The following is a 54,653-nucleotide window of genomic DNA, read 5'->3' as shown; positions in this document are numbered from 1 at the left end:
TGACCGGGATCTCGGCGCCGGTGAGGGCGGTTTCGGGGGTCTGGAGCGTGACCTGCGGGTCGGCCACCTCGAGCGGACGGCTGGCGACGGTGCGGCTGTCGACGTTCAGGATGTAGCGGATCTCGTACATGCCGGGATCGGCGGGAGCGGTGAGGTCGAAACTCTCGTGTTTGTTGATCGCGCGGTAGTTGGCGAGCGTGCCGGTGTCGGCGCCCGCGGGGACGATGGCGATATAGTCGCGCGGGTTGATGGTGGGTGACCAGCTGACGGTCACGGGGGCGCCGGTCTGGACGATGTCGGCGGCTTGCAGGGTGACCTGGGCTGGCGTGATCTCGATTGGGTCGGTGCCGAGGACGGTCTTGGTCTCGGTGCTGTAATAGCGGGCCTCGTATGCGCCGGGCTCGCCGGGCATGGCGAGGGTGACGTCGGTGTCCTTGCCGATGCGGGTGTATTGACCGAGTTCGGTTTCGGGGGCGCCTGCGGGGGTGACGGCGATATAGTCGGCCTGTGACACGGTGGGGTCCCAGGTGATGGTGGTGGGGCTGCCGGCGACGGCCGTATCCGGCGCGTCGACGGTGACTTCTGGCGCTTGCGGTTCGGGTTCCGGCTCTGGCGTGGCGACGGCGGTGGCGACGGCGGAGAGGGCGGCGCCCAGTTCGTCGGCGTTGGAGGCCTGGATGTATTGCCCGCCGGTTTCCTCGGCGATGCAGGACAGGGACGCGGTGTCCTCGTCGGCACCGAGGCCGAAGCCCACGACATGGGCTGTGAACCCGACGCCGCCTTTTTCCAGCGCGCGGGCGAGTTCGCACGGGTCACGCTCGCAGCTTTCCAGGCCGTCGGAGATGAGCACCACGGTGGCGGGGCGGTCGGTGTAGGACAGCCGGGTCGCGGCCTGTTCCACGGCGTCGGTCAGGGGGTCTTGCCGGTGGGGGTGATGGACTTGATCCGGTCCAGGATTTCGGAGCGTTGCGCCGCGCCGGGTTCGACGATGACCTCGATATCGGTGCAGTCGCCGCGTGAGCGGTGGCCATAGGCCATGAGGCCGACGCTGCGGTCATCGGTCCAGTCGCCCAGCAGGTTGTCGATGACGTCCCGCGCGATCTCGATCTTGGCGGTGCCGTCGATCTGGCCCCACATGGAATTCGAGCCGTCGAAGACCACCATGACGTTGTCGTTGGCCAGCGCCGCCGGGGCGGCGAGAAGCGTGGTGGTCAGCGCGAGGGCGCGGGCGGTTGAAAACGTCATCGAGTACCCCTTTGCGAAAGATCTATACGGCGGGCAGATAAGCATATCCCGCGCCCCCGGTCATGTCCGGATTTCCAGACCGTGGGTCGGGGCGGGCCTTGGCAGGGTTCATCTTTTGATGTCCTATGGCCGTTCGGAAGGCGGAGCAGTGTCATGGAATGGCGCGACCAAGGTATTGTACTGGCCAGCCGCCCGCATGGCGAGGCGGCGGCGATCCTGGAGGTGTTCACGCCCCTGAAGGGGCGGCATGCGGGGTGGTGCGCGGCGGGGCGTCGCGCAAGATGGCGCCGGTGCTGCAGCCCGGAGGGCAGGTGGACGTGACGTGGAAGGCGCGGCTGGAGGATCACCTGGGTGCGTTCACGGTGGAGCCTGTGCGGTCGCGCGCGGCGGCCTCGCTGGGGGACCGGGTGGCGCTGGCCGGGCTGAACGCGGTGACGTCCTTGCTGCTGTTCTGCCTGCCCGAGCGCGAGGCGCATGGGCGGCTTTACGGGCAGACCGAGGCGCTGTTGGATTTGCTGGGGCAGGGGGATGTGTGGCCGCTGGCCTATCTGAAGTGGGAGATGGCGCTGCTCGACGAGATGGGGTTCGGGCTGGACCTGTCGGAATGCGCGGTGAAGGGGCGGGCGGCGAACGACCTGAGTTTCATCTCGCCGCGCACCGGGCGGGCGGTGTCGCGGGCGGGCGCGGGGGAATGGGCGGACAAGCTGTTGCCGCTGCCCGCGCCGCTGCTGGGCGAGGGGTGTGCAGCGATGGCGAGATCCTGGAGGGGCTGGGGGTGACGGGGTATTTCCTGATGAACCACCTGGCGCCGGAGATGGGGCACAAGCCATTGCCCGAGGCGCGGGCGCGGCTGATCCGGCGGCTGGAACAGGTGGCGGAGGGGTGAGGGGCGGTTTTCGGAGAGGTGGCTGATCGCGACCGGGTCGCTCACGATCGACAAGAGCGCGTTGGTCCGGTTTTAGTCCAAGTTGACGTCTATCGTAGGGTGGGGTTTCACCCCACAGGCCCCGTCGTGGTGGGGTAGAACCCCACCCTACAAGGACTGTGACACGTCGGGTTCGTCCCGCAAAGCCGACATTTGTGCCGCCCGCAACGAATGTCGGGATCGAGCCCTTGTGAGACACTGGTGCCAAGCCCCCAGCCGGTTAACAGCCGCGAAGCGGCCCGGCGATCGTCAGCCCTTCCCTTGGGCTGACGATCGCCTCCGTCGTGACCGGCAGCTTGGCTCAGGCCGCGTCGGCGGTGGTCATGTCCTGCAATATCTCGGCGGCGATGCGGAAGGAATTGACCCGCGCGGCGTGGTCGTGGATCTGGCCGGTGAGGATGATCTCGTCGGGCTGGTAGCGGTCCCTGAGAACGCCAAGCTGGGCGCGGACCGTGGCGGGGGAGCCGGTGGCGGAGACGCTCAGGGCGTGATTGACCGAGTCCGTCATCTGCGGGCCGATGGCGGCCTCGATATCCTTGACCGGGGCGGGCAGCTTGCCCGGCTGTCCCGTCCGCAGGCGGGCGAAGGCCTGTTGCATGGAGGTGCGGAGGTAGGCGCCCTCGGCGTCGGTGTCGGCGGCGAAGACGTTGGCGGCCAGCATGAAATACGGCCGGTCGAGCTGGGCCGAGGGCTGGAACCGGGTGCGGTAGATTTCCAGCGCCTGGTCGAGCGCGTCGGGCGCGAAATGCGAGGCGAAGGCGTAGGGCAGGCCCAGATGCGCGGCCAGTTGCGCGCCGTAGAGGCTGGAGCCGAGGATCCAGACCGGCACGTGGGTGCCCTGGCCGGGATGGGCCGAGACGGGGGCGGCGGGATCGGCATCGGCGAAATAGCCCATGAGTTCGACCACATCGTCGGGGAAGCGGTCGGCCTCGAGCCCGCGGCGCAGGGCGCGGGCCACGGCCATGTCGCCGCCGGGTGCCCGGCCGAGGCCAAGGTCGATGCGGCCGGGATGGATGGTGGCCAGCGTGCCGAACTGCTCGGCGATGGTCAGCGGCGCGTGGTTGGGCAGCATGACGCCGCCCGCGCCGATGCGCATGGTCTTTGTGGCCTCGGCGATGTGGCCGATCAGGACAGAGGTGGCGGCGCTGGCGATGCCGGGCATGTTGTGATGCTCGGCCAGCCAGTAGCGGTGATAGCCCATCTTTTCGGCCGCGATGGCCAGATCGCGGCTGTTGGAAATCGCGGTCGCAGTGTCATGGCCTTCGGGCACGGGAGCGAGATCGAGGACGGAATAGCGCATGGCGGAGCCTTTCATCTGTTGGCTGTCATTTGGGGATGCCGGGGCGCGAGGGCAACCGTTCGGCGGGTCAGCGGCATTGCGCCGGGCGCCGTGTGCGGCCTAGGATTGGCGGATCGGACGGAGGGCAGGACGATGGCGGCATACGTGATCGGGCAGATGGAGATCCACAGCCGGGACTGGATGGAGGCGTATTTCGCGAAGATCCCCGAGGTGCTGGCCGCGCATGACGGCCGGTTCCTGGTGCGCGGCGGCAACCCGGAGCGGATGGAGGGTGAGGGTGCGCTGCCCGATGCGGCGTTCGTCCTGGAGTTTCCTGACCGCGACCATGCGCGGGCGTTCTGGCAGTCGGACGCGTTTCAGGAGCTGGCAGTGTTGCGGCGGTCGGGATCGGAGCTGAACGCGATCCTGGTCGGTGCGCTGGGGTAACGCGCGCGGCTTCAGCCCTGTGCGGCCAGATGGCTGAACCTCAGGACGGATGGCAGCGGCGGATGCCTCCGGCGGGGATATTTGGAGCCAGAGGAAGAGGGGGATGGCCCAGGGGGCAAACGGCGTGCTCTTGCCGTTGTGCGCCTCTGCCCCGGCGCGCCTCACTCGGCGGCGCGGAAGACCATTTCGCGGCCCTCTTGCGTGCTGAGGATCAGCGTGGTGTCGGTGACCTCGGCCAGGGACATGGCCCCGAGCGCGTCGAGGAACGCGGTTTCCTGCGCCATCTCGGGGCAGGCGCGGCGGGTGGTGCCGATTTCGGCGGCCTCGAACCACGGGTAGGGTTTCAGTTGCGCGGCGAAGTAGCGGTTGCAGGGGGCCTCTCCGACGATCTTGCCTTCCTCGGGGAAGGTGACGGTGGCGCGGGCGTCGAAGGCCGTGCCGTCGATCTCGGTGAGCTGCCACGTCCGGCCCGCCGCGCCATGGCCCGAAAGGGTTTCGTCGCCGCTGCAATCGAGCAGCGAGACGACCAGCGGCAGGGTCAGGACCAGGCGCATCATCGCAGGGCCAGCACCAGGTCGACCAGCGAGCCGATGGCGCTGATATGGTCGGCGGGGCTGGCGTTGCCGAGCGACGTCATGCCGATGGCAGCGGCATAGAGGATGCGGGCCATTTCGGGGTTGTCGATGCCGATATCGGAGAGAAGCGATTGCAGCGCGGCCAGGCGGGCGTCGTCGACATCGTTGACCGCGGCGCGGGCGCTGTCGTCGGAATTGGCCCAGGCGCGCAGGGCCGGTTCGGTGGCGTCGGGCGCGGCAAAGGCCTGGGCGAGGTTGCGCAGGCGGGCCACGTCGGTGCCGCCGTCGTTCATCAGCTCGGGCAGGCGGGCGATGCAGTCGTCGCGCCATGCGGCGAGCAGGGCCTCGTGATAGGCCGGTACGTCACGGAAGTGCCAGTAGAAAGAGCCCTTGGAGACGCCCAGGCGCACCGCAAGCGGTTCGGCCTTGAGTGCGGTCGGGCCCAGTTCGGACAGTGCATCCAGCCCGGCGGTGAGCCAGTCACTTGATTTCAGCCGTGTGGAGGTGGACGCGCGTGCCATGCCATCGGGATACGCCTGCGCAGGGCGCAATGCAAGCGTTCCGCCGCGATGCAGCATGGACTTGCAAAGGACCGCCCGCGTCGCGGTCTGTCACAAAAGTTTTGCCGAACCGTCACAGAAGCTTCGGAGAGTGCAAGTAGGCCTGCCCCCGGGACATCAGGGGGCAAAAGCGTGCTTGAGATTACCAAGCTCACGAAGATTTTCGGCCGTCACAGGGCGGTCGACAGCATCACGTTCAACGTCGAGAAACCGGCGATGATCGGGATCATCGGCCGGTCGGGCGCGGGCAAGTCGACCTTGTTGCGGATGCTGAACCGGCTGACCGACGCCAGCGACGGCAGCATCGTGTTCGAGGGCCGGGACGTGACCGCCCTCAGGGGGGCCGAGAAGCGGGCTTGGCAGTCTGACTGCGCGATGATCTTCCAGCAATTCAACCTGGTGCCGCGGATGGACGTGGTCAGTAACGTGCTGCACGGCACGCTGAACCGCCGCTCGACCTTTGCCACCATGTTCAACCTTTATCCGCAGGCCGACATCTATCGCGCCATTACCATTCTCGACCGGCTGGGCATCGCCGAGCACGCGCCGAAGCGGGCCGAGGCGCTGTCGGGCGGGCAGCAGCAGCGCGTGGCCATCGCGCGGGCGCTGATGCAGGAGCCCAGGATCGTGCTGGCCGACGAGCCGATCGCCAGCCTCGATCCGATGAATGCCAAGCTGGTGATGGACGACCTGCGTTGCATCCACGAGGAAGATGGCCGCACCGTCATCGCCAACCTGCACACGCTGGATACGGCGCGGAAATACTGTGACCGGGTGATCGGGATGCGCGACGGGCGGATGGTGTTCGACGGCACGCCCGAGCAGCTGACCACCGGCGTGGCGCGCGACATCTATGGCGCGGACGCGACCTTTTCCGAGGCATCGACCTCGACCGCAATCGAGACGCCGGAGCGTGAGATTGCCTGACCCTGCGACCCTGAAATTCATCTGCACGCCGGTCACGGGGGCCGGCGGCAACAAACCCGACTGGAGGACCAAGATGAAGAAACTGATTGCTGCCCTTGCGGCCACCACCGCGATGACCGCGCCTGTCATGGCCCAGGAGATCGAGGAGTTCCGTATCGGTATCCTCGGCGGCGAGAATGCCCAGGACCGTCTGAGCTCGCATGAATGCCTGAAAAACTATACCGAGGAAGCGCTGGGCGTGGAAACCAAGCTGTTCGCGCCGGCCGATTATGCCGGTGTGATCCAGGGCCTGGTGGGCGGCACGCTGGACATGGCGTGGCTGGGTGCGTCGGGCTATGCCGCGACCTATCTGCAGGACCCCGAGGCGGTCGAGCCGGTGCTGGTGAAGATCAACCTCGATGGCTCGTATGGCTATCATTCGATCGGTTTTGCCCGCAAGGACAGCGGCATCACCAGCCTGGATGACATGGAAGGCAAGGTCTTTGGTTTCGGCGATCCCAACTCGACCAGCGGTTACCTGATCCCGTCGATCGAGATCCCGCAGGCGGGCGAAGAGATCACCATGGAATCGGGTGATTATTTCGGTGAAGTGAAGTTCACCGGCGGCCATGAGCAGACCATCGTCGCGGTGAACAACGGCGACATCGACGCCGGCGTGACCTGGGCCGACGGCCAGGGCAACTGGGAAGACGGGTATAACTCCGGCGCGCTGCGCAAGGCCGTGGATGCGGGCCTGGTCGACATGAACGACCTAGTGGAGATCTGGAAATCCAAGGCGATCCCGGAAGGCCCGATCGTGCTGCGCAAGTCGCTGCCCGCGGACGTGAAGGAGACGATGGTGGCGCTGGTCGACGGCATGTACGAAAACGACCGCGACTGCACCTATTCGATCTCGGCCGGTGAAAGCCTGGGCTTCGATCCGATCACGCATGACGCGTACCTGTCGATCATCGAGGCGCGCAAGTCCGCGTCGCAGTAAGCGACCGACGATACAGGTGGCGGGCCCCGAACGGGCCCGCCATTTGCATATTTCCCGAGAGGCTTCATGGCAGATGTGACCCAATACGGCGGCGCGCCCCGGCTGAGCGACATGCAGGCGACCTATATGGCGCAGGTGTCCAAGCGGCGGCTTTATTCGGGGATCACGTTGCTGGTCTTCATCCTGCTGATGGTGTCGGGCTTTCGCCTGGCCGAGGCGCGCAATGGCGGGTCCTTCATCGGCGGGCTGGACAATTTCTTTGACTATCCCGGCGAGGTCGTGGCCGAGGCGGTGGAGAAGGCCGGCGAGTTGCCCGCGCATTTCGTGACGTTTTTCCCTGCGCTGCTGGAGACGGTGAATATCGCGGCCGTGAGCACGCTGGTGGGCGCGCTGGCGGCGGTCGTGCTGTCGCTTCTGTCGACGCGGGGACTGGCACGGTTTCCGCGGCTGGTGCCGTTGTTCCGGCGGATCATGGACATCACCCGCGCGGTGCCCGAGATCGTGATCGCGCTGATCCTGATCTTCGTGCTGGGCGGCGGGCCGGTGCCGGCGATGATCGCCATCGCATTGCACACCGCGGGGGCGCTGGGCAAGCTGTTCTCGGAAGTGAACGAGAACGCGTCGCTGAAGCCGCTGGAAGGGCTGGAATCGGTGGGCGCGACCTGGAGCCAGCGGATGATGCTGGGGGTGGTGCCGCAGGTGGCGCCGAACTGGTTGAGCTATGCGCTGATGCGGTTCGAGATCAATATCCGCGCCTCGGCGATCCTGGGGTTCGTGGGCGCGGGGGGCCTTGGGTACGAGTTGAAGAACGCGATCAGCTGGGGGCAGGGGCAGTATGACGAGGCGGCGGCGATGTTCCTGATGCTGTTTGCGACGATTGTCCTGTTCGACCAGTTGTCGAGCCATTTCCGGGACCGGCTGGTTCACGGGCGGAAGGTGGAGATGCATCGATGAGCGTGACGCCGATGAATAAAAGCATGAGCGATACCGATGCGCTGATGGCGCAGACAGCCACGCTGTTTCAGCGCAAGAGAATGGTGGCGTTTGGCGTGCCGGCGTTGATCCTGGCCTATTTCGTCTATGTCTTCTTTGCTTTCGACGTGCCGGGGCTGATGAGCCGCGCCAGCGCCGAGAACGCGCGGGCGCTGGTGGCGGATACCTACAGCTACAAGGTGCATGTGACGCGGGACAACCGCGACGGGGCCGTAGAGGTGGCCATCGAGGGCGAGCGGAAAGGCGAGTATCCCGAGGGGGAAAGCCCCGAATGGGTCGAAATGGGCCGGGACACGGTGATCGACCTTGGGGGCGGTCACGTGGTGGTCTTTGGCCCCGAGACGATCAGCTATGACGTGCCGGGGTACGGGATGATCCGGGCGACGCCGAGCCGCAGCCAGGGCGTGGTGCAGGAGTTTCCGACGGACGATCTGCCGGCGTGGATCAACAGTTCCAAGAACCGGCTGGCGATCACGACCGAGGCGGGGCGGCTGTCGGTCACGCGAAATCGGTCGGAGGTGTTTCGCTATTTCACCGGCTGGGAGCTGTTTTTCTTCACGCTGGACAGCCCTTATCACGGGATGAGCGTGGGGCAGGTGGTGGGCCGGGCGCTCGGCGGTGAGGCGGGCGAGATCTGGGAGGATTTCTGGCACAACGAGATGTGGCGGCACCGCGATGTGATGTGGGCCATTTTCGAGACCATCCTGATGGCGTTTCTGGGCACCATGGGCGCGGCGATCGTGGCGCTGCCCATTGCGTTCATGGCGGCGAAGAACTTTGCGCCGCTGAAGACGGTGCGGTTCGGGTTTCGGCGGCTGTTCGATTTTCTGCGGGGGTCGATGCGCTGATCTGGACGATCGTGCTGACGCGCGCCTTCGGGCTGGGGCCGTTGACGGGCGCGCTGGCCATTTTGCTGACCGATACGGGATCGTTCGGGAAGCTGTTTTCCGAGGCGCTGGAGAACGTGGACGACAAGCAGATCGAGGGCGTGCAGTCGACGGGGGCCAAGCCGGTGCAGCGCTACCGCTTCGGGGTGATCCCGCAGGTGACGCCGGTGCTGCTGAGCCAGGTGCTGTATTACCTGGAGAGCAACACGCGGTCGGCGACCATCATCGGGGCGATCACCGGGGGCGGGATCGGGCTGCTGTTGACGCAGGCGATCATCACTCAGAAGGACTGGGAAGAGGTGACCTATTACATCGTTCTGGTGGTTTTGATGGTGATCTTCATGGACTGGGTGTCGGGGATGCTGCGGCGGCGGCTGATCCAGTCGGATGATGCAGGGCACTAGGGCAGGATGCCGAAGCTGAGTGCCGATGCGCCGCTGATCCATCCCGAGTGCGAGATTACCGAGAGTGACTTCGGGGCTTTCTGCGAGGTCGGCCGGGGGAGCCGCGTGGCGCAGTCGGTGTTCGGAGATTATTCCTATTGCGACCGGATGTGCGATATCGCCAACGCGCAGGTGGGCAGGTTTTCCAATATCGCGAGCTTCGTGCGCGTGGGGGCGACGGATCATCCGCTGGACCGTGCGAGCCTGCACCATTTCATGTACCGGTCGGCGAGTTACTGGGACGATGCCGAGGATGACGCGGAATGGTTCGGCAGGCGCCGGGCGCGGCGGGCCGTCATAGGGCATGACACGTGGCTGGGGCACAATGCGCAGGTGAAGCCGGAGGTCACGGTGGGGCACGGGGCCGTGGTGGCCTCGGGCGCGGTGGTGACGCGGGACGTGGCGCCCTACACGATCGTGGCGGGCGTGCCGGCGGTCCCGGTGCGGGCCCGGCTGGCGCCGGAGGTGGCGGAGCGGGTGATGGCGCTGGGATGGTGGGATTGGTCGCATGACCGGTTGCGGGCGGCGCTGGAGGATTTCAGGGGGCTGGCGGCAGAGGCGTTCCTGGAGAAGTACGAGGGGTGAGGCGTTTGGTGGGTTGGAAACCCACCCTACGGGCGTCATCCGCGGTTCGCGCCCGAGGATGGCGGTGGAGTGTAGGCGCGGCATGTCCCGAACCAAAAGGACGGCCCGAAGGCCGCCCGGATTGGTCATCAAAATTGCTTGGTTTGTTCGGGGACAAGTGAACGCCGCCTGTATGGCCGAGTCGTGCAACAGGGATGTGTCGGTTGGGTGAAGGCTGGGTGACAGTCTATTCCGCTGCCATCGCCAGCTTGGTGCCGGCGCCGAAAAAGCGTGTGGCGGCCTCGCCCGCGAGATGCGTGATGCGGCCGGCACAGATGGTGGCCTCGACCTGGCGGGTCGCTTCGTTCACCACCACGAGGTCGGCGCGGCGGCCATGGTCGATCTCGCCCCGGTCGGGCAGGCGCATGATGCGGGCCGGGTTGCTGCTGATCAGGGCCCAGGCGGCGGGCAGCGTGCGCAGGCCCTTGTCGACCAGCGCGAAGGCGGCGCGGGCGAGCGACGGGTAGTGGTAGTCCGAGACGAGCGCGTCGCAATGGCCCGCCTCGATCAGGTCCTCGGCGGCGGCGTTGCCAGCCTGAGAGCCGCCGCGCACCACGTTGGGGGCGCCCATCAGCACGGGGTCGCCCACGGCATTGGCCAGCCGCGCGGCGGCGCGGGTGATCGGAAATTCGCAGATCTTGGCGCCGATCATTGCGTAGGTCTCGCGGGTTTCGGCGTCGGGGTCGTCATGGCTGCCGTAAAGGATGCCGCGGCGATCGAAGGACTCGGCCAGGCGGCAGAGGAAGCGCGGAACAAACGTGGCGTTCTTCTTGGCCGCGCGCAGGGCATCGAGGTGCTGTTGCGGGGACCGACGGGCCTCTTCGGCCCAGCGGGCCAGTGTGGCGGGGCGGGTCTGGGCCGCCTGAAGCGCGTCGTCGAGGTGGTTGTTGAAGACCACATAGTCGATCTGATGCGCGTCGATCAGGGCCAGCAGGCGGTCGGCGCTGTCGGTGAGATGCGTCTCGCAGCGGATCTGGATGCGCAGGTCGGTGAGCAGCCGGGGGCGGGCGGTGGCGAGGGCCAGCGCCAGCGCCTCGGCCTGTTCGGGGGCCCGGTGGCCGCCTTCCCAGGACCAGCTTTGCGCCAGCCACGCGGTGGTGATGCCGTTGGAGGCCGCGTCACGGTCGGTGGCTGCCAGCGCGTCGGTCAGCGGAAAAGGCGCCGAGGGGCGGGGGGCGATGTGACGCTCGAACGCGTCGCCGTGCAGGTCGATGATGCCGGGCAGGACGAGATAGCCCGAAAGGTCGACCTCGGGCAGGGGGCCCTTGCCGATCCGGCCCTGCTGCACCACCACCGAGCGGCGTTGCAGTTCGCCGTCGCGCAGGACGCGTGCGCCGGTCAGGCGCATGTCGCAGGGTTTCGGGGCCATTGGACTGCTCTCGTTCGTTTCGCCCCAGGGTAGCGCGGGTTTGTATCGTGGGAGTGACAAAGGGTTAATCCCTCACGTCTTTTTCCGTGGCGGTTTCGGGCAGGGCGTCGCCGAGGGTGAGCGTGACCTGGTCGCCCGAGAACCAGGTGCGGCCGTATTCCAGCGGCTGGCCATCGGGGTCGACGTTGAGCGAGACGGTGCGCAGGACGGGCGCGCCTTCGCGGATCTGAAGGTGGCCGGCCTGGGTGGGGAGGCCAGGCGCGCCGCGACCCGCGTCCAGGCGCGGGTGTAGTCGGGCACGCCGATTGCACGGAGGCTGTCGGTGATCGAGTTGTGCCGGCGCAAGGCGTCGGGCAGAGCGGGCAGGCGGTTGGCGGGAAAGACCGAGCGGAAGAGCGCGAGGGGCTGGTCGTCGGCCAGCGACAGCCCGTCATAGGAATGGACGAGGTCGCCAGGGGCGAGGGCCAGCGCCTCGGCCTCGGTGGTGTCGGCGGCGCGGGTCTCGATCAGGTGGGCGCGGCGCGAGGGCAGGCGACCGGCGGCGCGGAGGTTGGTCTGGAACCGCACGCGCGTCCCCAAAGGGTAATCGGTGGGTTTTTGAGCGACAAAAACGCCCGCACCGCGGCGCGGGAAGACGGTGCCGGCCTCGGCCATGTCGGCAAGCGCGCGGCGGACGGTGTGGCGGTTGACGCCGAAGCGGCGGGCAAGCTCGGCTTCGGTGGGCAGCTTGTCGCCGGGGGCGTAGCGCCCTGCCGCGATGTCGTCCGTCAGCGTGCCGAGGATGGATTTCCAGACCGGGGTGCGGGGGGCGGTACTGGGGGGCATGTCATGAAACCTTCATGGCAGAGGGGCTTGGCGACTCGAGCGGCATACGCTATAGATTTGTCTAGTTGTATATGTTTATCGACAACTTCGCAAGGTGTCTAGATGACCGAAAATTCCGAAAGACAGGCATGGATGGGCACGCTGGCCAAGGCCCCCGCGGCCGAACTGGCCCGGCTTTGGGAGAGGCTGGGATTTGCCCCCGAGCACGAGTTCTTGCGCGCGCCCGAGGTGGGGGCAGTGATGGTGCGCGGGCGGACCGGGGCGACGGGGGCGCCGTTCAACCTTGGGGAAATGACGGTGACACGCTGTTCGCTGAGGCTGGGCTGTGGCGCGGTGGGGCATGGATACGTTCAGGGGCGTGACAAGGCGCACGCGACGACTGCCGCGCTGGTGGATGCGCTGATGCAGACGGACGCGGCGGCGCGGGTGCGCGAAGGTGTCGTTACGCCTTTGACCGAGGCGTTGGCGGCGGCGAAGGCGCAGCGTCGGGCCAAGGCAGCGGCGACCAGGGTGGAGTTCTTCACCATGCAGCGGGGAGAGGACTGATGCATACCGAAGCGTTGACAGGCGGGTTCGGCGATGCGCCGGTGGACGCGGCGCGGGCGTTTCGCGGGGCGATGAACGCGATGGCGCGGCCCGGGCGGATCGAGGATTTGACCGGGGCCGAGCCGCCTGCGCCGCTGTCGGTGGCGGCGGGAGTGCTGGTGCTGACGCTGTGCGACGCGGAGACGCCGGTTTACCTGGCAGGAGGCCACGATGTGCCGGCGGTGCGGGAGTGGATCACGTTCCACACCGGCGCGTCTTTCGCGGGGCCGGAGGCGGCGATGTTCGCGCTGGGGACGTGGCACGCGCTGGGGCCGCTGGAGGCCTATCCGGTGGGCACGCCGGAATACCCGGATCGGTCGGCGACCCTGATCGTCGAAGTGCCGGAACTGGTGGCCGAAGGCGCGGTGCTGCGCGGGCCGGGGATCCGCGACACGGTGCGGTTGCGCCTGCCGGAGGTGGCGGCGTTTCAGCGAAATGCAAAGGCGTTTCCGCTGGGGCTGGATTTCTTTTTACCTGCGGCGACCGCGTGGCGGCGCTGCCACGGACCACGAAAGTGGAGGGCTGAGGCATGTATGTTGCGGTGAAAGGCGGCGAGCGGGCGATTGAAAACGCCCATGCCTGGCTGGCCGAGGAGCGGCGGGGCGACACGTCCGTGGCGGAGCTGTCGGTGGCGCAGATCCGCGAGCAGTTGAGCCTTGCCGTGAACCGGGTGATGGCGGAGGGGTCGCTGTATGATCCGGACCTCGCCGCGCTGGCGATCAAGCAGGCGCGGGGGGACCTGATCGAGGCGATTTTCCTGATCCGGGCCTATCGCACGACGCTGCCACGGTTCGGCGCGTCCGAGCCGGTGGAGACGGGCGAGATGGTGTGCGACCGCCGGATCTCGGCCACGTTCAAGGATGCGCCGGGGGGGCAGGTTCTGGGGCCGACCTTTGACTACACGCACCGTCTGCTGGATTTCAAACTGGCCGCCGAGGGCGAGGTGCCGGAGGCGCCGGAGGGCGAGGCCAAGGACGGGCCGGTGCCCCATATCACCGGGTTTCTGAACCGCGAGGGGCTGATCCAGGCCGAGGACGAAAGTGACGCTACGCCGCCCGATCTGACGCGCGAGCCGATGGAGTTGCCGGCGAGCCGCGCGCTGCGGCTGCAATCGCTGACGCGGGGCGACGAGGGGTTCGTGCTGGGCATGGCGTATTCGACCCAGCGGGGATACGCGCGCAACCACGCCTTCGTGGGCGAGCTGCGCATCGGCACGGTGGAGGTCGAGATGGACATCCCCGAACTGGGGTTCGCCATTGATATCGGCGAAATCACCCTGACGGAATGCGAGACGGTGAACCAGTTCAAGGGCTCGAAAACCGAGCCGCCGCAGTTCACGCGGGGCTATGGGCTGGTGTTCGGGCAGACCGAGCGCAAGGCGATTTCCATGGCTCTGGTCGACCGGGCGCTGCGCTGGAAGGAGCTGGGCGAGGACGACCAGGGCGCGCCGGCGCAGGACGAGGAATTCGTGCTGATGCATGCCGACAACATCCAGGCGACGGGGTTTCTGGAGCATATCAAGCTGCCGCATTACGTGGATTTCCAGAGCGAGCTGGAGCTGGTGCGGAAGTTGCGGCGCGAGGCGGAAGGCCAGGCGGCGCGGGAGGCGGCGGAATGAGTTCCGGCCTGTCGCATATCACGTTCATCAGTGCTGACTTGGACCGGATGCAGCGCGTGCTGGAAGAGGTGCTGGAGGCGCGGTGCGTCTATGCCAGCGGGGCCGATCAGTTCTCGTTGTCCGAGGAGCGGTTTTTCTTGGTGGGCGACGTGTGGGTCGCGATCATGAAGGGCGAGCCGCTGGAAGAGCGGACCTATAATCACGTGGCGTTCAAGGTGGACGAGGCCGCGTTCGACGCACGCGTGGCGCGGATCGAGGCGCTGGGGCTGGAGATGCGCCCGGCCCGGCCCCGGGTCGAGGGCGAGGGGCGGTCGGTATATTTCCATTCGCCAGACGGACATCTGCTGGAGCTGCATACTGGCACGCTGGAGGAACGACTGGCGCGGTATGCGCGCGGCCGGGAGGGCGTGGCATGAATATCGTCTTCGATATCGGCAATGTATTGATCGCATGGGATCCGCATGCGGCGTTCCGGCACGCGTTTGACAGCGAGGCAGAGATCGACGCCTTTCTGAGGGAGGCGGATTTCTATGCCTGGAACTTGGAGCAGGATCGCGGGCGGTCGCGGGAGGCTGCGGTGGCAGCCGCCGGGGCGGGGCATGCGGCGTTGCTGGACGGGTATTTCGACCGGTTTCACCTGACAATTCAGTACAAGATCTGCGAGACATGGTCACTGATGGAGCGGCTGCGCAGCAGGGGTACGGCATCTATGGCCTGACCAACTTTGCCGCCGATACCTGGCCCGTGGCGCTGGAAGTGCATCCGCAGCTGGGCGAGGCATTCGAGGACGTGGTGGTGTCGGGGCATGAGGGGCGGGTCAAGCCGGAGCGCGAGATCTATGACCTTCTGTGCCGGCGCAACAAGCTGAGCCCGAGCGACTGTCTGTTCATCGACGACAGTGCCGCGAATGCGGACGGCGCGCGCAAGGCGGGCTGGCAGGCGCATCATTTCACTTCTCCCGACGCGCTGCGCCGGGACCTGACAGAGCGGGGGCTGCTGTGAACGAGTACAATTTCGCCTATCTGGACGAGCAGACCAAGCGGATGATCCGGCGGGCCATCCTGAAAGGACTGGCCATTCCCGGCTACCAGGTGCCGTTCGCCAGCCGCGAAATGCCGATGCCCTATGGCTGGGGCACGGGGGGCGTGCAGGTGAGTGCGGCCACGCTGGTGCCCGAGGACCGGATGAAGGTGATCGACCAAGGGGCGGACGATACGACCAACGCGGTGTCGATCCGCAAGTTTTTCGAGCGGACGGCGGGCGTGGAGACGACCGAGGAGACGGGCCGCGCGACGCTGATCCAGACCAGGCACCGGATCCCAGAGGAGACACTGACGGAGGACCAGATCCTGGTCTACCAGGTGCCGATCCCCGAGCCGCTGCGGTTCCTGGAGCCGCGCGAAACGGAGACGCGCAAGATGCACAGCCTGGAGGAATACGGGCTGATGCATGTGAAGCTCTACGAGGACATCAGCCAGCACGGCGCGATCGCCACGTCCTATGCCTATCCGGTGAAGGTGGAGGGGCGGTATGTGATGGACCCGTCTCCGATTCCGAAATTCGACAATCCGAAGATGGAGATGGCGGCCATTCAGCTTTTCGGTGCGGGGCGGGAGCAGCGGATCTATGCGCTGCCGCCGTGGTGCGAGGTGGTGTCGCTCGATTTCGAGGACCATCCGTTCGAGCCGAGCAAGGCGGAGCATGAATGTGATCTGTGCGGGGCGGAGGACAGCTACCTCGACGAGGTGATCGTGGATGATGCGGGCGGGCGGATGTTCGTTTGTTCCGACACGGATTACTGCCGCGGGCGCCGGGCCGCGGGGCATGTGGGGGCGCAGGGCGTGCCTTATGAGGAGGGCGCGGCGTGAGACACGGGGCGCAAAATTTTTGGAAAAATTTTGGAGCGGATTTTTGGAAAAATCCGCGTGCGGGAGGGCTGGCGTGATGACTCCGTTGTTGCAGGTGCGTGAGGTGGCGAAGTTCTATGGCGCCCGGGTCGGCTGCCGGGACGTGTCGTTCGACCTTTATCCCGGGGAAGTGATGGGGATCGTCGGGGAGAGTGGATCGGGTAAATCCACGCTTCTGGGCTGCCTCGCCGGTCATCTGGCTCCTGATGCCGGCGAGGTGATTTTCGACACGGCCGTGGACGGGCCGCGTGACACGCTGAGGATGTCAGAGCCCGAGCGGCGGATGCTGGGGCGGACCGACTGGGCCTTCGTGCATCAGCATGCGCGGGATGGTCTGCGCATGGGGGTGAGTGCGGGCGGCAACGTGGGCGAGCGGCTGATGGCCGTGGGCGCGCGGCATTACGGGGATATCCGCAGTTCTGCGGTGGACTGGCTGGGCCGCGTCGAGATTGCCGAGGACCGGGTGGACGACCGACCCACGGCCTTTTCGGGCGGGATGCAGCAGCGGTTGCAGATCGCGCGGAATCTGGTGACCGGGCCGCGGCTGGTGTTCATGGACGAACCCACGGGGGGCCTCGATGTGAGCGTGCAGGCGCGGCTGTTGGACCTGTTGCGAGGGCTGGTGCGGGAGATGGGGCTGTCGGCCATCATCGTGACGCATGATCTGGCCGTGGTGCGGCTTTTGGCGGACCGGCTGATGGTGATGAAGGACGGGCATGTGGTGGAGACGGGGCTGACCGACCAAGTGCTGGACGATCCGCAGCATGGGTATACGCAGTTGCTTGTCTCGAGCGTGTTGCAGGTTTGAAGCGTCGGGATTTGAGTATTTGGGGAACAGTGAAAGCCGGGATGATGATCGAGATCGAGAACGTGTCGAAGAATTTCGTGCTGCATAACCAGGGTGGTGCGATCATTCCGGTGATGGCGGGGGCGTCGCTGTTGGTGGGGCGCGGCGAATGCGTGGCGCTGACGGGGGCGTCGGGCGCGGGCAAATCGACGCTGATGCGGATGATCTATGGCAATTACCTGGCCGCCTCGGGCCGGATCGTGGTGGGGGGCGTGGATGTGGCCCGGGCCGAACCGCGCGAGATTCTGGCGCTCAGGCGAGAGACGCTGGGGTATGTGAGCCAGTTCCTGCGGGTGGTGCCACGGGTGCCGACGCGGGAGGTGGTGGCCGAGCCGCTGTTGGCGGTGGGCGTGGATCGGGACGTGGCCATGGCGCGTGCCGAGGAATTGTTGGGGCGGTTGAACATCCCCGAAGGGCTGTGGGGTTGAGCCCGACGACCTTTTCCGGCGGAGAGCAGCAGCGGGTGAACATCGCGCGCGGTTTCGCGCATGGCTATCCGGCGATGCTGCTGGACGAGCCCACGGCGAGCCTGGATGCCGCGAACCGCGAAACGGTGTTGCGTCTGATCGAGGAGGCCAAGGCGCGGGGTGCTGCGATCGTGGGGATTTTCCATGACGAGGCGGCGCGGGCAAGGGTCTGTGACCGGGAGATCGACGTGTCGGTCTTTACCCCGAAGGCCGCGTGATGTGCGCGCCGGTCCATACCGGGCGGCTGGTTGGCGTTGTCGGGCCGTCGGGCGTGGGCAAGGACAGCGTGATGCGCGCGCTGGCCGAGCGGCACGCGGGCGTGCGGCTGGTGCGGCGGGTCATCACGCGGGCCGCCGACGCGAGGTGCGAGGTGTTCGAACCGGTCAGCGAGCACGCGTTCGAGGTGCGGGTGCAGGCGCGTGCGTTTGCCTTGCACTGGGGGGCGCATGGGCTGCGCTATGGCGTTCCGGTGTCGGTGAATGAGGACGTGGCGGCGGGTCATCTGTGTCTGGTGAACCTGTCGCGGGCGGTTCTGGCGGACGCACAGGCGATGTTTCCCGGATTTGCCGTGGTGCACCTTACGGCGCCGGTGGACGTGCTGGCGTCGCGCCTCGCGGCGCGCGGGCGGGAAAGCGCCGAGGTGATCGCGGCGCGGCTGGCGCGGGCGGGATTTGCCTTGCCCGAAGGTCTGGAGCGGGTGATCGAGGTGGAGAACACGAGGACTGTCTCCGAGACCGCGGCGGAGGTCTGGGACAAGCTTCAGCCGGAGAGGGCGGCGCGATGAACGAGGTGGAAACGGCCCGTGGCATCCTCGCCGCAGAGGCTGAGGGCGTCGATGATGAAAGGTCGAGGGACGAGCGGCGCGATGACGGGGGCCAGAGCGGTGCGGAGTTGCGTGGCCTGTGCCTTGGGCAGCTTGCCGGAGAGGGTCAGATGGCAGCGGAACTGGTCCATCACGTATGGGTAGCCCCATTGCAGCAGGAGAGCGTCCTGTTCCGGCGTGAGGTTTGCGGCGCGGCGGCGGGCGAGGTCCGCGTCAGTGAGCGGCGCACGGAACGCATCGAGCGTGCGGACGGTGTCGGCGGCGAGTCGGTTGAGGCCGCTCGTGTCTCCGGCGGGTACGAGGGCGAGGAAGCGGCCCAGTTGCGCCAGGTCCAACCCCTCCAGCGTGACCGGAGCGGCCAGGCCGCAATGGGTGGTGAAGGCGGTCAAAAGATCGGTTTCCGCCCAGCCTTCGGCCAGCCGGAAGGGCGGCTTGATCGTGGCGTGAAAGCCGTATCTGCGGGGGGTGCTGGTGATCTCGTCCCACTGGGCGGGAAGGCCGTCGATCTCGGGCGGAGAGGTCGGTTTGCCGGTCTCCACGTCCCAGCCGAGCCAGTCGGCGCCGAAGCGGGCAAGTGCGCCGGTGGGGGTGTAGTAGATGGCGTAGCGATTGAAATCCATGCGCGCCGTATTGCCGTTCTTTCAACTTCAAGCCAAGTGATGGTTCCATGACAGAGACGTTTTGCCTTGCCAATGCGCAAGTGATCCTGCGCGACCGGGTGATGACCGGGGCCGTGAGTGTGGAGAATGGTGCGCTTGCCGGGATCGAGGAGGGCGACGCGGTGCCCGCCGGTGCGATCGACTGCGGGGCTGGCTTCGTGGCGCCGGGGCTGATCGAGCTGCATACCGACAACCTGGAGCGGCACATCCAGCCGCGGCCCAAGGTGGACTGGCCGCATAACGCGGCGATCCTGGCGCATGACGCGGAACTGGCGAGTACCGGGATCACCACGGTATTCGACGCGATGCGGGTGGGGTCGATCCCGACGGGGCGGGGGCGGTACCTGGCCTATGCGCGTGGACTGGCGCGCGAACTGTGGGCGCTGCGCGAGGCGGATGCGCTGAAGATCAGCCATTTCCTGCACCTGCGCGCGGAGGTCTGTTCGGAAACGCTGGAAGAGGAGATGGCGGAGTTCGGACCCGAGGATCGGGTGGGCATCGTCAGCCTGATGGACCACACGCCGGGGCAGCGGCAGTTTCGGGATATCACCAAGCTGGCCGATTACATGAAGGGCAAGCACGCGCTGTCGGATGCGGAATTCGACGCGCATGTGGCGCAGCTGAAGGCGCTGCGGGAGGCCAATGGCGACCGGCACGAGGCGGCGGCGGTGCGGGAGGCGGCGCGCTATGGCGCGGTGCTGGCGAGCCATGACGATACGACGGAAGCACAGGTCGAGACCTCGAAGGGCTATGGCGTGGCGATGGCGGAGTTCCCGACCACGGTGGAGGCGGCAAAGGCCAGCCACGCGCGCGGTATCGCCGTTATCATGGGGGCGCCGAACCTCATTCGAGGGGGTCGCATTCTGGCAATGTGGCGGCGGGGGAACTGGCCGAGGCGGGGCTTCTGGATATCCTGTCGTCGGATTACGTGCCGTCGGCGCTGCTGTTGGCGGCGGTCAAGCTGGGGCAGGACTGGGGCTGCATGGCGCGGGGGCTGGCGACGGTGACGGCGGCGCCGGCGAAGGCGGTGGGATTGCAGGACCGGGGCGAGATCGCGCCGGGCAAGCGCGCCGACCTCATTCGGTTCGATCTGCGCGGCGGGGCGCCGGCCTTGCGGGCCGTGTGGAGCCGGGGGAACCGGGTGGCGTGAGGCGGGCCGTTCGGCGCGCGTGGGTTTTCACCCACCCTACGAAGGTTGCGTTGGAGCGGATGGTCCGGGCTTGAACCCCGGCACGGCGGGTGCGCATATGGCGGCAGATAAGGAGTTTGCCCCATGTCCACCGAATATCTTTTCGAGCCCGCGCCGATCCATGCCCTGCCTGTCGAGGGGGACGCGGCGGTTTTCCCGATCCGGCGGATTTTCTGCGTGGGCCGGAACTATGCCGCGCATGCGGCCGAGATGGGCAACGAGGTAGACCGCGAGGCGCCGTGGTATTTCAACAAGTCCGCCCATGCCTATTGTCCCGGCGGGGCCACGATTCCGATGCCGCCGGAGACGAGCGACTGCCACTATGAGATGGAGTTCGTGGTGGCGCTGGGCGGCGAGGCCGGGCTGATTTCCGAAGCTGACGCGATGTCGGCGGTGTTCGGCTATGGCTGCGGGATCGACCTGACGCGGCGCGATTTACAGGCGCAGGCCAAGGAAACGCGGCGGCCCTGGGACCTGGGCAAGGATTTCGAGAATGCCGCAATACTGGGGCCGCTGACGCGGTCCGAGGAGTTTGGCGCGGTCGGCGGGCAGGCGATCTGGCTGGACCATGACGGAACCCGGGTGCAGGAAGCGACGCTGGCCGCCATGGTCTGGAGCGTGCCGGAGATCATCGCGCACCTGTCGCGGTTCTATCGCCTGTTGGCCGGAGACCTGATCATGACGGGAACGCCTGCAGGTGTCGGGCCGGTAAAGCCGGGAAGCCGACTGCGGGGCGGGATCGACGGGCTGCAACCGGTCCGGGTGGATTTCGCGGGCTGAGCGTTAACCGGACGGGGCGCGGTGTTCAGGGCCGCAGAAGAATTTCTCCGGGAGCGGGGGAGAAAATTCGGAAGAATTTTCTTGGGATTTTTTCTTCGTACGAAGAAAATGGAGCTGGAGACGGACGTTTGACCCGGACAGGTGCGCGTGGGTTTTCACCCACCCTACATCGGTGGCGTGTGGCGGGGTTGAACCCCGCCCTACCTTTTACCCGAGGAGCCTTCTTGCGATGACCTGCGCCTGAATTTCGCCGGCACCCTCGAAGATGTTGAGGATGCGGGCATCGCAGAGCACGCGGCTGACCGGGTATTCCAGCGCGAAGCCGTTGCCGCCGTGGATCTGCAGCGCGTTGTCGGCGGCGGCCCAGGCCACGCGGGCGCCCAGCAGCTTGGCCATGCCGGCCTCGACGTCGCAGCGGCGGCCCTCGTCCTTTTCGAACGCCGAATAATAGGTGAGCTGGCGGGCCACCATGATTTCCACGGCCATCATCGCCAGCTTGTTGGCGACGCGTGGAAACTCGATCAGTTCCTTGCCGAACTGCTTGCGCTCCTGGGCGTATTGCATCCCGAGATCAAGCGCGTTTTGCGCCACGCCGATGGCGCGCGCGGCGGTCTGGATGCGGGCGCTCTCGAAGGTCTCCATGAGCTGCTTGAAGCCCTTGCCCTCTTCGCCGCCCAGAAGGTTCTCGCCTTTCACTTTGAAGTCGTCGAAATTGACCGTGTATTCCTTCATCCCGCGATAGCCCAGCACCTCGATCTCGCCGCCGGAAATGCCGGGGTCCTTGAATGGCTCTTCGTCCGTGCCGGGGGTCTTTTCGGCCAGGAACATGCTGAGGCCCTTGTAATCGTCGGTGCCCTGCACGCTGCGGGCCAGCACGGTCATCACGTGGGTGCGCGCGGCATGGGTGATCCAGGTCTTGTTGCCGTTGAGGATCCAGTCGCCGTTGTCGTCCTGTTTCGCGCGTGTTTTCAGCGCGCCGAGGTCGGAGCCGGTGTTGGGCTCGGTGAAGACCGCGGTGGGCAGGATCTCGCCTGAGGCGAGGCCGGGAAGCCACTTTTCCTTCTGCTCGGGCGTGCCGCCGGCGATGATGAGTTCGGCTGCGATCTCGGACCGGGTGCCCAGCGAGCCGACGCCGATATAGCCGCGGCTGAGTTCCTCGGAGACGACGCACATGGAGGCCTTGCTGAGGCCGAGGCCGCCGAATTCCTCGGGGATGGTCAGCCCGAAGACGCCCATTTCCGACAGTTCCTCGATGATCTCCATCGGGATGAGTTCGTCCTTGAGGTGCCACTCATGCGCCTCGGGCAGGATCTTGTCGACGGCGTAGCGGCGGAACTGCTCGCGGATCATCTCGAGCTCGTCGTCGAGGCCGGTGGTGCCGACGGTGATCTCGGCGGCGCGTTCCTGCATCAATTCCACCAGCCGGAGGCGGGCGGCCTGGGTGTTGCCGCACTGCGTCAAGGTCTGGGCCTCGGGCGTCATCAGGACGCGCATGTCGTCCTGGGAAAGACCGATATCCTGCAGGCGCAGGATTTCGCCCTGGTTCATCGGGATGCCGCCGTAGATCTGCCAGAGGTATTCGCCAAAGGCGATCTGGTGGATGAGCTGCTCGACCTCGCCAAATCTGCCCTCGCCTTGGAGGCGCGTGGCCCAGCCCTGCATCTGGCGCAGGGCTTCAACGTAGGTGGCGAGCCATGCAAGGCCGTGGCTGGCCGTCTGGTGCTGTTCCACGGCACCCGAGGAGACGCGGCCCTCGACGCTGACGAGCGCGCGCAGGGCGTCCCTGGCCTTGTCGAGGATCTGTTCGGCCGGGGCCACGGCCTTGCCGGTCAGGTCCAGCAAATCCTTCAGGAGGATCTCGGTCGAAAGGTCAACATCCTGTCCGTCATGCGCCATGGGTTAGCTCCTTCGTTTTCGCCGCACTGGCATAACCATTTCGCAGGTGCAGCGCAACTATTATGCCCATGCGGCGCGCGAATTGGTCGAATATTGCGCTGTCGTGTCGCGGGCGCCGGGCGGTCCAGTCGGATTTCAGGCAGTCATGGCGGTGATTTAGGCCGTGCACGCCCCGAGAAAAGTGCTAGGAGAAGCGCATGGTTGAGTTGCTCGGTCCGGACTGGTTGACGTTGATGGTGTTCGCCTGGGGCGTGGCCGTGCTGGGCGGGATCGTCAAGGGCGTCGTCGGATTCGCCATGCCGATGGTGGTGATCTCGGGGCTGAGCACGGTGATGCCGCCGGAGGTGGCGCTGGCCGGGCTGATTCTGCCCACCTTGGTGTCGAACAGCTGGCAGGCGCTGCGGCAGGGTCTGCGGGCGGCCTTGGGGTCGCTGGCGAAATACCGGGTGTTTCTGGGCTCGGGCATGGCATTGCTGCTGGTGTCGGCACAGTTCGTGCGGGTGATCCCGGAGGCGGTGATGCTGCTGCTGATCGGGGTGCCGATAATCATCTACGCAGGCTTTGCGCTGGTCGGACGGCCTTTGCGGTTGCCGCCAAACCCGGGGCGGCGCGTGGAGGCGGGGATCGGCGCCGTGGCGGGGTTCTTCGGCGGCATCTCGGGCGTGTGGGGGCCACCCACCGTGGCGATGCTGACGGCGCTGGACACCGAAAAGGCCGAGCAGATGCGGGTGCAGGGGTAATCTACGGCATGGGCGCGGTGTTGCTGACAGGGGCCCACACGGCTTCTGGCGTGCTCAACGCCCAGACGCTGCCGCTGTCGCTGTCGCTGATCGTGCCGGCGCTGATTGGCCTCTGGATCGGTTTCATGTTGCAGGACCGGATCGACCAGCGGCTGTTTCGCCGTCTGACCTTGGCGGTGCTGGTCGTCGCGGGGCTGAACCTGGTGCGACGCGGGATCATCAGCTTTTAGAACGGTGGTGCGGCTGCGCCGCGCCGGATGTCTCGTTGCGCGCCCTTCGGGCGCTTCCTCGGGCGCGGGAGCCTCGGCGTGACGGGATTGCCCGGCGTTGCACATCCCGGCGGGCGGGGGCCTCCGGCGGGGATATTTCGGGCCAGAGGAAGCTGCATGTGTCACGCCTTTCTTCCTCTGGCCACAAATATCCCGGGGGAGCGTCGAAACCCGGGTTTCGACGTGGGGGGCTGGCCCCCGCTGCGGTGCCCTCTTTCAAGCGCGGGACATATCCGGTAAAGCGCCCGGGACGAGTTTGACCCCTGATGGATGAGAGACGATGAAATTCACCCTGTCCTGGCTGAAAGACCATCTTGAAACCACCGCCAGCGTGACGGAGATCGCCGAGGCGCTGACCGACCTTGGCCTCGAGGTGGAAGAGATTTCCAACCCGGGCGAGCGGCTGGCGGATTTTACCATCGGCAAGGTGGTAAGCGCCGAGAAGCATCCCGATGCAGACCGTCTGCGGGTTTGCCAGGTGGAAACCGACGAGGGCGTGAAACAGATCATCTGCGGCGCGCCGAATGCGCGCGAGGGCATCACCGTGGTGGTGGCCAAGCCCGGCGTCTACGTGCCGGGGATCGACACCACCATCGGTGTGGGAAAAATCCGCGGGATCGAAAGCTTCGGAATGATGGCGTCGGAGCGCGAGATGGAGCTTTCCGAGGAGCATGACGGGATCATCGAGTTGCCGAGCGGCGATGTGGGTGAGCGGTTCGTCGACTGGCTGAACGAGAACGATCCGGCCAAGGTCGACCCCGTCATAGAGATCGCGATCACGCCGAACCGGCCCGATGCGCTGGGTGTGCGGGGGATCGCGCTGGACCTTGCAGCGCGGGGTCTTGGTACGATGAAGGAGGCGCCACGAGCGCATGTGGAGGGGCAGTTTCCCTGCCCGATCACGGTAACCATCGACGAGGACACCCGAACCGACGGCTGTTTCGTCTTTGCCGGGAGGTTGATCCGCGGTGTGACCAACGGGCCCAGCCCGGAGTGGCTTCAGGACCGGCTGCGCGCCATCGGGCTGCGCCCGATTTCGACGCTGGTGGATATCACCAATTTCTTCACCTATGACCGCAACCGCCCGCTGCACGTGTTCGACGCCGACAAGGTGGCGGGAAACCTGCGGGTGCACCGCGCAAAGGGGGGCGAGACGTTTACCGGGCTGGACGAGAAGGAATACACCTTCTCGAAAGGGCAGGTGGTGATCTCGGACGACAACGGCATCGAGAGCGTCGGCGGCATCATGGGCGGGCTGGCGACGGGCTGTACCGCCGAGACGACGAATGTATTCCTCGAGGCGGCCGTGTGGGACCATATACAGATCGCGCATACGGGCCGGGCGCTGAAGATCAATTCGGACGCTCGGTATCGCAACGAGCGGGGGATCGACCCGGCGTTCAACATGGAAGCGCACGACCTGGCGACGCAGATGATCCTGGACCTGTGCGGGGGCGAGGCGTCGAACCTCGTGGTCGCGGGCGAGGTGCCGGATGTGGCACGCTCGTACAGGCTGGACGCGGCGAAGGTGCAGTCTCTGGTGGGGATGGAGATCCCCGAATCCGAGCAGCGCCAGACGCTGACTCGGCTGGGCTTTCGCATGGAGGGCAACACCGCGCATGTGCCGAGCTGGCGGCCCGATATCATGGGCGAGGCCGACCTGGTGGAGGAAGTGGCGCGGGTGGCGTCGCTGACCAAGCTGGTGGGTCGCCCCATGCCGCGGATGCAGGCGGGCGTGCCCCAGCCGATCCTGAGCGTCGGGCAGCAGCGGGAGCGGACGGCGCGCCGGATGGCGGCGGCGCTGGGCTACAACGAGTGCGTGACCTACAGCTTCATCGACAAGGCCAGTGCGACGCTCTTCGGCGGCGGCGATGACGCCACGATGCTGGCCAACCCGATCAGCAGCGAGATGAGCCATATGCGGCCCGACCTGCTGCCGGGGCTGTTGCAGGCGGCCGCGCGAAACCAGGCACGGGGGGCGGCGGACATGGCGCTGTTCGAGCTGGGGCACGCGTTTCACGGCGGCGAGCCGGAGGAACAGCATGTGCAGGTGAGCGGTATCCTGGTGGGCCGGACCGGGCCGAAGGACGTGCACAAGGCGAGCCGTCCGGTGGACCTCTACGATGCCAAGGCGGATGCCGAGGCGATCCTGGGGGCGCTGGGCGCACCGGCGAAGGTGCAGATCCTGCGCGGGGCGTCCGAGTGGTGGCACCCGGGGCGGCACGGGATGATCTGCCTGGGGCCGAAGAAGGTGCTGGGCGTGTTCGGTGAATTGCACCCGAAGATCCTGCGCGAGATGGATGTGAAGGGGCCGGTTGTGGGCTTTACGCTTTACCCGCAGGAGATTCCAATGCCGCGCAAGGCAGGCGCGAACCGGGGTGCCATGACAGCCAGCGACCTGCAGGCGGTGGAGCGGGATTTCGCCTTCGTGGTGGATGCCGGAGTGGAGGCGCTGACGTTGGTCAATGCCGCTGCGGGGGCGGATAAATCCCTCATCGAAGAGGTGCGCGTGTTCGACGAGTTCATCGGTGGCAGCCTTGGCGACGGCAAGAAGAGCCTTGCGATCACGGTGCGCCTGCAACCCACCGACAAGACGCTGAAGGACGCCGATATCGAGGCCGTTTCCGCCAGGATCGTCGAGAAGGTGACCAAGGCGACGGGTGGCACGCTGCGGGGCTGACGGGCTCTATTCGGGTTGACGGGGCGAGCGTGGATCCGGCGCTGCGATAAGGCGGCGGTCCGGTGGAGGTGGGTTTTCACCCACCCTACGCATCAAGCCAGCCGGTCGTCCAGCATCTTGGCCAGAAGGTCGAAGACCAGCCGGATGCGGCGCGAGGTGTGCAGATCCCGGTGAGTGACCAGCCAGATCGGGAAGGTGATCGGCGGGCTGTCCGTCAGGAGCGGAACCATGTCAGGAAAGCCTGCCGCGATGTCGTCGGACATGGGGGCCAGGCCGAACCCCTTTCGCGCCAGTTCCCAGCAGGCGATGCCGCTGGTGGCGCCGGTGGTGAACTGCTGCGGCGAGAGCGGCAGGCCCCAGGCGGCAAGCGCTTCGATCATGCGGGCATCGTCGCCGAAGCTGATGATATCGTGCGTGGCAAGATCGTCGGGCGTGTGTGGGGTGCCGCGTGTGGCGAGGTAGTCCCTGGAACCGTAGAAATGCGCAGGCGCGTCGCCGACAAGGCGGGCGATCAGGTCGGGCTCGGACGGGCGGACGTGGCGGATGGCGATATCGGCCTCGCGGGCGAGGATGTCGCGGATATCGTTGGCGGCGATGATATCGACGCGCAACTTCGGCGCAAGCGGGCGGAGTTGCAGCAGAATATCGGGCAAAACGTGGGCCGACATCATGTCGGACGCGGTAAGCTTGATGCGGCCTTCCAGTGATCGGGCGCGGCCCTGGGCAATCAGGGCGATGCGGGTCGCGGCCTCGCCCATGCCGCGGGCCTCGGCCAGCACGTCATGGCCTGCGTCGGTCAGGTGCAGCGTTCGGCCGGCGCGCTCGAACAACGCCAGACCGAGTTCCTGTTCCAGCGCCGAGACCTGTCGGCCCAGGGTTGGCTGGGTGAGACCCAGCCGCCGGGCGGCGGCGGAGAGCGAACCGGCCTCGGCCGTAGCGAGAAAGGCCCGCAGGCGGGTCCAGTCGAAATCACCATCCATGCGCTTTTGCATGATAAGCCTGCAATTTTAAGGAGTTTTATAGATTTCCATGCAGAAGTATAGGGCTCGCAAAGGAGATACGCAATGAAACCGGGTAAGCAATTCTGGAGCGGGATCGCACCGAAATACGCCGCGAAGCCGATCGGAGACGAGGCGGCCTATGTCGCGACGCTGGAACGTATCCGGGCGCATCTGCCCTGCGGGGCGCGGGTGCTTGAAATAGGGTGTGGCACGGGCGGCACGGCGCTTAGGCTGGCGGGCGAGGCCGGGGAAATCGTGGCTACGGATTTCGCGGGAGGCATGATCGCCGAAGCGCGGAAGCGCCAGGGCGCCCACAACGTGCGGTTCCTGGTGGCGGACGTGCATGACGCGCGGCTGGAGCCCGGAACGTTCGATGTGGTGCTGGCGCTGAACGTGGTGCACCTGATGGAGGACGCGACGGAGGTACACCGGCGGGTTCATGACCTGCTGAAGGAGGGTGGGTCCTACATCTCGAAGACGCCCTGCATCGGCGAGCCGGACCTGGGATGGAAGTTCAACCTGATGCGGAAGGCACTGCCGCTTTTGCAGTGGCTGGGAAAGGCACCGTTCGTGCGGTTCCTGAAAACTGCGGACATGGATGCTGAGATCGGCAGCTCGGGGTTTCGCATCGTCGAGACGGGCAGTTACCCGGTCCGGCCGCCGAGCCATTTGATCGTGGCGCGGAAGGTCTGACTTGTATTCCGGGACGTGGGATGCAGATTGTGCGGCGACAAGGGAAAAAGGAGTTGACCGCATGTTGAACGTATATCTGTCCGGCGAAATTCACACCGACTGGCGCGACCAGATCATCGAAGGGGCGCATGGGCTGGACGTGGAATTTTCCGCGCCGGTGACGGATCATGGTGCCAGCGACGATTGCGGCGTGGCGATACTTGGCGCCGAGGATGACAAGTTCTGGCATGACCGCAAGGGTGCCATGGTGAACGCGATCCGCACCCGCAAGGGGATCGAGGAGGCCGACGTGGTGGTCGTGCGGTTTGGCGACAAGTACAAGCAGTGGAACGCGGCCTTCGACGCGGGCTATGCCAGCGCGATGGGCAAATCGCTGATCATCCTGCAACCGCCGGAACATGACCACGCATTGAAGGAAGTGGACGCCGCGGCGCTGGCCGTGACGCGGGAGCCTCGCCAAGTCGTGGAGATCCTGCGGTATGTGCTTGAGGGAACCTTGCCGGTGTAAATCCGCACGGCGTGGGTTGCCTGTGGGCGGTGCTGGCGGTTTCCGAGGTTCATAATCGGTACGTTATCCGGTAGATGTCGAAGGCGGATCGAATTGCCGCCGCATGGCGTTCGGGCATCGCACTTAACCGGAAAGATTAAACCCCATGGACTGGGCTGCCCTGGCAAGAGAACTGGTGACGCTGATCGTGGTGATCGACCCGGTGGGCTCGATCCCCGTTTTCCTGTTCGCGGTGCAGGGGGTGCCGCGGGCGCTGCATCGACGGTTCGCCCTGCGGGCGGTGGCGATTGCGGCGCTGGTACTGCTGGCATTCCTGGTGGGCGGACAGTTTTTGCTGGAGTCGCTGGGGCTGCGGCTGGGGTCGTTCCAGATCGCGGGCGGGATCATCCTGTTTCTGTTCGCGATGACGATGATCTTCGGCGAGTCGAAGCCCGCGCGGGAGATCGAGGAGGCGGAGCGGGACCACCTGGCGGGCGCGGTGTTTCCCCTGGCGATGCCGTCGATCGCGTCGCCCGGGGCGATGCTGGCTATCGTGATCCTGACGGACAACCATACCGCATCCCTTGCCGATCAGGCGATCACGGCGGGTCTGTTGATCCTGGTGTTGTTGTTGACGCTGGTGCTGCTGCTGGCGGCGACCTACGTGCACAGGGTGATCGGCAGCACCGGTGCCAGCGTGATCAGCCGGGTGATGGGGATCGTGCTGGCGACAATCGCTGTGGACGCGGTGCTGGGCGGGTTCGATGCGTTGGGCGTGATGGACGTGGCGCCGCCGCCGGTGGAGAGCCCGTTGAACAAGGCGACGCCGCGATAAGGGGGGCGCGCGCGTGGGTTGTCACCCACCCTACGGTGTGGTGGCGCCGCGGTAGCATGAGGCGCGCGCGGGTTGTCACCCACCTTACGGTGTCTCGGGCGCGCGGGCCTCTGACGAAGGACTGGCATGAAAAAGCCCCCGCGCCTGAAGCACGGGGGCGATTTCGGCCCGGTCGGGGCGTGTGAGCCTTAGCCGATGGCGGCGGCTTTCACGTCCTCGTCGATATAGGGCAGGTACTGCTCGAAATTGTCGGCGAACATCTTGACCAGCTTCTGGGCCTGCGCGTCGTAGGCGGCGCCGTCGTCCCAGGTGCGGCGCGGGTCCAGCAGGACCTCGGGCACGCCGGGAACGCTGACCGGAACCTCGAAGCCGAAATTTGGATCCTTGCGGAACTCTACCTCGTTGAGCGAGCCGTCAAGCGCGGCGGTCAGCAGGGCCCGGGTGGCCTTGATCGGCATCCGCTCGCCGGTGCCGTAGGCACCACCGGTCCAGCCGGTGTTGACCAGCCAGCAGGTCGCGCCGTGCTTGGAGATCTTTTCGCGCAAGAGGTTGCCGTAGACCTCGGGGCGGCGCGGCATGAAGGGGGCGCCGAAACATGTCGAGAAGGTCGGCTCGGCTTCGGTCAGGCCGCGCTCGGTTCCGGCGACCTTGGCGGTGAAGCCCGAGAGGAAGTGATACATCGCCTGCGCCGGCGAGAGCCGCGCGATGGGGGGCAGCACACCGAACGCGTCGCAGGTCAGCATGATGATGTTCTTGGGGTGCCCGCCAAGCGCGGTTTCCGAAGCGTTGGAAATGTAGCTCATCGGATAGGCGCAGCGCATGTTGGCCGTCAGTGAATCGTCGGCAAAGTCCAGTTCGAGTGTTTCCTCGTCATAGACCATGTTCTCGATCACCGTGCCGAATTTCTCGGTCGTGGCGTAGATCTCGGGTTCCGCCTCTGGGTCGAGGTTGATGGTCTTGGCATAGCAGCCGCCCTCGAAGTTGAAGGTGCCGCGGTCGGACCAGCCATGTTCGTCGTCGCCGATGAGCGTGCGGTTGGGATCTGCCGAGAGGGTGGTTTTGCCGGTGCCCGAAAGGCCGAAGAAGATGGCGGTGTCGACCGGGTTGCCGTTGGCGTGGTTGGCCGAGCAGTGCATCGGCATGATGCCTTTTTCCGGCAGCAGGTAGTTCAGGACCGAGAAGACAGATTTCTTGTTCTCGCCGGCATACTCGCTGTTGCCGATCAAGATCAGCTTGCGGTCGAAGTTGATGGCGATCACGGTTTCCGAGACACAGCCGTGCTTGGCCGGGTCGGCCTTGAAGCTGGGGCAGTTGATGACGGTGAAATCGGCGGTGAAGCTGTCGAGCGCCTCGCGCTCGGGGCGGCGCAGCATGTGGCGGATGAAAAGGCCGTGCCAGGCCAGTTCGGTGACCATGCGCATGTTGATCGAATGCGCCGGGTCGGCGCCGCCGACGAGATCCTGCACGAAGTAGTCGCGGCCCTGCATGTGGGCGACCATGTCGGTGTAGAGCTGGTCGAACGCCTCGGGCGTCATGGGCGCGTTGTTGTCCCACCAGATATGCTCGGCCACGCTGTCGGTCTTGACGACGTGCTTGTCCTTGGGCGAGCGGCCGGTGAACTGGCCGGTGGAGACGAGGAAGGTGCCGCCCTTGCCGAGGCGCCCTTCGCCCTTGCGCAGCGCCTCTTCGATCAGGGCGGGTTCGATCAGGTTGTAGTGAACTTCGCCCAGTCCGGTGATGCCTTGATCCTCGAGGGTGAAGTTGGGATTGACCCGTCCTGCTGACATGCGTGCGCTCCTTGAGTTCTGGCCGTCCGCCCCTGGCGGCGGTGTCGGCCTGCAGGTCCGCCAAAGCGGCGGTGAGTAACCGGCCCGTACCGGCTGTTTCGCCGGCCTCTTAACATGACGGTTTTATGATTGAACAGGACGCAAATGCACAGTTAGCGCAACCAAATCCGGCGTTAGCGCCATCACGCCGGTCGTTAGCGCCACCATGAGCGAGCCCTGGCCCGGCATCTGCAACCGCGGGCGGGAAAAGTGAGTCAATTTAGCCATTCCTAAGACATTTTCGCGTCACATGGACGGGAAAGCCCGGCTGATTCGCAGTTTGGGATTGATTAAAAAGGCGAAAACGGCTCATAGTGTTGGAAAAAAGCAGGCAAACGAGCAGTACAAGGAATTTATAATGTCGAAAATCGCCCTTGTGGACGATGACAGAAATATTCTGACATCGGTTTCCATGACTCTTGAGGCCGAGGGCTTCGAGGTCGAAACATATAACGACGGTCAGCAGGCCTATGAGGCGTTCAGCAAGAAGCTGCCCGACATGGCGGTGCTGGACATCAAGATGCCGCGGATGGACGGGATGGACCTGCTGCAGCGGCTGCGGCAGAAATCGGCCATGCCGGTCATTTTCCTGACTTCGAAGGACGACGAGATCGACGAGGTCCTGGGCCTGCGCATGGGCGCGGACGATTACGTCAAGAAACCGTTCAGCCAGCGCCTGCTTGTGGAGCGCATCCGCGCGCTCTTGCGCCGGCAGGACGCGGTCGATGGCAACGTGGTGGCCGACACCGAGGACACCAAGGTGATCGAGCGCGGCGAACTGCGCATGGACCCGCTGCGCCATGCCGTGTCATGGAAAGGGCAGGATGTGTCGCTGACCGTGACGGAGTTCCTGCTGTTGCAGGCGCTGGCGCAACGGCCCGGTTTCGTGAAAAGCCGCGATCAGCTGATGGACGTGGCCTATGACGATCAGGTCTATGTGGATGACCGCACCATCGACAGCCATATCAAGCGCCTGCGCAAGAAACTGCGGATGGTGGACCCGGAATTTTCGGCCATCGAAACGCTGTACGGCATCGGGTATCGTTACAACGAGGAATGATAGCCTGAGACATGGCATTGGCGGAGGGGTTCCAGGTGCGCGATCATACGCTGAATGACGATGATGGCGTCGTTCTTGGCGATGATTTCGTGGCGCCGGAAAACGTGGTCGAGGAAGAGGTCCGGATGCGCCGCGCGCGCCGGGGCTACTTCGGCGGTGGCGGCGGATCCCTCACGCGCAAGATCATCACTTTCAACCTTATTGCCCTGAACGTGCTGGTGGCGGGCATCCTGTACCTGAACTCGTCGCGCGAAGGGCTGGCGCAGCAGCACGCCGACGGGCTGCAAAGCGACGTGGAACTGATCGCTGACGTGTTCGAGGCGCAACTTCCCGAAGGCGCGCCTGTCAGCCTGGTGGCGATGGACGGGCTGGACGTGGCCGGCACGCTGGACGGGCTGGACGTGCAGCAGGGGTCGAGGTGCTGGTTTATGACCGTGCCGCCCAGCTGGTGGGCCGGACCGAGGGGCATCTGCCGCGCCCCGGCGCCCGCGTGCCGGACAAGCCGACGGTGATCACGGACGCGCTGAACCAGGTGTGGAACTGGGTGTCGGCACCGTTTTCGGCGATCTTGGTAAATGAAACTGAAATCAGCGTGGAGACGCTGGCGCAGGGCCTTGTCGAGGATGCGCTGGAGGATGGCACGCAGGTGGGGCGCGGCGATAACGATGGGGCGACCATATTCGCGGTCGCGACACCGATCATGCAGGGCGACCGGCCGGTGGGCGTTGTCGCGCTGTCCAGCGCCTCGGGCGAGATCGACAAACTGAGCCGGATGGAACGCGAGCGCGTTTTGCAGATGTTCGTGGTGGCGACGCTGGTATCGGTAGGGCTGTCGCTGATCCTGGCCTCGACCATCGCCAATCCGCTGGCCGAGTTGGCCGCCGCCGCGGAAGTGGGCGGCGCGCGCAACCGCAATGGAGGCAATAACGGCGGCGGACGTGTCCGTATCCCCGACCTGACCGCGAGGCCCGACGAGATCGGGCGTTTGAGCGGTGCCCTGCGCGGCATGGTCACCGCGCTCTATCACCGGATCGACGGCAATGAGCAGTTTGCGGCGGATGTGGCACACGAGATTAAGAACCCGCTGGCCAGCTTGCGCAGCGCGGTGGGCACGATGCGCGTGGCCAAGCGCGAGGACCAGCGCGAAAAACTGCTGAACGTGATCGAGCATGACGTGCGCCGCCTCGACCGGCTGGTGAGCGACATATCGAATGCCTCGCGGCTGGACAGCGAACTGGTGCGCGAGGAGCAGGAGGCGTTCGACCTGATCCAGATGCTGGAAAACCTGGCGCACTACCTGGGCGAACAGGCACAGCAGAAGGGCGTGGAATTCATTACCGATTTCCCCAAGGACCCGATCGTCATCATGGGGCTGGAAGCGCGGCTGGCGCAGGTTTTCGTGAACCTGATTACCAACGCGACCTCGTTCTGCGATGAGGGCGACGCCATTCGCCTTTGGGCGCGCAAACGCGAGAACCGCGTGGTCGTCGTTGTCGAGGATACCGGGCCGGGCATTCCCGAACAGGCGCTGACCAAGATCTTCAACCGCTTCTATTCGCAGCGCGATGCCAACGATTTCGGCAACAACTCGGGCCTTGGCCTGTCGATTTCCAAGCAGATCGTCGAGGCGCATGAGGGCGTGATCTGGGCCGAGAACATCCGGCCCACCGAATCCGATATCACCTCTGATCCTCTGGGCGCACGTTTTGTCGTGGGTTTGCCGGTCTGACCGGGCGGGCGCGCCGCCCCGGCCCGGACCCGCAGGATCGACGTCATGAGCGCCCCCGAAACCCTGCATGCCACCTGCGTGGCCATAAACGAGCACGCGATCCTGATCCGCGGCGCGTCGGGCAGCGGCAAGTCAGGGCTGGCGCTGCGGCTCCTGACGCTGGGCGCGGGATTGGTGGCCGACGACCGCACGTGCCTGTGGAGGGAGGGCGGCACCCTGTGGGCCGATGCACCCGACACGATCCGCGGCCGGATCGAGGCGCGGGGCGTGGGCATCCTTTCGGTTCCGGCGACGGGGCCGCGCAAGGTTGCGCTGGTGGTGGACATGGACGAGATCGAGACGAAGCGCCTTCCCGAGAAGCGCGAAATGCGGATCATGGGCATTATGCTGCCGGTTCTTAACAAATGCGAGAGCCCTCATTTTCCCGCCGCCCTGACGTTATATCTAAGGACCGAAAGCACGAAGTAAGGAGTGCGCCATGATGCCGGCAGGCCCGGTGACGAAGCGATTGGTTCTAGTGACCGGCCCATCCGGCGCCGGGCGCACGACCGCAATTCGGGCGCTGGAAGACATGGGATTCGAAGCGATCGACAACCTGCCGCTCTCGCTGCTGCCGCGGCTGATCGAGGGCAATGGGCCCGACAAGCCGCTGGTGCTGGGCGTGGACACGCGCAACCGGGATTTCTCGACCATTGCTCTGATCGAGGTGATCGACACGCTGAGCGCGGATGCGACGGTGCATCTGCAGGTGCTGTACGTCGACAGCAGCGCCGAGGTTCTGATGCGCCGCTTTTCCGAGACGCGCCGCCGCCACCCCCTGGCTCCGGCCGAGACGCCGGATGCTGGGATCGCGCGGGAGTTCGACCTGCTGGGCCCGATCCGGGCGCGGGCGGATATCCTGATCGACACGTCGGAGCTGTCACCGCACGATCTGCGCGCGGAGTTGTCGCGCTGGTTCGCGCCGGGCGATGGCGGGCAGATGTCGGTCTCGGTGCAGTCGTTTTCCTACAAGCGCGGGCTGCCACGCGGCCTGGACATGGTGCTGGATTGCCGGTTCCTCAGAAACCCCTATTGGGAGGCCAGCCTGCGTGGGCTGACCGGGCAGGACGCGCGCGTACGGGCCTATGTGGGCGATGACCCGATGTTCGAGGGGTTCGCCGAACGGGTCGGTGACCTGGTGCGCCAGTTGCTGCCGGCCTACAAGGCGGAGGGCAAGGCCTATCTGGCGATTGGGTTCGGCTGCACCGGCGGGCAGCATCGCAGCGTCACGATGGCAGAAACCTTGTCCGAGACCCTTGCAGAGGCGGGCTGGCAGGTGTCTATAAGGCATCGCGAACTGGAACGGCGCGGCTTGCTCGTGCCGTCCGGCCCCGGCGAGATGGCCGAGGCGGCAAAGAAAGGGGACATCAGGGCTTGATCGGGATCGTGATCGTGGCACATGGCGGCCTGGCGCAGGGCTATCTGAAGGCGATCGAGCATGTCGTCGGCGGGCAGTCCGGAATCCGCGCCATCCCGATCGAGGGCGATTTCGACCGCACCGAGAAGCAGAACGAGATTTGCCGGGTAGCCGACGAGGTGGACACCGGCGACGGCGTGCTGATCGTGGTGGACATCTTCGGCGCGTCGCCTGCCAACCTGTCGCTGAAGGCGTGCCAGCCGGAGAACCGGCGTATCCTATATGGTGCGAACCTGCCGATGCTGCTGAAGCTGGCCAAGAGCCGTGACCTGACGGTGCCCGAGGCGGCGCGCGCCGCGCTGGACGCCGGACGCAAGTATATCGACAGCCACACCCCCTGACCCCCGATAGCCTGGAAAGACCAAGACCGACATGACAGACACCGTCACCCGCGAAATCGAGATCGTCAACGAGAAGGGGCTGCACGCGCGAGCAGCGGCCAAACTGGTGGAGGTTGTCGAGGGATTCGACGCGCGGGCCGAGGTCAGCCATGATGGCCAGACCACGGGCGCGGACAGTATCATGGGCCTTTTGATGTTGGCAGCGTCGCGCGGAACGACTATTGACGTGCGAGCCTGGGGGCCCGACGCCGAGGCGCTGGCGGATGCCGTGAGTGCGCTTGTGGCCGACCGGTTCGACGAGGACATGTAGGCGCAGGGTGCGCGGCGGGACGGGAACAGACCACGTGGCGGAAAAGGCGCAGGATCAGAGCGGCGAGGCGCAGCCCGGAACGGTCAATTTTACGAAGTATGACCGGCGCAGCCTGACCTATGCCAATTCGTTCGACAGCCCGGCCACGGCCTTCACGATCCGGGCGATCGAGTGGGTCACCGGCAAGCTGACGATCATCAAGATGATCAGGGCCTTCGAGAAGCGCGGCGCGCCCACGGGGCAGCCGTTCTGGCGGGCGGCGCTGGATACGATGGGCATCCCGCTGCTGACGCCGCAGGAGCAGATCGACCATATCCCCGAAACCGGGCCGGTGGTGATCGTGGCGAACCACCCCCACGGGCTGGTGGACGGGATGATCCTGGCCGACCTGATCGGGCGGCGGCGCACCGATTACAAGATCCTGACGCGCGCGCTGTTGACGGGGATCGACGAGGTGGCGGCCTCCTACATGATCTCGGTGCCGTTTCCGCACGAGCCGGACGCGCAACGCAAATCGGTGGAGATGCGCGCCAAGGCGATGGCGCACCTGAAGGAAGGCGGCGCGATCAGCGTGTTCCCGTCGGGCGTGGTGGCGTCATCGGACAGTCTGTTCGGACCGGTGAAGGAACGGGAATGGAACGTCTTTACCGCGCAGATGATCCGGAGGTCGGGGGCGATGGTGGTGCCGGTCTTTTTCCCGGGCGCCAATTCGCGCGCCTACCAGATGGCCAACTGCATCTCTCCGACGTTGCGGCAGAGCCTTTTGCTGCACGAGGTGGTACGGGGCTGCAATCAACCGCAAAAGCCGGTGGTGGGTCCGCCGCTCACGCCGGAGCAGATGGAATTGCTGGACAAGGACCCGCGCGGGTTCATGGCGTGGTTGCGCGAGCATACGTTGAGCCTGGGCGATACGTGAGGGCGGCGGTGGGTTTTCACCCACCCTACGCAAGGTGCCGCGCTTCCACCCTACGGACGCGACGTGCGCGGGGTCTTGCCCGTCTTGCGTCAGCGGGTCGGGACCGGTTCCTCGCCGCGGTAGTCGTAGAAGCCGCGGCCGGTCTTGCGGCCCAGCCAGCCGGCCTCGACATATTTCGTCAGCAAGGGGCAGGGGCGGTATTTCGTGTCCGCCAGACCGTCATGAAGGACGTTCATGATGGCAAGGCAGGTGTCGAGTCCGATGAAATCGGCCAGTTCCAGCGGGCCCATCGGATGGTTGGTGCCGAGCTTCATCGAGGTGTCGATGGAGGTGACGGAGCCCACGCCCTCGTAGAGGGTATAGACCGCCTCGTTGATCATGGGCATCAGGATGCGGTTGACGATGAAAGCGGGGAAATCCTCGGAACTGGCGGCGGTCTTGCCGAGCCTTTCGACCACGGCGAGGCAGGCGTCGTAAGTCGGCTTGTCGGTGGCGATGCCTCGGATCAACTCGACCAGTTGCATGATCGGCACGGGGTTCATGAAGTGGAAGCCCATGAATTTCTCGGGACGGTCGGTGCGGCTGGCCAGCCGGGTGATCGAGATCGACGAGGTATTGGACGTGAGAATCGTGTCGGGGCCGAGATGCGGCACGAGGTCTTCGAAAATGGCCTGCTTGACGGTCTCGCGTTCGGTGGCGGATTCGACGACGAGGTCGGTACCGCCCAATTCGGGCAGGTGCAGCGTGGTGGTGATGCGCTTGAGCGCCGCGTCGCGGTCCTCGGCCGTCATCTTGTCGCGGCTGACCATGCGGTCCATGTTCGACCTGATCACCCCGACGCCCTTGTCCAGGGCCTCCTGGTTGATGTCGTTGAGCAGGACGTCATAGCCCGCGACGGCCATCACATGCGCGATTCCGTTGCCCATCTGTCCGGCGCCGACGACGCCCACCTTGCGGATGTCCATGCAGGTCCCTTTCGCTTTTGCGACACCATATGCCCCGTGCCGCGGCACCTGCAAGGGAAAGCGGTGGTTGAAATTCAGGTGTAATCGTGCCTTTGGCGGAATGGCAGGTTCTCATGCCGGTGTTGCCATAGGGATCAAAATTTTGCGGGGGCGGTGGGTTTTCGCCCACCCTACGGTGCGCCGAAACGAAAAGACCCGCCACGGGGGCGGGTCAGTTCGGTGCCAGCTGCGGAACGGTTCAGCCGAGTTTCTCGGTCAGTTCCGGCACGGCGGTGAAGAGGTCGGCCACGAGGCCATAGTCAGCGACCTGGAAGATCGGGGCCTCTTCGTCCTTGTTGATGGCGACGATGACCTTTGAGTCCTTCATGCCCGCAAGGTGCTGGATCGCGCCCGAGATGCCCACGGCGATGTAGAGGTCCGGCGCCACGACCTTGCCGGTCTGGCCGACCTGCCAGTCGTTGGGGGCGTAGCCGGAGTCGACGGCCGCACGGGACGCGCCGACGGCGGCGCCCAGCTTGTCGGCGAGGTTCTCGATCAGGGCGAAGTTCTCTTCCGAGCCGATGCCACGACCGCCGGAGACGACGATGCCGGCCGAGGTGAGCTCGGGGCGGTCGGATTCAGCGACCTTGTCCTCGACCCATTCGCTGAGGCCGGGATTGTCGGCGGCGGACACCGTCTCGACCGAGGCCGAGCCGCCGTCGCCTGCGGCGTCGAAGGTCGACGTGCGGAAGGTGACGACCTTCTTGGCGTCCGAGGTTTTCACCGTCTGGATGGCGTTGCCCGCGTAGATCGGACGCTCGAACGTGTTGGCGTCGACCACGCCCGAGGCATCGGAGATCACCATGACGTCAAGAAGCGCGGCCACGCGGGGCATCACGTTCTTGGCGTCGGTCGTGGCCGGGGCCACGATGTGCTCGTAGTCATCCGCGAGCGACACGATCAGCGCGGCGGTGGATTCCGCCAGGCGGTGGCCCAGCGAGGGATCCTCGGCCACGAGGACCTTGGACACGCCGTCGATCTTGGCGGCGGCGTCGCCCGCGGCGGCGGCGGAGCCCCCGGCGCAGAGCACGGTCACGTCGCCCAGCTGTTTGGCGGCGGTGACGGCCTTGGCGGTGGCGTCGAGCGCCAGTTCGCCGTCGTTCACTTCGGCTAGAAGAAGTACAGACATTTAAACGGCCCCCGCTTCTTTGAGTTTGGCGACAAGTTCATCGACCGATCCGACCATTTCGCCGGCCTTGCGGGCCTCGGGCTCTTCGGTCTTGACGATTTCGAGGCGCGGCGCGACGTCGACGCCGTAGTCGGCGGCGGTTTTCTCGTCGAGCGGCTTTTTCTTGGCCTTCATGATGTTGGGCAGCGAGGCATAGCGCGGCTCGTTCAGGCGCAGATCGACGGTGACGATCGTGGGCATCTTGACCTTGATCGTCTGCAGACCGCCATCGACCTCGCGGGTGATTACGGCATTGTCGCCGTCAATGTCCAGCTTGGAGGCGAAGGTGCCCTGGGACCAGCCCAGCAGGGCGGAAAGCATCTGGCCGGTGGCGTTCATGTCGTTGTCGATCGCCTGCTTGCCGGCGATGACGAGGCCGGGCTGTTCTTCCTCGACGACCTTTGCGAGGATCTTGGCGACGGCCAGCGGCTCGATGTCGGTGTGCACGTCGTCGGCGGCCTCGACCAGGATGGCGCGGTCGGCGCCCATGGCCAGCGCCGTGCGCAGCGTTTCCTGCGCCTGCTTGACGCCGATGGACACGGCGACGACCTCGTCGGCCTTGCCGGCCTCTTTCAGGCGGATGGCTTCTTCGACGGCGATCTCGTCGAACGGGTTCATCGACATTTTGACATTGGCAAGATCGACGCCCGATCCGTCCGCCTTGACGCGGACCTTCACGTTGTAGTCGATCACGCGTTTGACAGGCACAAGCACCTTCATCGGCATGGTCTCCCTAAAATATTGCGCAGAGCCGCTGTGACACGACTCCGCCCCTTGCTCTGGGGCGTTAGATACAGAACTGTTAGCCGGACAAACAGGGTAAAATCGTCACGTTTCCGACTTGCGACGTCGCGTTTCCGGTACGTTGCGGGGATTCTTGTGCGGCTTGGCGGGCGTGTTTCCCGGATCAGCGGTTGGCGCCCGGCGTCCAGAGCACGTCGTCGCGGCCCGAGTCGTTGGCCATGCGGGCGGCGACGAAGAACCAGTCGCTGAGGCGGTTGAGATATTTCACCGCCGCGGGGTTCACGTGTTCCGTCGTGGCCAGTTCCACCGACAGCCGTTCCGCGCGGCGCGAGACGGTACGGCAGAGATGCAGATGGGCCGAAAGCGCCGAGCCACCGGGCAGGATGAAGCTGCGCAGAGGTTCTAGCACCTTGTTCATGGTGTCGATCTCGGTCTCAAGGCGGGTGACCTGGCTGTCAACCATGCGGAGCGGCTCGTACTCGGCCTTGTCGTCGTTTTCCATGTCGGGGCGGCAGAGATCGGCGCCGAGGTCGAAAAGGTCGTTCTGGATGCGCGACAGGGCGGCGTCGGTTTCGCCGTCGGCATGCAGGCGGGCAAGGCCGACGGTGGCGTTCACCTCGTCCACGGTGCCGTAGGCGGTGACGCGCATGGAATGCTTGGCCACGCGCGCGCCGTTGCCCAGGGCGGTTTCGCCGTGATCGCCGGTCTTGGTGTAGATCTTGTTGAGAACGACCATGTTCATTCACCTCCCATTTGACGGCGGATATAGACGAAAACCAGGATCAGGACCACCGCGACGAATTGGGCGATGATGCGCCAGCGCATGTACTTGTTCGAGCGCCTGGCATTGTCGATGCCTTCCTTGCCGAAGTTCGAGATGCCCAGGATGAGAATGACGCCGACGACGCCGCAGGCGAGGGCAACGAGGATGAAGAGGGGGTCGTTGAGCATGTCAGTCCCTTGGTTGGTCCGGTCCACGGCGACGTAGCCCGCATGAGCCGAAAGGCGAATGGGCCATGGTGACGCGGGCGTCTTGGCCGCCCGCTTGGGCTGTCGCGCTAAAGCCTGGCCTGGATCCAGTCGAGGGCGCGGGTGGGCAGGATGCGCCTCAGCGCGTCGAGAAGATAGGTGGGCGTGGTCACGTAATAGCGCGGACGGGGGCGTGGCGATTCCAGGGCATGGGTCAGTTTCCGGGCGACGGCGGTTGCGGGCAGCTCGAACGTGTCGGGGCCGCCGGCATTGTAGAGCCGGGGCAGCAGGCGCTTTTCATAGAGCGAGCGGGCGGGCGCGTTTTCCCAGTCGATCCAGCGTTCGAAATGGGGGATGGAGTTTTGCCTGATCTTCGACGTCACCGGCCCGGGTTCGATCAGGATGATGTGCAGGGGCGTGTCGCGCATCTCGATGCGCATGGTGCTGGTAAGCCCCTCGAGCGCGTGCTTGGTGGCGTTGTAGGCGCCGCGCATCCGCAGTGTGGCGAAGCCGAGCACCGACGAGTTTTGCACGATGCGCCCGTGGCCCTGGGCGCGCATCAGCGGAATGACCTGGCGGGTGAGGTCGTGCCAGCCGAAGAAGTTGGCTTCGAAGATGGCGCGCAGGGCGTCGGTGGGCAGATCCTCGACCATACCGGGGCAGCCGAAGGCGCCGTTGTTGAAAAGCGCGTCGAGCGTGCCGCCCGTGGCCTCGAGCACTTCGGCGAGGCCGGAGGCGATGGTGGCCGGATCCTGATAGTCGATCAGCGGGCTGTCGAACCCCTCGGCGCGCAACCGGTCGCAATCGGCGCGCTGGCGGCAGGAGGCGAAGACGCGCCAGCCGCGGGCGCGCATGTGGTGGGCGGCCTCGTAGCCGATGCCGGAAGAAGCGCCTGTGATGAGAAGGGTGCGGGTCGTCATGGCCGGACATTGGCGCGGTCCGGGGCGATATGCAATCGTCCTGTCGGGGGTGGTCCCGCTTACCGGGCCGGTTCGCTGACGAGCCAGTCGGCCATCCAGCCGGTTTCTCCGGTATCGATCACCTCAAGCTCCAGCCAACCGTTGCCGGGCGCGCTGAGCACGGCCACTTCGGCGCCTTCTTCGAGCGAGCCGAGGCGGGCGTAATCCGTGCCGGGGCCGCCGCGCATGTTGGCGGATGTGGCGGTGACGAAGCGCAGGTCCATGTCGGAACTGCCGCCGCGGGCCGAGCGGGCCGCCGCTTCTGCCTGGCGGCGCAGCTTGGCCTGCGAGGCCTGCTGTTCGAAAAGCTCTATCGCGCCGGGCCAGTCGCGCCGTACGTCTTCGGCCGCTTCTCCGCCTTCCTGAAGTGCGGCGAGGACGGCGTTGTCCTCGCTGGAGTCGGTCTGGGTGAGAAAGCGGGCCTTGTCCTCGACGCGCTCGGTTCGGGCGGTCTCCTGTGCGGTGCCGGCCTCGGCCATCTCGCCGATGGAGGCCAGCGTGATCTGGAAGCGCTCGGGCTTTTTCTGAGCGGGGATCTCGATCTGTTCGGGTTCAGTGCGGGGGGCCGGCTTGGCGGATGCGGTGCGGGTGTCGTCCTCATTCGTGGCGGGGACGGGCCGGTTCGCCAGTGCCTGAATCGAGTTGTCGCGAGGCGCATAATCCGCGCCGCCGCTCATCTCCCAGAAGGCGAATCCGAGGAAGGCGAAAGTCACTAAAATAAAGCGCCACATCGGGCTACGTCCCCCAAAACACAATCATTTGCACTAATTGGATAACCTAACTTACACGATTCGGTTCCCTGCGGCATGGGAAAAGGCAACAATCCTGCCATCCTGTGCTTTACCTGCGCATGGGTGGAAGCTATCACAGCATCTATGAGTGATTTGGTCGATGACCCCAATATAGGCCCCGATGATGGGGGCAAATCGGTGGCGGAACCGCTGCGCCGGGCGATCGGCGAGCGCTACCTGACCTATGCGCTTTCGACCATCATGCACCGGGCGCTGCCGGATGCGCGCGACGGGCTGAAGCCGGTGCACCGGCGGATCCTGTTCGCCATGCGCGAATTGCGCCTGAGCGCCAGCGGGGGCTTTCGCAAGTCGGCGAAGATCAGCGGTGACGTGATGGGCAACTACCACCCGCATGGCGATGCCGCGATCTATGACGCGATGGCGCGTCTGGCGCAGGATTTCAACGTCCGCTACCCGCTGGTCGACGGGCAGGGGAATTTCGGCAATATCGACGGCGACAACCCCGCGGCCAGCCGTTATACCGAGGCGCGGCTGACCATCGTAGCCGAGGCCCTGCTGGAGGGGCTGAACGAGAACGCGGTCGATTTTCGGGACAACTACGACGGCACGCTGACCGAGCCTGTCGTGCTGCCGGCGCAGTTTCCGAACCTGCTGGCCAACGGTGCGAGCGGGATCGCGGTGGGGATGGCGACGAACATCCCTCCGCACAACATCGCGGAACTGGTGGATGCCTGCCTGCATTTGATCAAGACACCCGATGCGCGGGACGACACGCTGCTGAACTATGTGCCGGGGCCGGATTTCCCCACGGGGGGCATCATCGTGGAGCCGCCCGAGGCCATCGCGCAGGCCTACCGCACGGGCAAGGGCGGGTTCCGTCTGCGTTGCCGGTACGAGGTGGAGGACCTGGGACGCGGGCAGTGGCAGATCGTGGTCACCGAGATCCCCTACCAGGTGCAGAAATCCAAGCTGATCGAAAAGCTGGCGGAGGTCATCCAGACCAAGAAGGTGCCGATCCTGGCCGATGTGCGGGACGAGAGCGCGGACGACATCCGCGTGATCCTGGAGCCACGGTCCAAGAACGTGGATCCCGAGGTGCTGATGCAGTCGCTCTATCGCAATTCGGACCTCGAAGTGCGGTTTTCGTTGAACATGAACGTGCTTATCGACGGGGTGACGCCCAAGGTCTGCAGCATGAAGGAAGTGCTGCGCGCTTTCCTCGATTTCCGGCGCGAGGTGCTGATCCGGCGCAGCCAGCACCGGATGGAGAAGATCGACCACCGGCTGGAGGTGCTGGAAGGGCTGATCGTGGCCTTCCTGAACCTCGACCGGGTGATCGACATCATTCGCTATGACGACGACCCCAAGGCGGCGCTGATGCGCGAGGATTGGGGGCGGGAGTTCGTTCGCGCGAAGGATGAGTCCGATTACGTCCCCCCCGCCGCAGGGGGCGAGGACGGGCTGACCGAGGTGCAGGCCGAGGCGATCCTGAACATGCGGCTGCGAAGCTTGCGCCGTCTGGAAGAGATCGAACTGGTCAAGGAGCGCGACGCGCTGATGGAAGAGCGCGCGGGGCTGGAGGACCTGCTGGAAAGCGAGGGGCTTCAGTGGGACGCGATCGCGGATCAGTTGAAAGAGGTGAAGAAAAAGTTCGGCAAGGACTATGAAGGCGGCGCGCGCCGGACCACGTTCGCCGAGGCGGGCGAGGTCGAGGAAGTGCCGCTGGAGGCGATGATCGACCGCGAGCCGATTACCGTGGTCTGCTCCAAGATGGGCTGGATCCGGGCCATGTCGGGGCATATCGATCTGGACCGCGAGCTCAAGTTCAAGGATGGCGATGCGGGGCGGTTCATCTTCCATGCCGAGACGACCGACCGGTTGCTGGTGTTCGGCACGAACGGGCGGTTCTACACTCTGCGTGCCGCCAACCTGCCCGGCGGGCGGGGGATGGGCGAGCCCTTGCGCCTGATGGTGGACCTGCCGAACGAGTCCGACATCGTGGCGATTTTCATCCACAAGCCGGGGCGGAAATTGCTGGTGGCGTCCTCGGCGGGCGACGGGTTTGTCGTGCCCGAGGACGAGGTCGTGGCGCAGACACGCTCGGGCAAGCAGGTGCTGAACGTGCGCGCCGGCGTGCGGGCACAGGTGTGCCGGGCGGTCACGGGCGATCACGTGGCCTGCGTGGGCGAGAACCGCAAGGTGCTGATCTTCCCGCTGGACGAGCTGCCAGAGATGGGTCGCGGCAAGGGGGTGCGGTTGCAGAAATACAAGGATGGCGGGTTGTCGGATGCGACGACCTTCACCTTGGCCGATGGGTTGAGCTGGCTCGATCCTGCGGGGCGGACGCGCACCGAGACGGCACTGGAGGAATGGACCGCGCGCCGTGCTGGCGCGGGGCGCATGGCGCCGAGGGGCTTTCCGCGTAACAACCGTTTCACCTGAGATTGACTTGTCGTGTGCAGGGCAGCGCGCTTAGCTTGCTTGCAGATGCATGCGAGGAGGATGGATATGCTTTTGACACGACGGGGAATGATCGCAAGCGGCGCGGCGGCTCTGCTGGCGCGGCCGGTGATGGCCGACGAGCCGCGCTGGTACCAGAACCGGGCCTATGCCGCGGACGGCGCGGACGTGGTGGCCTATTTCGGGCTGGAGCCGGGCGCGAACGGTGTGGCCGGGTCGGACGCGTTCGTGACCGAGTGGAATGGGGCGAAGTGGCGGTTCTCCACGGCCGAGAACCAGGCGACCTTCGAGGCGAACCCGCAGAAATATGCGCCGGCCTTCGGCGGCTATTGTTCGTGGGCGGTGTCGCAGGGCTATACCGCACATGGGGACAAGGACGCATGGACGATGCATGACGGCAAGCTTTACCTCAATTACAGCAAGTCCATACGACGCAAATGGTCGGGGGATATCCCGGGCAACGTGTCGAAGGGCGAGGCGAATTGGCCGAAGGTCTTGGGTGGTTAGCGTGGCGGCGCGTGGGGTTTCACGCACCAGAGAGGTGGGTTTTCACCCACCAAAGGTGGGTTTTCACCCACCCTACGGGTTGAGTTTTGTCGAAGGCAGGAGGTCCCGGGTCAAGCCCGGGACGGGGTGAGGTACGGGCCAGCGGACGCGTCAGGCGACGGAGGCCGGTTGTGGTGCTGAGACCGGCTCGGCCTCGAGCCAGACGCCGCCTTCGGGACGCAGGGTGAGGATCATCACCGGGTCGGGGTTGCGGCCCGCGACCGGGGTAAAGCGGAACCGGTTCAGCAGCGTGCCGAGGATGATCACGGCCTCTTGCAAGGCGAAGCTGGCACCGATGCAGATCCGGGGGCCGTCGCCGAAGGGCAGGTAGGCGTAGCGTTCCACCGATTTGCGGTCGGCAAAGCGGTCGGGGCGGAAGGCGTCGGGATCGTCCCAGAGCATGTGATGGCGGTGCAGGGCGTAGATCGGCAGGATCACCGTGTCGCCCTTGCGGATCTCGCGGCCGCAGAGCGTGTCATTTGCCATCGCCGTGCGGGAAACCATCCCGGCGGGCGGGTAAAGACGCAGCGCCTCGTCGATGATCTGGCGCATGAAGGGGAGGTTTTCCACGTGCTCGCCCGTCACCGGCCCGTCGCCGCAGACCGCGCGCAGCTCGGCGCGGGCGCGGTCCTGCACGTCCTGGTCGAAAGCGCAGAGGTAAAGCGACCAGCCCAAGGTGAGCGCCGTGGTCTCATGGCCGGCGACGATGAACGTCAAAAGGTTGTCGCGCAGCTCGGCGGTGTTCATCTGGCGCTTGGTCTTGGGATCCTCGCCTTCCATCAGCAGGTCGAGCAGGTCGGGCACGCCGTCGGGGCCGCGCTGGCGGCGGGCCTCGATCGCCTCGTCGGCGATGCGGCGCATGTCGCCCACCGCGTTGCGCGAAAAGATCAGGCGGCCGGGGCGCGGCACCCAGTCGGGCGCGCCCAGCACGTCGAGCAGAGAGATCTTGCCGGCCTCGGAGATATAGGCGTCGATGCCGCGATGCACCGCGTCGGCGTCGAACATGCCGTCGCCGGAAAAGGTGACGTCGGCGATGACGTCGAAGGTGGTGCGCACCATGTCGGCGGCCATGTCGATGGCGCGGGGGCCGGCCTGGGCCACGCGGTCGGCGCTGCGCTGGGCGGCGGCGGTCATGATCGGGGCGAGGTTCATCACGTTGCGATGCGAGAACACCGGCGCCGCGGTGCGCCGCTGCCAGCGCCAGTGGGCGCCTTCGGCGATGAACAGGGACTCGCCGATGGCCGGTTTCAGAAGGTTCTTGGTGACCAGCGACTTGGGGTAGGTATCGACCCGCTCGAGCAGCATTTCGCGGATCGTGCCGGGGTCCATTACCATGTGCCAGCGCTTGCCGGTGCGGCCCGAAACCATGGGCTGGCGCGTGGCAAGCTCGGGGATGATACTGAGCACGTTGCGCCGGGCGGCGCCGAGGCTGCCGAATATGCCCATCGGCTCGGTGACGAGGCGGACTTTGACGGGAGTGTCGGCTTGGGACATGGGGCCTCCGGTGCTGGGTATTCAATACATAGGGGCGCGGCGGTCCGGCGGCAAACCTGCGGCGGAACTCCGCGGGCGATATGGGGCAGGGCGGGAATTGCCAGCGCGGGGCGGCCTTGCTATCGCTGAAAGGGGACGGATCCGGGGGGAACGGGGATGCTGCGAATACTGGCTTTGGGGCTGATGATAGCCGGGGTGGCGGCCTGCACGCAGGTGGACGACCTTGACGAGGCGCCGGTCTATCTGGGGAACTTCCACCTCGGCCATAACGTGGTGGCGGCGCCCAACCTGCAAAAGGGGCCGTTGTCGCGCGAGGCCAGCAAGGCGGCGTGGATCGCGGCGATGAAACAGGCAGTTGACGCGCGGTTCTCGCGGCAGGAGGGTACGCGGCTCTATCATCTGGGGATCACGCTGGAGGCCTATGTTCTGGCGCGCGCGGGCATCCCGGTTGTGGCGGCGCCAAAGTCGGTGCTTGTGCTGAAGGTCACGGCCTGGGATGACGCCAGACAGGCGCGGCTGAACGAGACGCCGGAACTGATTACCGTGATCGAAAGCCTGTCGGGGGATACGGTCGTGGGATCGGGCCTGACCCGGACGGCCGAGGAGCAGATGCAGGCGCTGTCCGGCAAGGCGGCCAAGCTGATCGAGAACTGGCTGGTGCGGCAGAACAATGCAGAGGGCTGGTTCGAGGATGACGGCCGGCCCGCCCGCTACAAGGCCAGGGCGCGCGAGGCGGAGGCCCGGGCGGCGGCTTCGGACGAGGAGAGGATGCAGGCGAAGGCCAGGGCGGCGCTGGAAAAAGCGCAGGCACAGGCGGCAGAGTAGCACATGTGCAATACCCGCGGCGGGTTGGCGGCGTGGTGTGCCGCACCGGGCAGGCGTGCGGGCATGAAGCGCTTGATTTTCCCGGTTGAACCCAATAAATGCCCGGCCAGTAGCAATTCGGGCCGCAAGAGGCCCCCAATAGGATAAGGCGCCCAACGAGATGGCAAAGGAAAAGTTTGACCGTTCGAAACCGCACGTGAACATCGGGACCGTTGGTCACGTTGACCACGGCAAGACGACGCTGACGGCGGCGATCACGAAGTATTTCGGCGATTTCCGCGCGTATGACCAGATCGACGGTGCGCCGGAAGAGAAAGCGCGCGGGATCACGATCTCGACCGCGCACGTGGAATACGAGACCGACGCGCGGCACTACGCCCACGTCGACTGCCCCGGCCACGCCGACTACGTCAAGAACATGATCACCGGTGCGGCGCAGATGGATGGCGCGATCCTGGTGGTGAACGCCGCCGACGGCCCGATGCCGCAGACCCGCGAGCACATCCTGCTGGCGCGCCAGGTGGGCGTGCCCGCGCTGGTGGTGTTCATGAACAAGGTCGACCAGGTCGATGACGAGGAACTGCTGGAGCTGGTGGAAATGGAGATCCGCGAGCTGCTGAGCTCGTACGACTTCCCCGGCGACGACATTCCGATCATCGCGGGCTCGGCGCTGGCGGCGATGGAAGGCAACAACCCGGAAATCGGCGAAGAGAAGATCCGCGAGCTGATGGCGGCCGTGGACGAGTACATCCCGACGCCCGAGCGCGCCGTGGACCAGCCGTTCCTGATGCCGGTCGAGGACGTGTTCTCGATCTCTGGCCGCGGCACGGTTGCCACCGGCCGGATCGAGCGTGGCCTGATCAAGGTCGGCGAAGAGATGGAGATCGTGGGCCTGAACAAGAACAAGAAGACGACCTGCACGGGCGTCGAGATGTTCCGCAAGCTTCTGGACCAGGGCGAGGCCGGCGACAACGTCGGTCTGCTGCTGCGCGGTATCGAGCGTGACGGCGTGGAGCGCGGCCAGGTGCTGTGCAAGCCCGGCTCGGTGAACCCGCACACCAAGTTCGAGGCCGAGGCGTATATCCTGACCAAGGAAGAGGGTGGCCGTCACACGCCGTTCTTCGCCAACTACCGTCCGCAGTTCTATTTCCGCACGACGGACGTGACGGGCACGGTGACGCTTCCCAGCGGCACCGAAATGGTGATGCCGGGCGACAACCTGAAGTTCGAGGTCGAGCTGATCGCACCGATCGCGATGGAAGACGGCCTGCGCTTCGCCATCCGCGAAGGCGGCCGCACCGTCGGCGCCGGCGTGGTGTCGAAGATCCTCGAGTGATCCGAGGCACGGCGTTGTCCCGGATGTGATCCGGGAACTCTTTGAGACATTTGAAAGGGCGTCCAGAACGGGCGCCCTTTCCTTTTCGGGGTTGGAGTGAGATCAAGGCACATGACACACCCGTTTCCCGCCCCCGACACGCGCAACCCGGTGATCCTGCCCGATGGCAGCGCTCATGCGGGGACCGTTTTTCTGAAGGCCGTGATCGACCATTCCCGGTTCATCGTCGGCGATTACAGCTATGCCAGTGCGACCCGTCCGCCCGAGGACTGGGCCGCGCACCTGGCGCCGTACCTGTTTCCCTTTTCGGACGAGAAGCTGGTGATCGGCAAGTTTTGTCAGATCGCCGACGGGGTGGTGTTCATCACCGCCTCGGCCAATCACCGGCGCGACGGGTTCTCGACCTTTCCCTTTGCCGTGTTCGACCACGCCACGGCCGCGAACCGGCCAAGCCTGCCGGAGTGGTCCGGGCCGGACACGGTGCTGGGGCATGACGTCTGGCTGGGCAAGGATGCGCGCGTACTGCCGGGGGCGCGGCTGGGCAATGGCGTGATCGTCAGCGCGGGGGCGGTGGTGCGAGGTGAGATCCCGGATTACGCGGTGGTGGCCGGCAACCCGGCGCGGGTGGTGAAGTTGCGGTTCGCCGCAGACACCATCGCGCGGCTGAACGAGATTGCGTGGTGGGATTGGCCCATCGAACGCATCCTGAAGCACGAGGCGGCGATCTGCGGCGCGGACATGGATGCGCTTGAAAGGGCGGCACCTTAGGGCCGACTGAGGCAATCTGCCGCAAAGCGAAACAGGTTCCGACAGGATTGCTTTCAGCGATCTTGCTGTCGCGCATGAGCGCCGACGCGGGCTGAAAGCGCCGTGAAATCAACGCTCAGCCTTAGGTGTGCATCTGCAGCAAAGGCGCGGCATACCGTAGTATTCATTTAACATACTGAAATATTGACATTTTTTCTGCGCAAGCCAAGCTCTCGCACGAGGAGGAGCACGGCTTGGATCAAGTGAACCTGTCAGCATGGGAAGGCCGGACCGAACGGCGGGAGGGTGTGATCTCTCCGGCGCAGGCGGCGCAGATCCATGCGACCATCGGCGACCCGGCCAAGGACGCGCCGGAGGCGGGCGCGGCGATGCCGCCGCTGTGGCACTGGTGCGCCTTTCCGCCCGTTTGCCCGCTGGAGGAGCTTGCGACGGACGGACATCCGAAGCTGGGAGGCTTCCTGCCGCCTGTCCCGCTGGGGCGGCGGATGTGGGCCGGGGGCAAGCTGCGCTTCGGCTCGCCGCTGCGCGTGGGGGTGCCGTTCGACAGCCGATCGACCATCGCGGGCGTGACCGAGAAAGCGGGCAAGACCGGGCGCATGGTTTTCGTGTCCGTCGATCATGAACTGAGCGCCGAGGGTGCGGTGGTGATCGAGGAGCGGCAGGACATCGTCTACCTGGACCTGACGACCGAGTTTCGACCGCCGGCGAAGCAGCCGATGCCGGAGGAGACGGTCGGGCGCTGGAGCCAGCCCGTCAACGAGGCGCTTCTGTTCCGTTTCTCGGCCATCACCTTCAACGCGCATCGCATTCATTACGACCTGCCCTACGCGCAAGAGGTCGAGCATTATCCGGGCCTTGTCGTTCATGGGCCGATGCAGGCCGCGTGGCTGATTCAGGCGGCGACGGACGTGAAGGGGCGGACCCCTGAAAGTTTTGCCTTTCGGGGCGTGCATCCGATGCTGTTGGTGCCCGGGGCCACCAACGAAATGACCATTGCCGCCTGCGCGCAGGAGGAGGCGCGCGGGCTGACGTTATACACCGGACAGGCCGGGCATCAGTGCATGCAGGCCACCGCCACATGGGAGGAAACCACATGAACAAGATCCTGAAAGGCATGCGCGTCGTCGAGGGGTCCGCCTTTGTCGCGGTGCCGCTGGCAGGCATGACGCTGGCGCAGATGGGCGCCGAGGTGATCCGGTTCGACCGGCTGGAAGGGGGCCTGGATTACGGGCGTTGGCCGCTGGCGCCCGATGGGCAGAGCCTGTTCTGGGCAGGGCTGAACAAGGGAAAGAAATCGGTCGCGGTGAACATGCGGTCGCGCGAGGGCCGCGAGCTGATCAGCCGTATCATCACTGCGCCAGGGCGCGATGCGGGGCTGTTTTTGACCAATCTGCGGGTGCGTGGCTGGATGGATTACGCGACACTCAGCAAGCGGCGGCGGGACCTTGTGATGGTCAGCCTGCTGGGAGATCGCGAGGGGCGGCCGCAGGTGGATTACACGGTGAACCCGGCCATCGGCGTACCGCACATGACCGGGCCGGAGGGGCATCCGGACCCTGTGGCGAGCGCGTTGCCGGCCTGGGACCTGATTGCCGGGAACCTTGCCGTGTCCAGCCTGCTGGCTGCCGAGCGGCACAGGCTGCGCCATGGCGAAGGGCAGGAGGTTGTCCTGACGCTGAAGGACGTGGCGGCGGCGACGATGGCGCATCTGGGGATCGTGGGCGACGTGCACCTGAACGACCACGATCGGGGCAAGTCGGGCAACGCACTCTATGGCGCCTACGGGCAGGACTTTGCCTGTGCCTGCGGCGGGCGTGTGATGGTGATCGGGCTGACCCAGCGGCAGTGGGAAGGGCTTATCAAGGCCACGGCCACCGAGGATCAGATGAAACTGCTGTCGCGGCGGCACGGGGTGGATATGAGCGACGAGGGCGTTCGCTGGCGCCTGCGGCACGAGATTACCGCCATCCTGGCGCCGTGGTTCGCCGAGCGTCGGATCGAGGACTTTGCGGGCGACTTCAACGCCATGGGTCTGACTTGGTCGGTGTTCCGGGGCACGCGCGAGGCGGTGCGCGCGGACCCGGATTTCGGCGAGGCGAACCCGATGTTCTCGATGACCGAGCAGCCCGGCATGGGCCGATTCCCGGTGCCGGGGCACCCGGCGGCGTTCGGCAGCCATGGCCGCGTACGGCCTGTGCCCGCGCCGGCGTTGGGGGCGCATACCGAGGAGGTTTTGGGCGATGTTGCGCGGCTGAGCGATACGGAAATTTCGAAGTTGTTCGACGACGGGATCGTGGCGAGCCCGGAATATGGCAAGAAATCGGCAGCCTGATCAAAGAAATAAAGTCGAAAAATCCGCGTGCGCGTCAGGAAGGGGACTTGATTCCGCCGTGCAGGTGCCGTACCTGAGGCGTCGGCCTTAGGGGTATAGCTCAGCTGGTAGAGCGACGGTCTCCAAAACCGTAGGTCGCGGGTTCGAGCCCTGCTGCCCCTGCCAACCTCCTTTTACGTATTGGAAAATTCCGGTTCGCTTCGGCGCGTTTCCGCGCATTCGAGCGGATAATCGCTGATTTTCCGCATCACGAAATTAACCCCGGGCCGTCGCAATGTTACCTCATTCATCCCCTAATTGTACCGAGAGTGGTTAACCGTCGTTAATGAAGGGATGTGCCCCATGAGAATCATGGTTGTCGACGATGAAGAAATCATCATAGCGCTGCTGACCGAACACCTCAGGGAGATGGGGTTCGACGATGTCACCACGGCGGCATCGGGCGAGGAGGCGCTGGAGATCATTGCCGAGCAGGATTATCCGTTCGATTGCTTCCTGCTGGACATCAAGATGGGCGGCATGGACGGGATCGAGCTGTGCTCGCGGATCCGCGAAATGTCGCAATACCGGATCGCGCCGATCATCATGATCACCTCGGCGGCGGCCAAGCTGCACATGAACGAGGCGTTCGATGCAGGGGCGACCGACTACATGATGAAGCCCATCGAGCATCTGGACCTGCGGGTGCGCATCCAGATCGCGATGCTGCTGGTCGAGACATTGAAGAGCGAGGCCGAGAGCCGCCTGGCGCTGAAGACTGCGCTGCAGACCGCGCCCGAGGCTGGCCAGTTCGACCCGTCGATGCGGATCACCTATTCGAACGTGCCGAACATGCGCGACTATTTCCAATTGGAGAACCGTCTGCTGCGCTTGAGCGAGGGTGTCTATGCGATGACCCTGCTGTCGATCGAGATCGAAGGGATCGAGAACCTTGGCTCACGCCTGAGTCAGGCGGAGTTCTTGGACGTGGTGGAGGCGGTGGCGAACATCATCGGCAAGACCCTTCCGGCCAGCGGGGCGTCGCTGTCCTATGTGGGCTACGGCAAGTTCATCTGCCTTGTGGTGGTGCGGAACCATATCGTGCCGAACCTCTTGCAGGCGCGCATTCGAGACGCGTTCCACAGCTACGAGGTGGCGCACAGCGTCCTGTCGCCGGGGGACCTGGTGCTGAACGTGTCGGCGCTGTCGAACAAGCGGATGTTGGCACCCGATATCGCCATCGGCCTGATCCGGCGGTTCGTCGGCAGCCTTGGAACCAGCGAAGACATGCTGTTGCCGCCGATCTCGAAGGTGCAGGACCGCATCTTTCGCAAGAGCGCGAACGCCAAGAACGACGCGTCCTGATTGCCGCGCGCAGCGGACAGGCGCGGGACGGATGGCGACCGAGTCGAGCTGAAACTCTAGGTCGCGATCCGTGCCCCGGTGACGGCGTCGAAAACGTGCATTTTGTCGGGGGTGGCGCTGGCGGTGAGCATGTGTCCCGCGGCAGGGGCGTCGGCGGCGTTGAGGCGCATTATGACCGGCGTGTCGCTGTCTCCAAGACAGGCATGCAGCAGCGTGTCGGCGCCGAGATGTTCGGTGAAGACGGACCTGAGCGCCAGAGTGATGGGGCCGGCGTGCCCCACCACGAGGTGCTCGGGGCGCAGGCCGAGCGTGAGTGCCGCCCCGGGCGGCCTTGAGATCGCTGCGGGCAGAGGTATCGCCGTGCCGTCGGCAAGCGTTGCCGAGGCCTGATCGCGGGACAGAGTGGCGTTCAACATGTTCATGGCGGGGGTGCCGATAAAGTCGGCCACGAAGCGTGTGGCAGGGCGGTGGTAGAGATCCATGGGCGTGCCGATCTGTTCCACGCGGCCTTGTGACATGATGATGATCCGGTGGGCGAGGGACATTGCCTCGACCTGATCGTGCGTCACGTAGATGAAGGTGGCGCCGAGGCGCTGGTGCAGGGATTTGAGCTCGGCCCGGAGTTGCGTGCGCAGCTTGGCATCAAGGTTCGACAGCGGCTCGTCGAAGAGGAACACCGCCGGGTCGCGGACGATGGCGCGGCCCATGGCGACGCGCTGGCGCTGGCCGCCTGAAAGCTGGCGGGGCTTGCGGTCGAGGT

At 65.7% G+C, this 54,653-nt stretch carries 51 protein-coding genes, 1 tRNA gene and 8 pseudogenes (2 of these 60 running past the window's edge); 40 read left to right on the top strand and 20 right to left on the bottom strand.

The genetic code is table 11. From position 1 onward, the window contains the following. Both ACSQ76_RS17625 and ACSQ76_RS17620 read right to left on the bottom strand, forming a co-directional pair. Nucleotides 1-901 carry the start of a vWA domain-containing protein gene (locus ACSQ76_RS17625; protein WP_437157575.1) on the bottom strand. The gene continues 1,550 nt to the left of window position 1, outside the view, so 901 of the gene's 2,451 nt are visible here — the first part of the coding sequence; its start codon is at nucleotides 899-901; its stop codon lies beyond the left edge, outside the window. A gap of 8 nt (nucleotides 902-909) precedes the next feature. After that, complete coding sequence (locus tag ACSQ76_RS17620) at nucleotides 910-1,245, bottom strand: vWA domain-containing protein (protein ID WP_437157574.1); 336 nt, start codon at nucleotides 1,243-1,245, stop codon at nucleotides 910-912. A gap of 153 nt (nucleotides 1,246-1,398) precedes the next feature. On the opposite strand from ACSQ76_RS17620, the pseudogene recO reads away from it, so the two are divergent. Beyond that, nucleotides 1,399-2,131 (top strand): annotated as a pseudogene (recO, locus tag ACSQ76_RS17615) (DNA repair protein RecO). A 340-nt stretch (nucleotides 2,132-2,471) separates the two neighbouring features. Here recO and ACSQ76_RS17610 read toward each other — a convergent pair. Continuing rightward, nucleotides 2,472-3,470, bottom strand: coding sequence for an LLM class flavin-dependent oxidoreductase (locus ACSQ76_RS17610; RefSeq protein ID WP_437157573.1), 999 nt, complete (start codon nucleotides 3,468-3,470; stop codon nucleotides 2,472-2,474). A 132-nt stretch (nucleotides 3,471-3,602) separates the two neighbouring features. On the opposite strand from ACSQ76_RS17610, the gene ACSQ76_RS17605 reads away from it, so the two are divergent. After that, nucleotides 3,603-3,896: a DUF1330 domain-containing protein gene (locus ACSQ76_RS17605; protein WP_437157572.1), complete on the top strand. Its 294-nt coding sequence runs from the start codon at nucleotides 3,603-3,605 to the stop codon at nucleotides 3,894-3,896. Between the two features lie 161 nt (nucleotides 3,897-4,057). On the opposite strand, the gene ACSQ76_RS17600 is transcribed toward ACSQ76_RS17605, so the two are convergent. Both ACSQ76_RS17600 and ACSQ76_RS17595 read right to left on the bottom strand, forming a co-directional pair. After that, nucleotides 4,058-4,453, bottom strand: a complete 396-nt coding sequence (locus ACSQ76_RS17600) for an META domain-containing protein (RefSeq protein ID WP_437157571.1) — start codon at nucleotides 4,451-4,453, stop codon at nucleotides 4,058-4,060. Then, nucleotides 4,450-4,992, bottom strand: coding sequence for a TetR/AcrR family transcriptional regulator (locus ACSQ76_RS17595; protein ID WP_306131063.1), 543 nt, complete (start codon nucleotides 4,990-4,992; stop codon nucleotides 4,450-4,452). The genes ACSQ76_RS17600 and ACSQ76_RS17595 overlap by 4 nt, the downstream gene beginning before the upstream one ends. Nucleotides 4,993-5,163: 171 nt before the next feature. Between ACSQ76_RS17595 and phnC the strand changes: the two genes are divergently transcribed. The 5 genes and pseudogenes from phnC to ACSQ76_RS17570 all read left to right on the top strand — a co-directional run bounded on the left by phnC (nucleotide 5,164) and on the right by ACSQ76_RS17570 (nucleotide 9,845). After that, nucleotides 5,164-5,958 carry a phosphonate ABC transporter ATP-binding protein gene (phnC, locus tag ACSQ76_RS17590; protein ID WP_437157570.1) on the top strand — a complete coding sequence of 265 codons (795 nt, stop codon included), beginning with the start codon at nucleotides 5,164-5,166 and terminating at the stop codon, nucleotides 5,956-5,958. Between the two features lie 73 nt (nucleotides 5,959-6,031). Then, a complete protein-coding gene (phnD, locus tag ACSQ76_RS17585; protein WP_306131071.1) occupies nucleotides 6,032-6,937 on the top strand; it encodes a phosphonate ABC transporter substrate-binding protein in 906 nt (301 codons plus the stop codon). A 66-nt stretch (nucleotides 6,938-7,003) separates the two neighbouring features. Then, complete coding sequence (phnE, locus tag ACSQ76_RS17580) at nucleotides 7,004-7,891, top strand: phosphonate ABC transporter, permease protein PhnE (protein WP_437157569.1); 888 nt, start codon at nucleotides 7,004-7,006, stop codon at nucleotides 7,889-7,891. 11 nt (nucleotides 7,892-7,902) lie between these two features. Further along, a pseudogene (gene phnE, locus ACSQ76_RS17575) lies at nucleotides 7,903-9,221 on the top strand (phosphonate ABC transporter, permease protein PhnE). Between the two features lie 6 nt (nucleotides 9,222-9,227). Next, nucleotides 9,228-9,845: a chloramphenicol acetyltransferase gene (locus ACSQ76_RS17570; RefSeq protein WP_437157568.1), complete on the top strand. Its 618-nt coding sequence runs from the start codon at nucleotides 9,228-9,230 to the stop codon at nucleotides 9,843-9,845. Nucleotides 9,846-10,071: 226 nt separating this feature from the next. On the opposite strand, the gene ACSQ76_RS17565 is transcribed toward ACSQ76_RS17570, so the two are convergent. Both ACSQ76_RS17565 and phnF read right to left on the bottom strand, forming a co-directional pair. After that, the gene (locus tag ACSQ76_RS17565; RefSeq protein WP_306131068.1) at nucleotides 10,072-11,253 is read right to left on the bottom strand and encodes an alpha-D-ribose 1-methylphosphonate 5-triphosphate diphosphatase; all 1,182 of its coding nucleotides are present in this window, start codon (nucleotides 11,251-11,253) and stop codon (nucleotides 10,072-10,074) included. A gap of 64 nt (nucleotides 11,254-11,317) precedes the next feature. Beyond that, nucleotides 11,318-12,078: pseudogene (gene phnF / locus ACSQ76_RS17560) on the bottom strand (phosphonate metabolism transcriptional regulator PhnF). 102 nt (nucleotides 12,079-12,180) lie between these two features. Here phnF and phnG point away from each other — a divergent pair. The 10 genes and pseudogenes from phnG to phnN all read left to right on the top strand — a co-directional run bounded on the left by phnG (nucleotide 12,181) and on the right by phnN (nucleotide 18,286). Then, nucleotides 12,181-12,624 carry a phosphonate C-P lyase system protein PhnG gene (gene phnG, locus ACSQ76_RS17555; RefSeq protein WP_437157567.1) on the top strand — a complete coding sequence of 148 codons (444 nt, stop codon included), beginning with the start codon at nucleotides 12,181-12,183 and terminating at the stop codon, nucleotides 12,622-12,624. Continuing rightward, nucleotides 12,624-13,189 (top strand): annotated as a pseudogene (gene phnH, locus ACSQ76_RS17550) (phosphonate C-P lyase system protein PhnH). The gene phnG and the pseudogene phnH overlap by 1 nt, the downstream one beginning before the upstream one ends. 3 nt (nucleotides 13,190-13,192) lie before the next feature. Continuing rightward, the gene (locus ACSQ76_RS17545) at nucleotides 13,193-14,281 is read left to right on the top strand and encodes a carbon-phosphorus lyase complex subunit PhnI (RefSeq protein WP_437157566.1); all 1,089 of its coding nucleotides are present in this window, start codon (nucleotides 13,193-13,195) and stop codon (nucleotides 14,279-14,281) included. Next, nucleotides 14,278-14,697, top strand: a complete 420-nt coding sequence (gene fosX, locus ACSQ76_RS17540; RefSeq protein WP_437157565.1) for a FosX/FosE/FosI family fosfomycin resistance hydrolase — start codon at nucleotides 14,278-14,280, stop codon at nucleotides 14,695-14,697. The genes ACSQ76_RS17545 and fosX overlap by 4 nt, the downstream gene beginning before the upstream one ends. Then, a complete protein-coding gene (locus ACSQ76_RS17535; protein ID WP_437157564.1) occupies nucleotides 14,694-14,999 on the top strand; it encodes a hypothetical protein in 306 nt (101 codons plus the stop codon). Before fosX ends, ACSQ76_RS17535 begins: the two co-directional genes overlap by 4 nt. Continuing rightward, nucleotides 14,948-15,283: an HAD-IA family hydrolase gene (locus ACSQ76_RS17530; protein WP_437157563.1), complete on the top strand. Its 336-nt coding sequence runs from the start codon at nucleotides 14,948-14,950 to the stop codon at nucleotides 15,281-15,283. The genes ACSQ76_RS17535 and ACSQ76_RS17530 overlap by 52 nt, the downstream gene beginning before the upstream one ends. Beyond that, nucleotides 15,280-16,149: an alpha-D-ribose 1-methylphosphonate 5-phosphate C-P-lyase PhnJ gene (locus tag ACSQ76_RS17525; protein ID WP_437157562.1), complete on the top strand. Its 870-nt coding sequence runs from the start codon at nucleotides 15,280-15,282 to the stop codon at nucleotides 16,147-16,149. The genes ACSQ76_RS17530 and ACSQ76_RS17525 overlap by 4 nt, the downstream gene beginning before the upstream one ends. Nucleotides 16,150-16,225: 76 nt before the next feature. Beyond that, entirely contained in the window at nucleotides 16,226-16,996 is a 771-nt protein-coding gene (gene phnK / locus ACSQ76_RS17520; protein ID WP_437158228.1) for a phosphonate C-P lyase system protein PhnK, read from the top strand. A gap of 44 nt (nucleotides 16,997-17,040) precedes the next feature. Next, nucleotides 17,041-17,720 (top strand): annotated as a pseudogene (phnL, locus tag ACSQ76_RS17515) (phosphonate C-P lyase system protein PhnL). Then, nucleotides 17,720-18,286 (top strand): phosphonate metabolism protein/1,5-bisphosphokinase (PRPP-forming) PhnN, encoded by a 567-nt coding sequence (phnN, locus tag ACSQ76_RS17510; RefSeq protein WP_437157561.1) that lies wholly within the window; start codon nucleotides 17,720-17,722, stop codon nucleotides 18,284-18,286. The pseudogene phnL and the gene phnN overlap by 1 nt, the downstream one beginning before the upstream one ends. Here the strand turns inward: phnN and ACSQ76_RS17505 are convergent. Continuing rightward, a complete protein-coding gene (locus ACSQ76_RS17505) occupies nucleotides 18,262-18,945 on the bottom strand; it encodes a DUF1045 domain-containing protein (RefSeq protein WP_306131105.1) in 684 nt (227 codons plus the stop codon). The genes phnN and ACSQ76_RS17505 overlap by 25 nt on opposite strands. Before the next feature lie 47 nt (nucleotides 18,946-18,992). On the opposite strand from ACSQ76_RS17505, the pseudogene ACSQ76_RS17500 reads away from it, so the two are divergent. Further along, nucleotides 18,993-20,134, top strand: a pseudogene (locus ACSQ76_RS17500) (alpha-D-ribose 1-methylphosphonate 5-triphosphate diphosphatase). Nucleotides 20,135-20,257: 123 nt separating this feature from the next. Beyond that, complete coding sequence (locus ACSQ76_RS17495) at nucleotides 20,258-20,953, top strand: fumarylacetoacetate hydrolase family protein (protein ID WP_437157560.1); 696 nt, start codon at nucleotides 20,258-20,260, stop codon at nucleotides 20,951-20,953. A 207-nt stretch (nucleotides 20,954-21,160) separates the two neighbouring features. Here the strand turns inward: ACSQ76_RS17495 and ACSQ76_RS17490 are convergent, their stop codons facing one another. Next, a complete protein-coding gene (locus ACSQ76_RS17490) occupies nucleotides 21,161-22,849 on the bottom strand; it encodes an acyl-CoA dehydrogenase family protein (protein WP_437157559.1) in 1,689 nt (562 codons plus the stop codon). 197 nt (nucleotides 22,850-23,046) lie between these two features. Between ACSQ76_RS17490 and ACSQ76_RS17485 the strand changes: the two are divergent. Continuing rightward, nucleotides 23,047-23,819 (top strand): annotated as a pseudogene (locus ACSQ76_RS17485) (sulfite exporter TauE/SafE family protein). Nucleotides 23,820-24,138: 319 nt separating this feature from the next. After that, the gene (pheT, locus tag ACSQ76_RS17480) at nucleotides 24,139-26,538 is read left to right on the top strand and encodes a phenylalanine--tRNA ligase subunit beta (RefSeq protein ID WP_437157558.1); all 2,400 of its coding nucleotides are present in this window, start codon (nucleotides 24,139-24,141) and stop codon (nucleotides 26,536-26,538) included. Between the two features lie 92 nt (nucleotides 26,539-26,630). Here pheT and ACSQ76_RS17475 read toward each other — a convergent pair whose 3' ends face one another. After that, nucleotides 26,631-27,530, bottom strand: coding sequence for a LysR family transcriptional regulator (locus tag ACSQ76_RS17475; RefSeq protein ID WP_437157557.1), 900 nt, complete (start codon nucleotides 27,528-27,530; stop codon nucleotides 26,631-26,633). 72 nt (nucleotides 27,531-27,602) lie between these two features. Between ACSQ76_RS17475 and ACSQ76_RS17470 the strand changes: the two genes are divergently transcribed. The 3 genes from ACSQ76_RS17470 to ACSQ76_RS17460 all read left to right on the top strand — a co-directional run bounded on the left by ACSQ76_RS17470 (nucleotide 27,603) and on the right by ACSQ76_RS17460 (nucleotide 29,554). Further along, nucleotides 27,603-28,232, top strand: a complete 630-nt coding sequence (locus ACSQ76_RS17470) for a class I SAM-dependent methyltransferase (RefSeq protein WP_306130946.1) — start codon at nucleotides 27,603-27,605, stop codon at nucleotides 28,230-28,232. Nucleotides 28,233-28,293: 61 nt separating this feature from the next. After that, nucleotides 28,294-28,740, top strand: coding sequence for a YtoQ family protein (locus ACSQ76_RS17465; protein WP_306130947.1), 447 nt, complete (start codon nucleotides 28,294-28,296; stop codon nucleotides 28,738-28,740). A 145-nt stretch (nucleotides 28,741-28,885) separates the two neighbouring features. Then, nucleotides 28,886-29,554 carry a MarC family protein gene (locus tag ACSQ76_RS17460; protein WP_437157556.1) on the top strand — a complete coding sequence of 223 codons (669 nt, stop codon included), beginning with the start codon at nucleotides 28,886-28,888 and terminating at the stop codon, nucleotides 29,552-29,554. Between the two features lie 188 nt (nucleotides 29,555-29,742). Here ACSQ76_RS17460 and ACSQ76_RS17455 read toward each other — a convergent pair whose 3' ends face one another. Then, complete coding sequence (locus tag ACSQ76_RS17455) at nucleotides 29,743-31,341, bottom strand: phosphoenolpyruvate carboxykinase (RefSeq protein ID WP_437157555.1); 1,599 nt, start codon at nucleotides 31,339-31,341, stop codon at nucleotides 29,743-29,745. A gap of 397 nt (nucleotides 31,342-31,738) precedes the next feature. Between ACSQ76_RS17455 and ACSQ76_RS17450 the strand changes: the two genes are divergently transcribed. From ACSQ76_RS17450 to ACSQ76_RS17420, 7 genes and pseudogenes are all read left to right on the top strand, one after another. Beyond that, nucleotides 31,739-32,440 carry a response regulator transcription factor gene (locus tag ACSQ76_RS17450; protein ID WP_057794252.1) on the top strand — a complete coding sequence of 234 codons (702 nt, stop codon included), beginning with the start codon at nucleotides 31,739-31,741 and terminating at the stop codon, nucleotides 32,438-32,440. Nucleotides 32,441-32,451: 11 nt separating this feature from the next. After that, nucleotides 32,452-34,169 (top strand): annotated as a pseudogene (locus ACSQ76_RS17445) (ATP-binding protein). Between the two features lie 45 nt (nucleotides 34,170-34,214). Beyond that, on the top strand, nucleotides 34,215-34,637 hold the full coding sequence (locus ACSQ76_RS17440; protein WP_437157554.1) for an HPr kinase/phosphorylase: 423 nt from the start codon (nucleotides 34,215-34,217) through the stop codon (nucleotides 34,635-34,637). Nucleotides 34,638-34,650: 13 nt separating this feature from the next. Next, nucleotides 34,651-35,586: an RNase adapter RapZ gene (gene rapZ, locus ACSQ76_RS17435; protein WP_306130965.1), complete on the top strand. Its 936-nt coding sequence runs from the start codon at nucleotides 34,651-34,653 to the stop codon at nucleotides 35,584-35,586. After that, on the top strand, nucleotides 35,583-35,966 hold the full coding sequence (locus ACSQ76_RS17430; protein WP_306130952.1) for a PTS sugar transporter subunit IIA: 384 nt from the start codon (nucleotides 35,583-35,585) through the stop codon (nucleotides 35,964-35,966). The genes rapZ and ACSQ76_RS17430 overlap by 4 nt, the downstream gene beginning before the upstream one ends. Nucleotides 35,967-35,997: 31 nt before the next feature. After that, complete coding sequence (locus tag ACSQ76_RS17425) at nucleotides 35,998-36,276, top strand: HPr family phosphocarrier protein (protein ID WP_437157553.1); 279 nt, start codon at nucleotides 35,998-36,000, stop codon at nucleotides 36,274-36,276. A 34-nt stretch (nucleotides 36,277-36,310) separates the two neighbouring features. Further along, nucleotides 36,311-37,192 carry a lysophospholipid acyltransferase family protein gene (locus ACSQ76_RS17420; RefSeq protein ID WP_437157552.1) on the top strand — a complete coding sequence of 294 codons (882 nt, stop codon included), beginning with the start codon at nucleotides 36,311-36,313 and terminating at the stop codon, nucleotides 37,190-37,192. A gap of 89 nt (nucleotides 37,193-37,281) precedes the next feature. Here ACSQ76_RS17420 and ACSQ76_RS17415 read toward each other — a convergent pair whose 3' ends face one another. From ACSQ76_RS17415 to ACSQ76_RS17385, 7 genes are all read right to left on the bottom strand, one after another. Beyond that, on the bottom strand, nucleotides 37,282-38,157 hold the full coding sequence (locus ACSQ76_RS17415; protein WP_437157551.1) for a 3-hydroxybutyryl-CoA dehydrogenase: 876 nt from the start codon (nucleotides 38,155-38,157) through the stop codon (nucleotides 37,282-37,284). Nucleotides 38,158-38,395: 238 nt separating this feature from the next. After that, nucleotides 38,396-39,325, bottom strand: coding sequence for an electron transfer flavoprotein subunit alpha/FixB family protein (locus ACSQ76_RS17410; protein ID WP_437157550.1), 930 nt, complete (start codon nucleotides 39,323-39,325; stop codon nucleotides 38,396-38,398). After that, on the bottom strand, nucleotides 39,326-40,084 hold the full coding sequence (locus ACSQ76_RS17405; protein ID WP_306130957.1) for an electron transfer flavoprotein subunit beta/FixA family protein: 759 nt from the start codon (nucleotides 40,082-40,084) through the stop codon (nucleotides 39,326-39,328). Nucleotides 40,085-40,271: 187 nt separating this feature from the next. Further along, nucleotides 40,272-40,844 carry a cob(I)yrinic acid a,c-diamide adenosyltransferase gene (locus tag ACSQ76_RS17400; protein WP_437158227.1) on the bottom strand — a complete coding sequence of 191 codons (573 nt, stop codon included), beginning with the start codon at nucleotides 40,842-40,844 and terminating at the stop codon, nucleotides 40,272-40,274. Between the two features lie 2 nt (nucleotides 40,845-40,846). Continuing rightward, entirely contained in the window at nucleotides 40,847-41,059 is a 213-nt protein-coding gene (locus tag ACSQ76_RS17395; RefSeq protein WP_437157549.1) for a twin transmembrane helix small protein, read from the bottom strand. 107 nt (nucleotides 41,060-41,166) lie between these two features. Further along, nucleotides 41,167-41,997 carry an SDR family NAD(P)-dependent oxidoreductase gene (locus tag ACSQ76_RS17390; protein WP_306130959.1) on the bottom strand — a complete coding sequence of 277 codons (831 nt, stop codon included), beginning with the start codon at nucleotides 41,995-41,997 and terminating at the stop codon, nucleotides 41,167-41,169. Between the two features lie 59 nt (nucleotides 41,998-42,056). Further along, on the bottom strand, nucleotides 42,057-42,767 hold the full coding sequence (locus ACSQ76_RS17385) for an SH3 domain-containing protein (protein WP_437157548.1): 711 nt from the start codon (nucleotides 42,765-42,767) through the stop codon (nucleotides 42,057-42,059). A 144-nt stretch (nucleotides 42,768-42,911) separates the two neighbouring features. Here ACSQ76_RS17385 and parC point away from each other — a divergent pair, with 144 nt between their 5' ends. Further along, nucleotides 42,912-45,230 (top strand): DNA topoisomerase IV subunit A, encoded by a 2,319-nt coding sequence (gene parC / locus ACSQ76_RS17380; RefSeq protein ID WP_437157547.1) that lies wholly within the window; start codon nucleotides 42,912-42,914, stop codon nucleotides 45,228-45,230. Nucleotides 45,231-45,296: 66 nt separating this feature from the next. Then, the gene (locus tag ACSQ76_RS17375; RefSeq protein WP_437157546.1) at nucleotides 45,297-45,755 is read left to right on the top strand and encodes a YHS domain-containing (seleno)protein; all 459 of its coding nucleotides are present in this window, start codon (nucleotides 45,297-45,299) and stop codon (nucleotides 45,753-45,755) included. Nucleotides 45,756-45,905: 150 nt separating this feature from the next. On the opposite strand, the gene ACSQ76_RS17370 is transcribed toward ACSQ76_RS17375, so the two are convergent. Continuing rightward, complete coding sequence (locus tag ACSQ76_RS17370) at nucleotides 45,906-47,288, bottom strand: cytochrome P450 (protein WP_437157545.1); 1,383 nt, start codon at nucleotides 47,286-47,288, stop codon at nucleotides 45,906-45,908. A gap of 156 nt (nucleotides 47,289-47,444) precedes the next feature. On the opposite strand from ACSQ76_RS17370, the gene ACSQ76_RS17365 reads away from it, so the two are divergent. The 7 genes from ACSQ76_RS17365 (at nucleotide 47,445) to ACSQ76_RS17335 (ending at nucleotide 53,893) form a co-directional block, all read left to right on the top strand. Continuing rightward, entirely contained in the window at nucleotides 47,445-48,113 is a 669-nt protein-coding gene (locus ACSQ76_RS17365; RefSeq protein ID WP_437157544.1) for a hypothetical protein, read from the top strand. Nucleotides 48,114-48,273: 160 nt separating this feature from the next. Continuing rightward, nucleotides 48,274-49,449, top strand: coding sequence for an elongation factor Tu (tuf, locus tag ACSQ76_RS17360; protein ID WP_437157519.1), 1,176 nt, complete (start codon nucleotides 48,274-48,276; stop codon nucleotides 49,447-49,449). Nucleotides 49,450-49,560: 111 nt separating this feature from the next. Next, nucleotides 49,561-50,217, top strand: coding sequence for a CatB-related O-acetyltransferase (locus ACSQ76_RS17355; protein ID WP_437157543.1), 657 nt, complete (start codon nucleotides 49,561-49,563; stop codon nucleotides 50,215-50,217). 242 nt (nucleotides 50,218-50,459) lie between these two features. Beyond that, nucleotides 50,460-51,314, top strand: coding sequence for an FAS1-like dehydratase domain-containing protein (locus ACSQ76_RS17350; RefSeq protein WP_437158226.1), 855 nt, complete (start codon nucleotides 50,460-50,462; stop codon nucleotides 51,312-51,314). Beyond that, nucleotides 51,311-52,549, top strand: a complete 1,239-nt coding sequence (locus ACSQ76_RS17345) for a CoA transferase (protein WP_437157542.1) — start codon at nucleotides 51,311-51,313, stop codon at nucleotides 52,547-52,549. The genes ACSQ76_RS17350 and ACSQ76_RS17345 overlap by 4 nt, the downstream gene beginning before the upstream one ends. Before the next feature lie 89 nt (nucleotides 52,550-52,638). Next, nucleotides 52,639-52,714: transfer RNA gene (locus tag ACSQ76_RS17340), tRNA-Trp, on the top strand. Nucleotides 52,715-52,891: 177 nt separating this feature from the next. Beyond that, on the top strand, nucleotides 52,892-53,893 hold the full coding sequence (locus tag ACSQ76_RS17335) for a response regulator (RefSeq protein ID WP_437157541.1): 1,002 nt from the start codon (nucleotides 52,892-52,894) through the stop codon (nucleotides 53,891-53,893). A 56-nt stretch (nucleotides 53,894-53,949) separates the two neighbouring features. Here the strand turns inward: ACSQ76_RS17335 and ACSQ76_RS17330 are convergent, their stop codons facing one another. Further along, on the bottom strand, nucleotides 53,950-54,653 hold the 3' portion of the coding sequence (locus ACSQ76_RS17330) for an ABC transporter ATP-binding protein (RefSeq protein WP_437157540.1). The gene runs 379 nt beyond the window's last position; 704 of the gene's 1,083 nt are visible here — the last part of the coding sequence; its start codon lies beyond the right edge, outside the window — the gene reads right to left on this strand; its stop codon occupies nucleotides 53,950-53,952.

The organism is Roseovarius sp. B08 (genome assembly GCF_051417955.1).
GTDB lineage: Bacteria > Pseudomonadota > Alphaproteobacteria > Rhodobacterales > Rhodobacteraceae > Roseovarius.
Note: the sequence above shows the minus strand (reverse complement) of the source record. Positions and strands in the feature narration are given on the sequence as shown.

Excerpts from the sequence above, each read along its gene's own strand:
- ACSQ76_RS17620 (WP_437157574.1), bottom strand. The coding sequence starts at position 1,245 with ATGACGTTTTCAACCGCCCGCGCCCTCGCGCTGACCACCACGCTTCTC.
- ACSQ76_RS17610 (WP_437157573.1), bottom strand. The coding sequence starts at position 3,470 with ATGCGCTATTCCGTCCTCGATCTCGCTCCCGTGCCCGAAGGCCATGAC.
- ACSQ76_RS17605 (WP_437157572.1), top strand. The coding sequence starts at position 3,603 with ATGGCGGCATACGTGATCGGGCAGATGGAGATCCACAGCCGGGACTGG.
- ACSQ76_RS17600 (WP_437157571.1), bottom strand. The coding sequence starts at position 4,453 with ATGATGCGCCTGGTCCTGACCCTGCCGCTGGTCGTCTCGCTGCTCGAT.
- ACSQ76_RS17595 (WP_306131063.1), bottom strand. The coding sequence starts at position 4,992 with ATGGCACGCGCGTCCACCTCCACACGGCTGAAATCAAGTGACTGGCTC.
- phnD (WP_306131071.1), top strand. The coding sequence starts at position 6,032 with ATGAAGAAACTGATTGCTGCCCTTGCGGCCACCACCGCGATGACCGCG.
- phnE (WP_437157569.1), top strand. The coding sequence starts at position 7,004 with ATGGCAGATGTGACCCAATACGGCGGCGCGCCCCGGCTGAGCGACATG.
- ACSQ76_RS17570 (WP_437157568.1), top strand. The coding sequence starts at position 9,228 with ATGCCGAAGCTGAGTGCCGATGCGCCGCTGATCCATCCCGAGTGCGAG.
- ACSQ76_RS17565 (WP_306131068.1), bottom strand. The coding sequence starts at position 11,253 with ATGGCCCCGAAACCCTGCGACATGCGCCTGACCGGCGCACGCGTCCTG.
- phnG (WP_437157567.1), top strand. The coding sequence starts at position 12,181 with ATGACCGAAAATTCCGAAAGACAGGCATGGATGGGCACGCTGGCCAAG.
- ACSQ76_RS17545 (WP_437157566.1), top strand. The coding sequence starts at position 13,193 with ATGTATGTTGCGGTGAAAGGCGGCGAGCGGGCGATTGAAAACGCCCAT.
- fosX (WP_437157565.1), top strand. The coding sequence starts at position 14,278 with ATGAGTTCCGGCCTGTCGCATATCACGTTCATCAGTGCTGACTTGGAC.
- ACSQ76_RS17535 (WP_437157564.1), top strand. The coding sequence starts at position 14,694 with ATGAATATCGTCTTCGATATCGGCAATGTATTGATCGCATGGGATCCG.
- ACSQ76_RS17530 (WP_437157563.1), top strand. The coding sequence starts at position 14,948 with ATGGTCACTGATGGAGCGGCTGCGCAGCAGGGGTACGGCATCTATGGC.
- phnK (WP_437158228.1), top strand. The coding sequence starts at position 16,226 with ATGACTCCGTTGTTGCAGGTGCGTGAGGTGGCGAAGTTCTATGGCGCC.
- phnN (WP_437157561.1), top strand. The coding sequence starts at position 17,720 with ATGTGCGCGCCGGTCCATACCGGGCGGCTGGTTGGCGTTGTCGGGCCG.
- ACSQ76_RS17505 (WP_306131105.1), bottom strand. The coding sequence starts at position 18,945 with ATGGATTTCAATCGCTACGCCATCTACTACACCCCCACCGGCGCACTT.
- ACSQ76_RS17495 (WP_437157560.1), top strand. The coding sequence starts at position 20,258 with ATGTCCACCGAATATCTTTTCGAGCCCGCGCCGATCCATGCCCTGCCT.
- ACSQ76_RS17490 (WP_437157559.1), bottom strand. The coding sequence starts at position 22,849 with ATGGCGCATGACGGACAGGATGTTGACCTTTCGACCGAGATCCTCCTG.
- pheT (WP_437157558.1), top strand. The coding sequence starts at position 24,139 with ATGAAATTCACCCTGTCCTGGCTGAAAGACCATCTTGAAACCACCGCC.
- ACSQ76_RS17475 (WP_437157557.1), bottom strand. The coding sequence starts at position 27,530 with ATGCAAAAGCGCATGGATGGTGATTTCGACTGGACCCGCCTGCGGGCC.
- ACSQ76_RS17470 (WP_306130946.1), top strand. The coding sequence starts at position 27,603 with ATGAAACCGGGTAAGCAATTCTGGAGCGGGATCGCACCGAAATACGCC.
- ACSQ76_RS17465 (WP_306130947.1), top strand. The coding sequence starts at position 28,294 with ATGTTGAACGTATATCTGTCCGGCGAAATTCACACCGACTGGCGCGAC.
- ACSQ76_RS17460 (WP_437157556.1), top strand. The coding sequence starts at position 28,886 with ATGGACTGGGCTGCCCTGGCAAGAGAACTGGTGACGCTGATCGTGGTG.
- ACSQ76_RS17455 (WP_437157555.1), bottom strand. The coding sequence starts at position 31,341 with ATGTCAGCAGGACGGGTCAATCCCAACTTCACCCTCGAGGATCAAGGC.
- ACSQ76_RS17450 (WP_057794252.1), top strand. The coding sequence starts at position 31,739 with ATGTCGAAAATCGCCCTTGTGGACGATGACAGAAATATTCTGACATCG.
- ACSQ76_RS17440 (WP_437157554.1), top strand. The coding sequence starts at position 34,215 with ATGAGCGCCCCCGAAACCCTGCATGCCACCTGCGTGGCCATAAACGAG.
- rapZ (WP_306130965.1), top strand. The coding sequence starts at position 34,651 with ATGCCGGCAGGCCCGGTGACGAAGCGATTGGTTCTAGTGACCGGCCCA.
- ACSQ76_RS17425 (WP_437157553.1), top strand. The coding sequence starts at position 35,998 with ATGACAGACACCGTCACCCGCGAAATCGAGATCGTCAACGAGAAGGGG.
- ACSQ76_RS17415 (WP_437157551.1), bottom strand. The coding sequence starts at position 38,157 with ATGGACATCCGCAAGGTGGGCGTCGTCGGCGCCGGACAGATGGGCAAC.
- ACSQ76_RS17410 (WP_437157550.1), bottom strand. The coding sequence starts at position 39,325 with ATGTCTGTACTTCTTCTAGCCGAAGTGAACGACGGCGAACTGGCGCTC.
- ACSQ76_RS17405 (WP_306130957.1), bottom strand. The coding sequence starts at position 40,084 with ATGAAGGTGCTTGTGCCTGTCAAACGCGTGATCGACTACAACGTGAAG.
- ACSQ76_RS17400 (WP_437158227.1), bottom strand. The coding sequence starts at position 40,844 with ATGGTCGTTCTCAACAAGATCTACACCAAGACCGGCGATCACGGCGAA.
- ACSQ76_RS17395 (WP_437157549.1), bottom strand. The coding sequence starts at position 41,059 with ATGCTCAACGACCCCCTCTTCATCCTCGTTGCCCTCGCCTGCGGCGTC.
- ACSQ76_RS17390 (WP_306130959.1), bottom strand. The coding sequence starts at position 41,997 with ATGACGACCCGCACCCTTCTCATCACAGGCGCTTCTTCCGGCATCGGC.
- ACSQ76_RS17385 (WP_437157548.1), bottom strand. The coding sequence starts at position 42,767 with ATGTGGCGCTTTATTTTAGTGACTTTCGCCTTCCTCGGATTCGCCTTC.
- parC (WP_437157547.1), top strand. The coding sequence starts at position 42,912 with ATGAGTGATTTGGTCGATGACCCCAATATAGGCCCCGATGATGGGGGC.
- ACSQ76_RS17375 (WP_437157546.1), top strand. The coding sequence starts at position 45,297 with ATGCTTTTGACACGACGGGGAATGATCGCAAGCGGCGCGGCGGCTCTG.
- ACSQ76_RS17370 (WP_437157545.1), bottom strand. The coding sequence starts at position 47,288 with ATGTCCCAAGCCGACACTCCCGTCAAAGTCCGCCTCGTCACCGAGCCG.
- ACSQ76_RS17365 (WP_437157544.1), top strand. The coding sequence starts at position 47,445 with ATGCTGCGAATACTGGCTTTGGGGCTGATGATAGCCGGGGTGGCGGCC.
- tuf (WP_437157519.1), top strand. The coding sequence starts at position 48,274 with ATGGCAAAGGAAAAGTTTGACCGTTCGAAACCGCACGTGAACATCGGG.
- ACSQ76_RS17355 (WP_437157543.1), top strand. The coding sequence starts at position 49,561 with ATGACACACCCGTTTCCCGCCCCCGACACGCGCAACCCGGTGATCCTG.
- ACSQ76_RS17345 (WP_437157542.1), top strand. The coding sequence starts at position 51,311 with ATGAACAAGATCCTGAAAGGCATGCGCGTCGTCGAGGGGTCCGCCTTT.
- ACSQ76_RS17335 (WP_437157541.1), top strand. The coding sequence starts at position 52,892 with ATGAGAATCATGGTTGTCGACGATGAAGAAATCATCATAGCGCTGCTG.